53 protein-coding genes, 1 tRNA gene and 1 other annotated feature (2 of these 55 running past the window's edge) are annotated in these 57,671 nt (G+C 48.3%); of the genes, 12 read left to right on the top strand and 42 right to left on the bottom strand.

The genetic code is table 11. The annotated features are described in order from the left end of the window. The 3 genes from murC to RQP50_RS26175 all read right to left on the bottom strand — a co-directional run. Nucleotides 1–1,153, bottom strand: partial view of a UDP-N-acetylmuramate--L-alanine ligase gene (gene murC, locus RQP50_RS26185; protein WP_072731580.1) — the 5' portion only. The gene continues 218 nt to the left of window position 1, outside the view; 1,153 of the gene's 1,371 nt are visible here — the first part of the coding sequence; it begins with the start codon at nt 1,151–1,153; the stop codon falls past the left edge of the window. A 7-nt stretch (nt 1,154–1,160) separates the two neighbouring features. Then, complete coding sequence (locus tag RQP50_RS26180) at nt 1,161–2,546, bottom strand: bifunctional folylpolyglutamate synthase/dihydrofolate synthase (RefSeq protein ID WP_072731581.1); 1,386 nt, start codon at nt 2,544–2,546, stop codon at nt 1,161–1,163. 93 nt (nt 2,547–2,639) lie between these two features. Continuing rightward, nucleotides 2,640–5,276 carry a valine--tRNA ligase gene (locus RQP50_RS26175; protein WP_175560807.1) on the bottom strand — a complete coding sequence of 879 codons (2,637 nt, stop codon included), beginning with the start codon at nt 5,274–5,276 and terminating at the stop codon, nt 2,640–2,642. Nucleotides 5,277–5,466: 190 nt separating this feature from the next. Next, nucleotides 5,467–5,759, bottom strand: a binding site (T-box leader). Nucleotides 5,760–5,923: 164 nt separating this feature from the next. On the opposite strand from RQP50_RS26175, the gene RQP50_RS26170 reads away from it, so the two are divergent. Further along, nucleotides 5,924–6,088 (top strand): hypothetical protein, encoded by a 165-nt coding sequence (locus RQP50_RS26170; protein WP_162833933.1) that lies wholly within the window; start codon nt 5,924–5,926, stop codon nt 6,086–6,088. Between the two features lie 99 nt (nt 6,089–6,187). Here RQP50_RS26170 and RQP50_RS26165 read toward each other — a convergent pair whose 3' ends face one another. The 3 genes from RQP50_RS26165 to hemL all read right to left on the bottom strand — a co-directional run bounded on the left by RQP50_RS26165 (nt 6,188) and on the right by hemL (nt 10,239). Then, nucleotides 6,188–7,771: a LysM peptidoglycan-binding domain-containing protein gene (locus RQP50_RS26165; protein ID WP_315747177.1), complete on the bottom strand. Its 1,584-nt coding sequence runs from the start codon at nt 7,769–7,771 to the stop codon at nt 6,188–6,190. 143 nt (nt 7,772–7,914) lie between these two features. Then, nucleotides 7,915–8,802: an RluA family pseudouridine synthase gene (locus RQP50_RS26160; protein ID WP_139295429.1), complete on the bottom strand. Its 888-nt coding sequence runs from the start codon at nt 8,800–8,802 to the stop codon at nt 7,915–7,917. A gap of 132 nt (nt 8,803–8,934) precedes the next feature. Continuing rightward, nucleotides 8,935–10,239: a glutamate-1-semialdehyde 2,1-aminomutase gene (hemL, locus tag RQP50_RS26155; protein WP_072731586.1), complete on the bottom strand. Its 1,305-nt coding sequence runs from the start codon at nt 10,237–10,239 to the stop codon at nt 8,935–8,937. Nucleotides 10,240–10,317: 78 nt separating this feature from the next. Between hemL and RQP50_RS26150 the strand changes: the two genes are divergently transcribed. Further along, nucleotides 10,318–10,995, top strand: a complete 678-nt coding sequence (locus RQP50_RS26150) for a Crp/Fnr family transcriptional regulator (RefSeq protein WP_021252320.1) — start codon at nt 10,318–10,320, stop codon at nt 10,993–10,995. A 115-nt stretch (nt 10,996–11,110) separates the two neighbouring features. On the opposite strand, the gene hemB is transcribed toward RQP50_RS26150, so the two are convergent. From hemB to RQP50_RS26085, 13 genes are all read right to left on the bottom strand, one after another. Continuing rightward, nucleotides 11,111–12,115 (bottom strand): porphobilinogen synthase, encoded by a 1,005-nt coding sequence (gene hemB, locus RQP50_RS26145; protein ID WP_072731587.1) that lies wholly within the window; start codon nt 12,113–12,115, stop codon nt 11,111–11,113. Between the two features lies 1 nt (nt 12,116). After that, nucleotides 12,117–13,703 carry a uroporphyrinogen-III C-methyltransferase gene (gene cobA, locus RQP50_RS26140; RefSeq protein ID WP_315747176.1) on the bottom strand — a complete coding sequence of 529 codons (1,587 nt, stop codon included), beginning with the start codon at nt 13,701–13,703 and terminating at the stop codon, nt 12,117–12,119. A gap of 5 nt (nt 13,704–13,708) precedes the next feature. After that, the gene (hemC, locus tag RQP50_RS26135; protein WP_315747175.1) at nt 13,709–14,641 is read right to left on the bottom strand and encodes a hydroxymethylbilane synthase; all 933 of its coding nucleotides are present in this window, start codon (nt 14,639–14,641) and stop codon (nt 13,709–13,711) included. Between the two features lie 38 nt (nt 14,642–14,679). Beyond that, nucleotides 14,680–15,324: a precorrin-2 dehydrogenase/sirohydrochlorin ferrochelatase family protein gene (locus RQP50_RS26130; protein WP_315747174.1), complete on the bottom strand. Its 645-nt coding sequence runs from the start codon at nt 15,322–15,324 to the stop codon at nt 14,680–14,682. 3 nt (nt 15,325–15,327) lie between these two features. After that, complete coding sequence (ccsA, locus tag RQP50_RS26125) at nt 15,328–16,155, bottom strand: cytochrome c biogenesis protein CcsA (protein ID WP_021252325.1); 828 nt, start codon at nt 16,153–16,155, stop codon at nt 15,328–15,330. Between the two features lie 27 nt (nt 16,156–16,182). Beyond that, the gene (hemA, locus tag RQP50_RS26120; RefSeq protein ID WP_315747173.1) at nt 16,183–17,568 is read right to left on the bottom strand and encodes a glutamyl-tRNA reductase; all 1,386 of its coding nucleotides are present in this window, start codon (nt 17,566–17,568) and stop codon (nt 16,183–16,185) included. 196 nt (nt 17,569–17,764) lie between these two features. Continuing rightward, nucleotides 17,765–18,304 (bottom strand): S-adenosylmethionine decarboxylase, encoded by a 540-nt coding sequence (locus RQP50_RS26115; protein ID WP_072731596.1) that lies wholly within the window; start codon nt 18,302–18,304, stop codon nt 17,765–17,767. A gap of 152 nt (nt 18,305–18,456) precedes the next feature. Next, entirely contained in the window at nt 18,457–18,855 is a 399-nt protein-coding gene (speD, locus tag RQP50_RS26110; RefSeq protein WP_021252328.1) for an adenosylmethionine decarboxylase, read from the bottom strand. Nucleotides 18,856–19,193: 338 nt separating this feature from the next. Beyond that, a complete protein-coding gene (locus RQP50_RS26105) occupies nt 19,194–19,778 on the bottom strand; it encodes a hypothetical protein (RefSeq protein ID WP_021252329.1) in 585 nt (194 codons plus the stop codon). Between the two features lie 157 nt (nt 19,779–19,935). Beyond that, on the bottom strand, nt 19,936–20,529 hold the full coding sequence (gene yihA, locus RQP50_RS26100) for a ribosome biogenesis GTP-binding protein YihA/YsxC (RefSeq protein ID WP_021252330.1): 594 nt from the start codon (nt 20,527–20,529) through the stop codon (nt 19,936–19,938). Between the two features lie 122 nt (nt 20,530–20,651). Further along, nucleotides 20,652–22,988 (bottom strand): endopeptidase La, encoded by a 2,337-nt coding sequence (gene lon, locus RQP50_RS26095; protein ID WP_315747172.1) that lies wholly within the window; start codon nt 22,986–22,988, stop codon nt 20,652–20,654. A gap of 96 nt (nt 22,989–23,084) precedes the next feature. After that, nucleotides 23,085–24,821, bottom strand: a complete 1,737-nt coding sequence (lonB, locus tag RQP50_RS26090; RefSeq protein WP_072731600.1) for an ATP-dependent protease LonB — start codon at nt 24,819–24,821, stop codon at nt 23,085–23,087. Nucleotides 24,822–24,923: 102 nt separating this feature from the next. Next, nucleotides 24,924–26,285 (bottom strand): alanine/glycine:cation symporter family protein, encoded by a 1,362-nt coding sequence (locus tag RQP50_RS26085; protein WP_051249836.1) that lies wholly within the window; start codon nt 26,283–26,285, stop codon nt 24,924–24,926. A 342-nt stretch (nt 26,286–26,627) separates the two neighbouring features. Here RQP50_RS26085 and RQP50_RS26080 point away from each other — a divergent pair, with 342 nt between their 5' ends. Together RQP50_RS26080 and RQP50_RS26075 are read left to right on the top strand one after the other, a co-directional pair. After that, entirely contained in the window at nt 26,628–27,689 is a 1,062-nt protein-coding gene (locus RQP50_RS26080) for a M23 family metallopeptidase (RefSeq protein ID WP_072731602.1), read from the top strand. Nucleotides 27,690–27,716: 27 nt separating this feature from the next. Next, complete coding sequence (locus RQP50_RS26075; RefSeq protein WP_021252335.1) at nt 27,717–28,121, top strand: bactofilin family protein; 405 nt, start codon at nt 27,717–27,719, stop codon at nt 28,119–28,121. Nucleotides 28,122–28,236: 115 nt separating this feature from the next. Here RQP50_RS26075 and ispG read toward each other — a convergent pair whose 3' ends face one another. From ispG to RQP50_RS26050, 5 genes are all read right to left on the bottom strand, one after another. After that, nucleotides 28,237–29,334, bottom strand: coding sequence for a flavodoxin-dependent (E)-4-hydroxy-3-methylbut-2-enyl-diphosphate synthase (gene ispG / locus RQP50_RS26070; protein WP_021258198.1), 1,098 nt, complete (start codon nt 29,332–29,334; stop codon nt 28,237–28,239). 43 nt (nt 29,335–29,377) lie between these two features. Next, nucleotides 29,378–30,625, bottom strand: coding sequence for an ATP-dependent protease ATP-binding subunit ClpX (clpX, locus tag RQP50_RS26065; protein WP_021252337.1), 1,248 nt, complete (start codon nt 30,623–30,625; stop codon nt 29,378–29,380). A gap of 13 nt (nt 30,626–30,638) precedes the next feature. Next, nucleotides 30,639–31,235, bottom strand: coding sequence for an ATP-dependent Clp endopeptidase proteolytic subunit ClpP (gene clpP, locus RQP50_RS26060; RefSeq protein WP_021252338.1), 597 nt, complete (start codon nt 31,233–31,235; stop codon nt 30,639–30,641). A 354-nt stretch (nt 31,236–31,589) separates the two neighbouring features. Next, a complete protein-coding gene (gene tig, locus RQP50_RS26055; RefSeq protein WP_315747171.1) occupies nt 31,590–32,876 on the bottom strand; it encodes a trigger factor in 1,287 nt (428 codons plus the stop codon). A gap of 172 nt (nt 32,877–33,048) precedes the next feature. Further along, nucleotides 33,049–33,999 carry a hypothetical protein gene (locus RQP50_RS26050; protein ID WP_315747170.1) on the bottom strand — a complete coding sequence of 317 codons (951 nt, stop codon included), beginning with the start codon at nt 33,997–33,999 and terminating at the stop codon, nt 33,049–33,051. A gap of 258 nt (nt 34,000–34,257) precedes the next feature. On the opposite strand from RQP50_RS26050, the gene RQP50_RS26045 reads away from it, so the two are divergent. Next, a tRNA-Arg gene (locus tag RQP50_RS26045) sits at nt 34,258–34,334 on the top strand. 180 nt (nt 34,335–34,514) lie between these two features. On the opposite strand, the gene RQP50_RS26040 is transcribed toward RQP50_RS26045, so the two are convergent. The 3 genes from RQP50_RS26040 to RQP50_RS26030 form a co-directional block, all read right to left on the bottom strand. Continuing rightward, entirely contained in the window at nt 34,515–34,643 is a 129-nt protein-coding gene (locus RQP50_RS26040) for a hypothetical protein (protein ID WP_260612424.1), read from the bottom strand. A gap of 96 nt (nt 34,644–34,739) precedes the next feature. Further along, nucleotides 34,740–35,090, bottom strand: coding sequence for a carboxypeptidase (locus tag RQP50_RS26035; RefSeq protein WP_315747169.1), 351 nt, complete (start codon nt 35,088–35,090; stop codon nt 34,740–34,742). 15 nt (nt 35,091–35,105) lie between these two features. Beyond that, a complete protein-coding gene (locus RQP50_RS26030) occupies nt 35,106–35,408 on the bottom strand; it encodes a hypothetical protein (RefSeq protein WP_021259076.1) in 303 nt (100 codons plus the stop codon). 216 nt (nt 35,409–35,624) lie between these two features. Between RQP50_RS26030 and asnB the strand changes: the two genes are divergently transcribed. Continuing rightward, entirely contained in the window at nt 35,625–37,472 is a 1,848-nt protein-coding gene (gene asnB / locus RQP50_RS26025) for an asparagine synthase (glutamine-hydrolyzing) (RefSeq protein ID WP_315747168.1), read from the top strand. Nucleotides 37,473–37,553: 81 nt separating this feature from the next. On the opposite strand, the gene RQP50_RS26020 is transcribed toward asnB, so the two are convergent. The 4 genes from RQP50_RS26020 to RQP50_RS26005 form a co-directional block, all read right to left on the bottom strand. Next, on the bottom strand, nt 37,554–38,861 hold the full coding sequence (locus tag RQP50_RS26020) for a homocysteine synthase (protein WP_315747167.1): 1,308 nt from the start codon (nt 38,859–38,861) through the stop codon (nt 37,554–37,556). A gap of 308 nt (nt 38,862–39,169) precedes the next feature. Next, on the bottom strand, nt 39,170–39,829 hold the full coding sequence (locus tag RQP50_RS26015) for an XTP/dITP diphosphatase (protein WP_072731608.1): 660 nt from the start codon (nt 39,827–39,829) through the stop codon (nt 39,170–39,172). After that, a complete protein-coding gene (gene rph / locus RQP50_RS26010) occupies nt 39,813–40,598 on the bottom strand; it encodes a ribonuclease PH (RefSeq protein WP_021252346.1) in 786 nt (261 codons plus the stop codon). The genes RQP50_RS26015 and rph overlap by 17 nt, the downstream gene beginning before the upstream one ends. An 81-nt stretch (nt 40,599–40,679) precedes the next feature. Then, a complete protein-coding gene (locus tag RQP50_RS26005; RefSeq protein ID WP_315747166.1) occupies nt 40,680–41,738 on the bottom strand; it encodes a GerMN domain-containing protein in 1,059 nt (352 codons plus the stop codon). A 272-nt stretch (nt 41,739–42,010) separates the two neighbouring features. Between RQP50_RS26005 and RQP50_RS26000 the strand changes: the two genes are divergently transcribed. Continuing rightward, on the top strand, nt 42,011–42,556 hold the full coding sequence (locus RQP50_RS26000) for a phosphatidylglycerophosphatase A family protein (RefSeq protein ID WP_315747165.1): 546 nt from the start codon (nt 42,011–42,013) through the stop codon (nt 42,554–42,556). Nucleotides 42,557–42,560: 4 nt separating this feature from the next. Here the strand turns inward: RQP50_RS26000 and RQP50_RS25995 are convergent, their stop codons facing one another. The 9 genes from RQP50_RS25995 to RQP50_RS25955 all read right to left on the bottom strand — a co-directional run bounded on the left by RQP50_RS25995 (nt 42,561) and on the right by RQP50_RS25955 (nt 51,172). Then, the gene (locus RQP50_RS25995; RefSeq protein WP_315747164.1) at nt 42,561–43,535 is read right to left on the bottom strand and encodes an MBL fold metallo-hydrolase; all 975 of its coding nucleotides are present in this window, start codon (nt 43,533–43,535) and stop codon (nt 42,561–42,563) included. 93 nt (nt 43,536–43,628) lie between these two features. Then, nucleotides 43,629–44,366, bottom strand: a complete 738-nt coding sequence (locus RQP50_RS25990; RefSeq protein ID WP_036590195.1) for a class I SAM-dependent methyltransferase — start codon at nt 44,364–44,366, stop codon at nt 43,629–43,631. A 202-nt stretch (nt 44,367–44,568) separates the two neighbouring features. Next, on the bottom strand, nt 44,569–45,729 hold the full coding sequence (locus RQP50_RS25985; RefSeq protein WP_315747163.1) for a glycosyl hydrolase family 8: 1,161 nt from the start codon (nt 45,727–45,729) through the stop codon (nt 44,569–44,571). Between the two features lie 17 nt (nt 45,730–45,746). Next, nucleotides 45,747–45,908: a hypothetical protein gene (locus RQP50_RS25980; RefSeq protein ID WP_174811209.1), complete on the bottom strand. Its 162-nt coding sequence runs from the start codon at nt 45,906–45,908 to the stop codon at nt 45,747–45,749. A 268-nt stretch (nt 45,909–46,176) separates the two neighbouring features. After that, the gene (locus RQP50_RS25975; RefSeq protein ID WP_315747162.1) at nt 46,177–47,232 is read right to left on the bottom strand and encodes a Gfo/Idh/MocA family protein; all 1,056 of its coding nucleotides are present in this window, start codon (nt 47,230–47,232) and stop codon (nt 46,177–46,179) included. A gap of 87 nt (nt 47,233–47,319) precedes the next feature. Next, nucleotides 47,320–48,039 (bottom strand): ThuA domain-containing protein, encoded by a 720-nt coding sequence (locus tag RQP50_RS25970; protein ID WP_065292008.1) that lies wholly within the window; start codon nt 48,037–48,039, stop codon nt 47,320–47,322. 155 nt (nt 48,040–48,194) lie between these two features. After that, nucleotides 48,195–49,163, bottom strand: coding sequence for a sugar phosphate isomerase/epimerase family protein (locus tag RQP50_RS25965; protein WP_021252354.1), 969 nt, complete (start codon nt 49,161–49,163; stop codon nt 48,195–48,197). 56 nt (nt 49,164–49,219) lie between these two features. Further along, nucleotides 49,220–50,302 carry a Gfo/Idh/MocA family protein gene (locus tag RQP50_RS25960; RefSeq protein WP_021252355.1) on the bottom strand — a complete coding sequence of 361 codons (1,083 nt, stop codon included), beginning with the start codon at nt 50,300–50,302 and terminating at the stop codon, nt 49,220–49,222. Between the two features lie 102 nt (nt 50,303–50,404). Next, nucleotides 50,405–51,172, bottom strand: a complete 768-nt coding sequence (locus RQP50_RS25955; RefSeq protein ID WP_315747161.1) for a sugar phosphate isomerase/epimerase family protein — start codon at nt 51,170–51,172, stop codon at nt 50,405–50,407. A 201-nt stretch (nt 51,173–51,373) separates the two neighbouring features. Here RQP50_RS25955 and RQP50_RS25950 point away from each other — a divergent pair, with 201 nt between their 5' ends. The 4 genes from RQP50_RS25950 (at nt 51,374) to nagA (ending at nt 55,167) form a co-directional block, all read left to right on the top strand. After that, on the top strand, nt 51,374–52,243 hold the full coding sequence (locus RQP50_RS25950; RefSeq protein ID WP_072731613.1) for an AraC family transcriptional regulator: 870 nt from the start codon (nt 51,374–51,376) through the stop codon (nt 52,241–52,243). Between the two features lie 158 nt (nt 52,244–52,401). Then, complete coding sequence (locus RQP50_RS25945; RefSeq protein ID WP_021252358.1) at nt 52,402–53,259, top strand: MurR/RpiR family transcriptional regulator; 858 nt, start codon at nt 52,402–52,404, stop codon at nt 53,257–53,259. 8 nt (nt 53,260–53,267) lie between these two features. Beyond that, the gene (gene nagB / locus RQP50_RS25940) at nt 53,268–53,996 is read left to right on the top strand and encodes a glucosamine-6-phosphate deaminase (protein WP_072731615.1); all 729 of its coding nucleotides are present in this window, start codon (nt 53,268–53,270) and stop codon (nt 53,994–53,996) included. Beyond that, nucleotides 53,989–55,167, top strand: coding sequence for an N-acetylglucosamine-6-phosphate deacetylase (gene nagA / locus RQP50_RS25935; RefSeq protein ID WP_021252360.1), 1,179 nt, complete (start codon nt 53,989–53,991; stop codon nt 55,165–55,167). The genes nagB and nagA overlap by 8 nt, the downstream gene beginning before the upstream one ends. A gap of 289 nt (nt 55,168–55,456) precedes the next feature. Here nagA and RQP50_RS25930 read toward each other — a convergent pair whose 3' ends face one another. After that, nucleotides 55,457–55,681 carry a helix-turn-helix domain-containing protein gene (locus RQP50_RS25930; protein WP_005547175.1) on the bottom strand — a complete coding sequence of 75 codons (225 nt, stop codon included), beginning with the start codon at nt 55,679–55,681 and terminating at the stop codon, nt 55,457–55,459. A 240-nt stretch (nt 55,682–55,921) separates the two neighbouring features. Further along, nucleotides 55,922–56,821 (bottom strand): YhcN/YlaJ family sporulation lipoprotein, encoded by a 900-nt coding sequence (locus RQP50_RS25925; protein ID WP_315747160.1) that lies wholly within the window; start codon nt 56,819–56,821, stop codon nt 55,922–55,924. A gap of 336 nt (nt 56,822–57,157) precedes the next feature. Here RQP50_RS25925 and RQP50_RS25920 point away from each other — a divergent pair, with 336 nt between their 5' ends. Next, nucleotides 57,158–57,671, top strand: partial view of a ketoacyl-ACP synthase III gene (locus RQP50_RS25920; protein WP_072731618.1) — the 5' portion only. The gene runs 497 nt beyond the window's last position; the window shows 514 of its 1,011 coding nt (coding positions 1–514); its start codon is at nt 57,158–57,160; its stop codon lies off the right edge, out of view.

The following is a 57,671-nucleotide window of genomic DNA, read 5'->3' as shown; positions in this document are numbered from 1 at the left end:
AGTAGATATCTGTCAGAATCAGTTCATCTGCACCCTCAAATGCGCGGCTGAACTGATCGAACAGGAAATAAGTCCGCGAATAACGCTGCGGCTGAAATACGGCAACAATACGACGGTTTGTTGCTTTGGCAGCAGTAAGTGTTGCCTCAATCTCCGTCGGATGGTGAGCATAGTCATCTACAACAAGTACGCCCTGCTCTTCCCCAATTACTTGGAAACGGCGCTTAGCGCCAATAAAGTCCACGATGGCAGTAGATGCCTGTTCAAACGGAATGCCTGCACGCATAGCAACAATAATGGTCGCCATTGCATTCAACACATTATGCGTACCTGGAATAGACAATTGTACTGTGCCAAGCGCCTTGCCTTGATGATTCATCGTAAAGGTCATGCCGCGATCTTCCGCGATAATCTCTGTAGCTGTATAATCAGCCGCTTGCTCAATGCCGTATGTCACAACACCTGCGCCCAAGTTTGGAAGCATAGAACCAACAATCGGATCATCCGCACACACTACAGAGCATCCTTCCGGATTTACTTGTGATAGGAACTGTACATAAGCTTCCTTCAATCGCTCGAAATCCCCGCCATAATTCTCCAAATGATCTGCCTCTATGTTAAGTACAACCGCTATATGAGGGTGATAATTCAAGAAGGAGCCATCACTCTCATCCGCCTCAGCTACTACATATTCACTATTTCCTGCTTGGGCGTTCGTTCCTAGGTTCGTCACTTCGCCACCAATAATATAAGTCGGATCTACGCCACAGCGTTCCATGACAAAAGCAATCATGGAAGATGTCGTCGTCTTCCCGTGAGCACCAGCTACAGCGATGCCTTTCTTCGCATTCAGCAAGCGCGCCAGCATCTGTGAGCGGTGAATGACTGGAATCCCTTGCTGTTCAGCTGCAACTCGCTCTACATTATCTTTCGGACAAGCCGTAGAGTATACTACTGTGTCTGCGTTCTGAACATAGGCAGGGTCATGCCCGATATGTACAGTCGCTCCCTTTTTGCGTAACTTTTCCGTCAAATCCTGTTCGGCCACATCGGACCCCGTGACGGTGTACCCCATTTCCAGCATGACACGAGCGATGGCGCTCATCCCATAGCCCCCGATGCCGATAAAATGAATATGTTCCGTCGTATTCAAAACGAACTCACCAACCCTTTTCAGATTCGGTCCGATGCAGAACGAAAGAACGCACGTCTGCAATCAGATATAATGTCCCCGTAACTACTGCTAAATCTCCTGGCTCTGTCATCGCTTGTAGCTGTTCCAAAGCCTTATGCCAATCCGGCTCTACAAGAATGGTTGGACATTGTATATCGCCCTCGCCCTCCATCACTTGCTCGGCAATATGTTTCAAGCTCTCCGCATCCATCTTCTTGCGGAAATCTGGTTCTGTAAAAATAACGGTATCTGCTAAAGGTAGTATATGTCGTAGAACATCGGGATGATGCTTTGTCGACAGCATACCCATCATAATATGAAGCCGTTCATACCGGTACGTATCGCGCAGCGCTTGTGCAAGCGTCGCTGCCCCCTCCGGATTATGCGCTCCATCGAGCAGCATGCGAGGCTTCTCGCATACCATCTCTAAGCGCCCTGGCCATGCTGCACGCTTCAGTCCTTCTTGCGTGGTAGCATCCTCTAGCATGAAAGCCATATATTGTCGCAGCACTTCAAGCGCCATTAATGAGGCGGCCGCATTCTTCAACTGATGTGCTCCGTTCATCGTGAGCGACATTCCTTCCATCGAACGGAATGGGCCGAAGAATGTGAAGTTCTGTTCATTTTCAATCGCATGGAGCAGTTCCACCCGGAACTGTTCGTTCATGACATACAGCGTAGATTGGTTTTTCTCAGCAGCCTGCTTAATCACTTCAAGCGCTTCTGGCTGCTCCACCGTCGTCACCGCTGGCACCCCTGGTTTAATAATTCCTGCTTTCTCGGCAGCAATCTTCTCAATCGTATCCCCAAGTATGTCCATGTGATCATGGCCGATATTCGTAATAATCGATACGATCGGCGTCACGATGTTCGTTACATCAAGCCGTCCGCCAAGTCCTGTTTCCCATACGACGACATCCGGGAACGTCACTGTCGCATAGTACATAATGGCGAGCGCAGTTGATACTTCAAACGTCGTCGGCGAACCGAGCGGCGTTTGTGCGATTTCATCCACCAACGGCTTCAGCTTGTTCACAAGTTGAAGCAGCGTATCTTCAGGAATGTCCTCGTTGTTGTACTTTAAACGATTCGTATACTTCTCAATATAAGGAGAAGTAAATGTGCCGACATCATATCCGTTAGCAAGCAAGACACTTGTTAACATCGCACAGGTCGAGCCTTTACCATTTGTGCCCGCAACATGAATGAACTTCAAGCGACGGTGCGGAGAACCTAACCGCTCCATCAACAGTTCGATCCGATCCAATCCAGGACGGATTCCAAAAGGAATTAAAGAATTAATCCAATCAATTGCGTCTTCTACCCGAACAAAAGGAAAATCGGTTGCTTCCGTCTCGCTTGTCGTAGGCATAGTTCCTCATCCTTTATCAGATGTCATTAAACGACCGAACCGGCATGAGACAGCGCTCACGTCCGGATCGGTCGTACATATCGCACAGGTTGATTACGCTTCTTTCAATTCGGTAATACGCGCCAGTACTTTGTCTCTCTTCTCACTGTAATCACGCTGCTTGGCACGCTCTTCATCAATGACCGAAGCAGGCGCCTTCGCGATGAAACCTTGATTAGCAAGCTTCTTATCGACACGCTCCACTTCTTTGTTCAGGTGCTCGACTTCTTTTTGAAGACGTGCAATCTCCTGATCAATGTCAAGAAGGCCAGCGAGCGGCAAGTACAACTCGGCTCCTGTCACAATAGCGGTCATCGCTTTGTTCGGAGCAGCAGCTTCTATGCTTACCTCCAGCTTCGAAGTACCGCAGAAGCGTTCCACGAACTCAAGGTTGTTCGTAATGTTCGCTTCTACCATACGATCAGTCGGCTTCACAATCAATTCTACCTTCTTGCTCATCGGAACGTTCACTTCAGCACGAATATTGCGTACTGCGCGAATCATATCCATAAGAAGTGTCATCTCGCGAACCGCCTCAGGCGCTTCGAATTCAGCACGGTATACTGGCCATTCCGCAAGTGTTACCGTCTCGCCGGAGTGCGGCAGATGCTGCCAAATTTCCTCTGAGATGTACGGCATGAACGGATGGATCATGCGCATTGTACGGTCAAGCACGTAAGCCAGAACGGATTGCGTCTTCTTCTTCGCTTGCTCATTCGAGCCATACAAGCTAAGCTTCGCAAATTCAATATACCAATCGCACAGATCGTCCCAGATGAAGTTATTGAGTACACGGCCTGTTTCGCCGAACTCATAGGCATCCATCAAGCGAGTAATTTCGCGGGCAGTCTCGTTCATACGGTGGAGAATCCAGCGGTCAGCTGTGCCCAATTCGCCTGTGATGTCGATATCCGCATAAGTGAACCCTTCCAAGTTCATCAGAGCGAAACGGGATGCATTCCAAATCTTATTGGCAAAATTGCGAGCCTGTTCTACACGTTCCCAGCGGAAGCGCAAGTCTTGGCCTGGTGTACTGCTCGTCGAAATCATGAAGCGCATTGCATCAGCACCGTACTTCTCGATAACTTCAAGCGGATCGACACCATTCCCAAGCGATTTGGACATTTTCTTACCATCAGCATCACGCACCAAGCCGTGCATCAGCACATCCTTGAACGGAATTTCGTCTGTAAATTCCAACGCCGTAAAGATCATGCGGGATACCCAGAAGTAAATGATGTCATAGCCTGTAACGAGCACATTCGTTGGATAGTAGCGCTTCAGATCTTCTGTCTGTTCTGGCCATCCAAGTGTGGAGAACGGCCACAATGCAGAGCTGAACCATGTATCGAGTACATCTTCATCCTGCTTCAAGTGGTTGCTTCCGCATGACGTACATGCAGCCGCGTCTTCTTCTGCAACATGAATGTGTCCGCAATCCTCACAGTACCATGCAGGGATGCGATGTCCCCACCATAGCTGGCGGGAAATACACCAGTCGCGTACATTCTCAATCCAATGCAAATATGTCTTCTCGAAGCGATCAGGCACAAAATTAACACCTTTGCCAGACTTCTGTGCTTCGATTGCACGCTCCGCGAGCGGCTTCATCTTCACGAACCATTGCGTAGACAAATACGGCTCTACAACTGCGCCGCTGCGCTCGCTGTGACCAACTTGATGCACATGATCTTCAATCTTGATCAGCACGCCTTGTTCTTGCAAATCCTTCACGATCTGCTTGCGGCAATCTGCACGATCAAGCCCTTGATATTGACCAGCCAGCTCGTTCATTTTACCGGACTCATCCATTACCGTAATTTGCGGCAGTTGATGGCGGAGTCCCATTTCGAAGTCATTCGGATCATGGGCTGGCGTAATCTTAACCGCACCACTTCCGAAGTCTTTATCTACATAATCATCAGCAATGACCGGAATCTCTCTGCCAACAATCGGCAGTACCAGCATTTTGCCAATCATATGCTTATAGCGCTCATCCTTAGGGTGTACAGCTACTGCTGTATCGCCAAGCATCGTCTCTGGACGTGTTGTCGCCACAGTGATTGTGCCGCTGCCATCCTTCAGAGGATATTGCAGGTGATAGAGATGCCCCTGCACTTCCTTATATTCAACTTCGATATCAGACAATGCCGTACGTGCTGCCGGATCCCAGTTGATAATATACTTACCGCGGTAGATGAGACCTTTCTCATAGAGCTTCACGAATACTTGGCGAACCGCACGAGACAGACCCTCGTCCAGCGTAAAGCGCTCACGGGAGAAGTCCAATGACAGTCCCATCTTCGCCCATTGCTCACGAATCGTATTCGCATACAACTCTTTCCAATCCCATACACGCTCCAAGAATGCTTCACGCCCAAGATCATAGCGTGTGATTCCTTCTTCGCGCAGCTTCTGCTCTACCTTCGTCTGCGTTGCAATACCTGCATGGTCAGAACCTGGAAGCCACAAAGCATCATATCCTTGCATCCGCTTGAAACGAATCAAAATATCCTGCAATGTAAAGTCAAGTGCATGACCAATATGCAGCATACCCGTAACGTTCGGAGGCGGGATTACGATTGTGAATGGTTCAGCATCCTTGCGTTCACCTGCTTTAAAATACTCGCCTTTCATCCAGAAATCATACCATTTCTGCTCCGCTGCCTTCGGATCATACGTCGTAGGCATAGACAGTTGCTCTTGATTCTCTGCCAAGCAAATCCCTCCGTTACATAATCATGAGTATCTAATCGACAATGTTCAGCCTATATAATCGAAGCAAATCATACTGCTCGATCCATGCATGCTTCTCTAAGCGCATAGCTCGGTATTTGCAAGGACAATTCGCTTACGTAGGCAAATAAAAAAACCTTACGCCGCAAAGGACGAAAGGTTTAGCTTCCGTGGTACCACCTTTATTCCGCTCCCAGTACAGATCCTTACATCTTACAGATCGTGTGAGCGGCACTTCAGTTGCAAATAACGGCTGCGGCCGGCCTATTCTAGCGTATCCGGAACATGATGAACATCGTGTTCATACATTACCGTGACACGTTCAAAAGGGCAACTCCCAGGTGACTTCAGCGCGGGACAATCCTGCAGGCGTTGCACCGTGTCGCTCTGCTCTCTGTAAGGGGCCAATCGCTTACTAATCCTGTTCATAGTCTTTCAATCAGATCTTTATAAAAATAAACAATAACATTTACGATATATTGTACCTTCGCATACCGAGCGAGTCAATAGACGAAGCACAAAAGGATACTAACAAATGCTTTCCCTATTAGTCATATCCTGTTTTTCATTTTTCATAACATGTACTATAGGAGGTGTTTTACATGGAACGGTGGTGGTGTCGTGTTCGAGGTTCCATTAAAGGGGTTCTTTTCCCCATCATTTGCTTGCAATTTGTTCGCACGTTGCTTCTGCCAACAGCATTTGACGTATTTTTGCTATTTGTATTATTCCTCATCTTCATTGGATTTTTGTGGGATGTATATTGAAGCTTGTACTCTTGTACAACTGCATGCAGACACAAAGAAACCCGTCGCTCATTGAGCCATACGGGTTTCTTGCCTATCTATTAGGAAGTGGAGATATCGTTACGAGGTGGGAATATACAGAACTTGCCCTTCGGATATATCCGATTCCGCTAAGCGGTTGTAGAGCGCAATTTCTCTCGAATTCATGCAATAGCGGTCAGCAATTGTATCGAGTGTTTCAGAACGCTGCACAATACACAAGCGCACCTTCTTGAAAGCCCGCTCATCATCAATACGCTGCAGGAATAGCGACTGCCACTTTACTTCCTCACCAGTTGTCTCCTCATTCATTGCTGCTAGCTGCGCTGCCTCTTCTTCCTTCTGGATACGTTCCAGTTCTTGAGACTCCCGCTTCTTCTGCAGCAACGAACTGAATCCAACTGGTTCCGCTGCTTCCGGCTCGCTCGCTTTCGACTTGCCGATTGCAACCTTCATCTCCTGCTTGGCAGCTGCTGGAACATCCTCCGGCTCATTCAATGGAGCAGCTGCTTCAATATCGTCCCGCTCCACTTCCTGATTCGAGGCGAGCGATTCACCTTCACCCTCTGATTGAACAGCTGCATCTACTTCGATGGATTGCACACTTTCCTTTCTCGCAACAGGCTCATTCGTATTTGCTTCATTCGAGAGGGTTGGTGAATGAGACTCCAACTGAGTCATTTTCGCTGCTGGCTCGTGTTCTGCGCTATCCGTAGCAGCACTTGCTCTGCCCGGCGCTCGCCCTGCTTCGCCTTGCCCCTCGGCACTCTGAACCTCTAACCGCTCTTCCTCATCTCGCGTCTCTCTGGCCCACTGAGAACCACTCCATGTGAGCGGAATACGTTCAGATTGGGGAGTATCTCCATCAAATGCATCATGATCGGTTTGTGCAGGCAGCATCCTTTCCCCTTCGACTTCGCGAATCTCCACGTCTTCAGCAGCTCGATCGAAGTTCTCTTCCAACTCTTCTTCTGCCTGATCCTCCATCTGTTCCTCTGCCTGTTCCTCTGCCTGTTCTTCTGTTTGTTCTTCTTGCTCCTGTTCCTCTGAAGCCCTAACAGGACTGAAATCTCTATAATCAGCTTCTGTTTCTACTTTCGATTCAGTCGCAACTTCCGATTCAGTTGCAACTTCCGATTCAATTGCAACTTCTTCAGTCACATGCTCTGCTGATTTCGTGAACGCCGGTGTATATGTACCGTAGTCACGCAGCCACGCTGGCTCTTCCCCATCGTGCTCGAGCTCCGTTTGATGTACAACTGTAAATTGCTCCGGCTCCCAAGCCGCTGGCTCTATGCTTTCCATTGAGATGCCGCGCAGCGATAAAATTCCTGTAATATTTAATGTACGTGTTGATAAAAGGTCTACATCGAAGTGCTCAATATCGACCGAAATATCATCCAAGCTGCGCACCCGATTTAAGGGGAGTGTGATTTCAACAGGGATCCAATGCTCAAGCGAATGACTGCTACGCAGTTCATCAGCACCTACATATGCCCCAGCCAGCAGCAAGCTGCCACGCACTGTCACCTGGTCACCAGCAGGAATGACCTGAATGTGCGGTGTCAACTCCACTTCTTCCAATTGATCAATGCCGACCACTTCGTCGGACAAGTGCACACGTTCATAAATATCAAAGCGCAATCCATATGATTCTTCGTTCACAGACCGCTCCTCCTCCCGCAGTTCATATGCCATCTTCCCTTGTGACCAGCGTACATGCGATATGGCAACGATGTTAAGCTACAGTCGCAAAGTCAGACTCGTATCACTACTTCATCTATATGGGAGGAAAGAGAGGAGCATGACTATATTTTTTGCCGCAAGCGCAACATGTCCTCAGGCCACGGGGCGTCTACAACAATCTGTTCTCCTGACAGCGGATGGATGAAGCGCAAACTCTCCCCATGAAGCGCTTGTCTGCTAATGAGCTTGCCATCGCCCCCATATTGCGTATCTCCCGCAAGCGGATGCCCCTTTGCACTCATATGCACCCGAATTTGATGTGTCCGACCCGTCTCCAGCGTTAGGCGCACGAGGGACAGCTCTGAGCCGGGCTGCAGTGTTTCATAGTGGGTAATCGCAGGAGCTCCGCTATCGCTTACCCGATATTTGCCGCGATGATGACGATCCTTCCCTATTGGCGCATCTACCGTTCCAGAAGCCGGCGTCAGCGTTCCCTGAACAATCGCATGATAGATGCGCTCAATTTTCTTCTCGCGCATCATCTCATCCAGAATCACTTGTGTACACGGCTGCTTCGCATACAGCACCGGCCCGGTTGTATCAACATCTAAGCGATGTATATGCAGCACCTTGGAAGCCTGCCCCGTCCATAGATAGTGGCATGCCACTGCATGGGCAAGACTGTCCCGCCTCTTATCCTGCTCGGGTGTCGTTGGATGAACCGCCATACCTGCAGGCTTATATACAACCAGACAAGCATCATCTTCATATAACACCTCGGCAGGTGCGTCAGCGGGCTCATAAGCATCCGATTCAGCAACAAACCATTTCACACGCAGCCTATCTCCTGCAGTGCGAATATCTCCCGCATGATTCATTCTATGAACGAATTTTTTTGGCAAACGCAGCTCGCTAATCAGCCATGCCAGTGTAGATTGTTCATCTTGAAGCGAAGCTTTGCCGGGCATGAATTCTATCCATTCTCCTTGGCGTCTCCAATATCGTGTCACGACGCATCTCCTCCGTTCCTATCCATTTCAAAGCCCGGCACTCCACTTCTAACGCGGAATCGCCGGGCTCGTATTCGTCCTATTTATGTGTATAGATTGACCATACCATCCTATATTCAAGCCTGCATATACTTAGATTGATTTCTTTAGTGCAGCATAGTTGGCTTGAATTGTAAATTCAATGTCCTCATCGGTATGAGCCGCCGACACAAACATCCCCTCGAATTGCGAAGGCGCTACATTAACCCCTTCATCGAGTAGATGCTTAAAGTACGTACGGAACAGCTCTTGATTGGACGTGCGAGCCGTATCAAAATTCGTTACCGGCTCATTCGTAAAGAATGGGCATACCATCGAGCCAACACGGTTGATTGTACACGGCACTCCCAGTTCTTGCGCATTGCGGATAAAGCCTGCCTCAAGCTTGGCACCCTTACGATCCAGTTCCGCATACACCTCCGGCGTAAGCAAAGACAATGTCGTATAACCGGCAGCCATCGCCAGCGGGTTGCCGCTAAGCGTACCTGCTTGATAGATTGGGCCACTCGGTGCAATTTGCTCCATGTACTCGCGTTTGCCTCCGTATGCACCTACTGGCAGTCCACCACCGATAACCTTGCCGAAGCAAGTCAAGTCCGGTGTGACGCCAAACAACCCTTGCGCACAGCTGTAGCCCACACGGAATCCTGTCATAACCTCATCGAAAATAAGCAGACTTCCATATTGCTCCGTCAAATGCCGCAGGCCTTCCAAGAACCCTTCCTGAGGTGGTACAACCCCCATATTGCCTGCAACCGGCTCTACAATGACACAGGCAATATCTTCGCCATAGCGATCAAAGGCCAGCTTCACTGCTTCCAGATCATTATACGGAACCGCAATCGTATTGCTGGCAACCCCTTCAGGCACCCCCGGGCTGTCTGGTAGTCCCAATGTCGCTACACCCGAACCAGCCTTGATGAGCAGGCTGTCTCCATGACCATGGTAAGAGCCCTCGAATTTCACAATCTTACTCCGCTTTGTAATACCGCGCGCCAATCGGATTGCACTCATCGTCGCTTCCGTTCCGGAATTCACCATACGAACGATGTCTACGGAAGGTACACGCTCACATACCAGTTTCGCCATAGCCGTCTCGATCTCCGTAGGCGCACCGAAGCTTGTACCCTTCGCAGCCGTCTCTTGGATCGCACGCACAACTTCGGGATGCGCATGACCCATAATTAGCGGTCCCCATGAGCATACATAATCTACGAATACATTGCCATCGATATCATACAGCCGGGATCCTTCCGCCCGTTCAATATAAGCGGGTGTCAGACCGACGGATTTGAATGCGCGTACAGGGCTGTTCACACCGCCAGGTATGTATTTCTTTGCTTCTGCAAATGCTGCCTGCGAACGTGTGTCTACACGGCCAGATTTTTTTTCAGACATGTTGGTTGCTCCTTCTTATTTATTCCTCTGTTCTATGTTACACTAATAAAAAATCGGCTTGGCAAAGAGGGGAAAGTCATGATTGAATTGCTCAAACGCGTCCCACTGTTCTCTGATTTGACTGATGAACAGCTGGAAATCGTATCGTCCATCACATCCCGCCGGGAGTATGCCCCACATACGATCTTGTTCCAGCAGGGAGATCCAGGGCACACATTCTGCATCGTATTTCGCGGTGCCGTCAAAGTATACACATCCAACAAGAAAGGCCAGCAGAAGATCCTCTCTGTCTTTCAGAGCGGCGACAACTTCGGCGAACTTGCGCTTATTGATGGCAAGCCGCGTTCTGCAACAGCAGAGACATTAGAGGATACGGTTCTCTTTACCGTCACATCCGAGAGCTTCCACTTACTGCTGCGCGCCCACTACGATATTGCGAAGCAGGTTATGATTCAACTATGCGGTCGACTGCGCTCGACGAACGGATATGTCTATGACTTAACGTTCTTAGATGCACCAAGCCGCATCGTAAAGAACATCGTTCGCATCGCTCAGCAGCAAGGCGAGCGCCGCGGAGATAAAATCTACATCCGTGCCGCCTTCGACGCTGATGCCATGTCAGGTCTTGCTGGCGTACATCGGAACGTATTAGAACAAGTGATTCGTGATCTCGAGCATCAGCGTATCCTGACGCTGCAGCCGACCGAATACACGCTGGACGTATCCCGACTATTCCAGAGTCCTTACGTTAGCTAGCTCCATACATCGGGTAGACAAGCTCCCCGTCGGCACATTCAACGACCTTTGCCACGGGGAGTTTGCTATTTATACAGAAGTCGCTTCTTTTAATCAAGCCCCACTGCAACAATTGTTACGCTCGCTCAGACAGCCAACGTGCAGCATCCTTCGCATGATACGTAATAATCATATCTGTTCCCGCGCGCTTCAGACCAAGCAGCAGTTCGCTCACAATAGCACGTTCATCAACCCATCCAAGCTTGCTCGCTGCCTTCACCATGGAATACTCGCCGCTCACATTGTAAGCCACTAGCGGCAAATCGAATTGATCCTTCATCACACGGATAACATCCATGTATGCCATGGCTGGCTTCACCATAAGCATGTCCGCGCCTTCCAGAACGTCCTCTTCTGCTTCACGAATTGCTTCGCGCACATTGGCAGGATCCATCTGATAAGTCTTGCGATCACCGAATTGAGGCGCGGAATGAGCCGCATCTCGGAATGGACCATAGAATGCCGATGCATACTTCACCGAATAGGACATGATTGGCACATCATGATAACCTGCCTCATCAAGACCTGCACGAATCGCATGCACGAATCCATCCATCATATTGGATGGCGCTATAATATCAGCCCCCGCTTCTGCTTGAGACACCGCCGTACGCACTAAGTACTCGAGCGACTCGTCATTATCAATCTCGCCTACCTCGCATCCATTCACTTCATGCACATGAACCATTCCACAATGCCCATGATCGGTATATTGGCATAGACATGTATCCGCAATAATAAGCAGGTCAGGGTGAGCCGCCTTAATTCGTCTTGTCGCTTGTTGGACGATTCCATCCGTGGCGAATGCAGAGCTTCCGACAGCATCCTTCGAAGCTGGGACACCAAACAGCACAATAGCTGGTATACCCAATTGAACAATTTCGTCTATTTCTTCATCCATACGGTCAAGGGAGAAATGATAAACTCCCGGCATGGAGCTAATCTCTTCCTTAATCCCTGTACCATGCGTCACAAATATAGGCATAATTAAGTCATTGACTGTCAATACAGTCTCGCGAACCATATTGCGGAGAGCTGCCGTCTTCCGTAGGCGGCGTAATCTTGTAGTTGGAAATACCATGTTAGCAACCTCCTTGAATGTGTATATGCGCCTTGTCAGCACTGCTAAGTCTGCACATCTCGTCCACCATACTGCTAATGGTAGATCGTTCTGCGACTGCAGCAACCTGCAAGCCTGCATCACGCGCCGTGCGCGCTGTAATCTCCCCGATGCACACCACTTGAGCGCCACCAAGCTTCGCTACAGGGTCAGGAACCCCCATGCGTTCGAGTGCGGCGATCAGGTTCGTAACCGTCGAGGAACTTGTAAACGTAATCAGATGAATCGCGTTCTCTTCCAGCAATTCCACTAAATAAGGATCATCGTACTCAGGCAGCACAGTCTCGTACAAATCGACCTCATCCACAAGCAGGCCATGCTGCTGCAGCATCTCCTTCAGCCAAGGGCGCGCCAGATCACCCCGTGCAAGAAGCACGCGCTCTTCTGGCGAGATTAATGGACGAATGGCATCCCATACCCCTTCTTGGCTATACTGAGCAGCAGATACATCTGGCTGCACTCCATATTCGCGAAGCGCTTCAGCAGTCTTGGGGCCTACCGTTACGATTCGTACATTCGCCCATTGGCGAATATCCTGCCCTTGCTCCTGCAAGTGTTGGAACCAATACTTGACGCCATTCACACTCGTCAGAACTAGCCATTGATATTGCTGTGCATGGATAAAAGCCTGATGAATCGCTTGCTGTTTCCCAAGAGAGACGGGCGCCCGCATCTCAATGACGGGATATTCATACGTCTCCCCTCCAAGCTGCTCAATGGGCTTAACAAGCTCGCTAGCCTGCGAACGGCTCCTCGTGACAAGTACTCTCTTACCGAACAGCGGTCGCTCCTCTGCCCAAGCTAGCTGTTCTCGCAGCTTCACAACATCCCCCACGACAATGACTGCCGGCGACTCGAAGCGAGCACGCTCTGCTTCATTCGCGATCGTCGCTAGAGTCCCTACGAGCGTGCGCTGCTCAACTCTTGTTCCCCAGCGCACTAATGCAACAGGTGTATCCGCTGCCCGCCCATGACTCATCAATCGTTCGGCTATTACACGCAGCTTGCCGATACCCATAAGGAACAGCAAAGTTCCAGCAGATTGGGTCATCTGCTCCCACGCGATGAACTCATCCAGCTTGTCCGGGTTCTCATGTCCAGTCACTACACAAAAGGAAGACGCGTAGTCCCTGTGAGTCACAGGGATGCCCGCATACGCAGGAACCGCAACAGCAGAGGTGACTCCCGGAACGATCTCATACGGAACTCCATGCTGCTTCAGCACAGCTGCTTCTTCTCCCACTCTGCCGAACACACAAGGATCGCCCCCCTTTAAGCGAACGACCCTGTTTCCTTCCTGTGCTAGATCAGCAAGCAGTTGGTTAATATCCGCCTGCTTCATCGCATGTCGATCAGGCAGCTTGCCCACATAGATCTTACGAGCGCCCTGCTTCATATATCTGAGCAATTGAGGGCTAGAGAGACGATCATAGACAACAACATCTGCTTCCTGCAGACAATTCAAGCCTTTGACCGTTATCAACCCTACGTCACCTGGCCCTGCGCCTACCAGATAGACAATACCTATTTCAGAGGAATGCCGTTCCATTCATATCAGCCCCTTAATTGGGATAGCATTTGTTCCGCTCCTCGGTCCAGCAGACGCTCTGCAACTGCAATACCAAGTTCCTCTGGTTGACCGCCTTCCATTGTGTCACTCAAAATCGTATTCTCTTCCGCCGATCCGACAAGACCAGTTAAGCGTATCGTGTCATCTGCGTTATGAAGCTCTGCATACGCTCCGATCGGCACTTGGCACCCGCCATTCAAGCGGCCTAAAAATGCCCGCTCCGCCTGAACGGTACGAGCAGTATCTACATCGTGATAACGCGCAAGCAGCGACAGTACTTCCTCATCATCTGCACGGCATTCAATCCCCAATGCCCCTTGCCCTACCGCTGGGAGACACAGTTCTGTCGGCAAATAGGATGTGATACGATCCTGCCATCCCATCCGATGAAGTCCTGCTGCAGCAAGAACGATTGCATCGAATCCTTCCGTCTCTAGCTTCTTCAATCGTGTATCAATATTGCCGCGCAATGGCTCGATCTGCAAATCCGGTCTATGCGCCTGCAATTGACAAGATCTGCGCAAGCTGCTCGTGCCTACCTTCGCACCTACGGGCAAATCCTCAATCGAGGTGCCAGACTTCATAATCAAGCAATCTCTTGGATCTTCCCGCTTGGGCACAGCGCCAACCGTCAGTCCATCCTGAAGTTCCCAAGGCATGTCCTTCATGCTATGAACCGCGATATCCACTTCCTTATCCATTAACGCTTGTTCAATCTCCTTCACGAATAACCCTTTGCCGCCTACCTTGGACAAGGTGACGTCCAGGATGCGATCTCCTTTCGTTACGATCTTCTTAATTTCGAATCGGAACGGAAGGTTGTTCTCTTTGCAAATGGTCTCCAACGCCGCAATCACATGCCCGGTCTGCGTCAAAGCCAAAGCGCTCTGCCTTGTCCCAACAATGATAGTACGCATCTAGTTGCCCCTCCTGCTTGCCTAAATTATTCATTCATTTATTGATATTGGGCGAGCCACGCCATGACCCAGTCCTCCCATTTGGGGAGTGTGACATTACATTCATAGGCCCGCCAGCATTCTTCTGCATAGTGCCGCATTGCTCGCTGGCGATCTACCGTGTCTGGCAGCACATCATGCGAAACCTTGCGTGCGTGCAGCAGCATCTCCGCTACTTGCGCCAACTCATCATCCATTAACTTGGACAGCTTGGCTAATATGCTTCTCGTCAAGGTTGGACTAGCGCCGCCAGTCGATACAGCGAGATGGACATCTCCGTGCTGCACCGTCCCAGGATTGGCGAAGTCACTCTGTTCCGGACTATGAGCAATATTGATGAGCGCCCCATAGCGCCTTGCTTCCTCAGCTACTCGCTCATTCACTTCACAGTGATCTGTCGCAGCAAACACAAGCAGCGCTCCAATGGCGTCCCCCTCTTCATACTCTCTTGCGATATGAACAATGCTACCTTCATGGACAAAGTGCCAAAGCTCTGCAGTCAATACGGGACTGACCACCTTTACTTCAGCACCACTCGCCAGCAAGTGACGAACCTTGCGCGCAGCTACCTTGCCGCCGCCAATCACCGTACATGGCTTGCCAACAAGCTTCAGCATAATCGGATACAGAGGGGAATCTCCCATTCGCTACACTCCAATCCAGCGATGAAATGTCGACAATGAATTCAATGCGAAATTGAGCATCATTACCGCATAACACCCTAAATTCAACAAAGAAAGTCGAAATCCTGTTGAATCATTACGCGAGCGTTTCACAATATAAGAGCCATAGAATAAAAGCGCTAATAACGTAAACCATATCTTAAAATCAATCAGCAATTCCGTACGATTGTCGAGCAGAATAGCCCCAACTGCTACGGCAAGCGACAGTAAAATCATCGGAATGCCAATTACGACAGCTAGAAACGAAAAGCGTTCAATTCGTTCAAGACTAGGCAAGCGCCGCACCGCGTCAGACCATTGCTTAGCCTTCAACTTATGATGGAGAAATACATACATGCCCGCGAATACGGCACTAATCGTTAAGGCTGCGAAACCAAAGGCTACAAGCGAGATATGGAAAGAGAGCAAATTACGCATCATCTCCCATTCCTTCATCGATGCAGGCATTGTCGGGTCGTTAAGCATGTTCACGAGCAATAAGGCAAACCCAATAAGATTGACGAAAAAAACGATAAATTCGATATGAAAGAACCTGCTAATGACAATGGATACGGTCACGAGGAACCATGAAAACAAAAACATAAATTCAAAACTACTAAAAACGGGCACATCCTGATGCCTCACCATTCTTACAATCAAGAAGATCGTCTGAAGTACCCATACAAAAGTAAGAAGCCCTGCACCCATCCGCTTCGCTTTCCGATTGACTCCTACCACATCGGAAAAATAAAACAGAAGGCTCAGGGCGTATGTGTAGATAATCGCATCGTAAATCCAACTATTCGTAACCATCGATGCCTGCCGCCTCCTGTTCTTCCTCTACCATGTGACGGCTGCCCAAGACAGCACAGACTTCCCCCGCTCGGGTTCCGTATTTCGATTCACGGTGACTTGGGATGAGGGCTGTTCCTTGCCTCGCTCCTCCTTGCCACCCGCTTCTGGCTGCTCCAGTGCGAAAATTTGCGAAAATAACCGCAATGCCTCGTCCCCATTTTTCTCAGCGGCGAGCTCTTTAATTTGATTAATTGGGTCGTGCATCATTTGGTTCAACATGCTCTTCGTCAGACGGCGTATCAATTTTTCTTCCCGTTCAGACAGCTCGGGAAGTTTATTGAACAAGCTTTGCAGCGTATCCTGGTGGATGCGTTCTGCTTTGGACTGTAAAGATCGAATCATCGGAGTTACACCCAGCATTTTGAGCCAATGACGATGCTCCTCGAGTTCATCTGCGATAAAAGCTTCGATCTTCGCCGCTTCCTTGCGGCGACGTGCCAGATTGCTCTCCACAATACCTTGCAGATCATCGATATCATATAAGAATACATTCGACACGTCACTAATCGCCGGATCCAAGTCACGCGGCACGGCAATGTCAATGAAGAACAGCGACCGAGATTTGCGTCTGCTCATCGCCCGCTTCACATCATCCGCTGTCAGTACATATTCCTTCGAACCCGTTGAGCTAATCACAATATCAGCCTCAGCCAGCATCTGTTCGGCCGCATCAAGCGTACCTGCCCGACCGTTAAACTGCTTCGCCAGCTCTTCCGCACGAGATAGGGTACGGTTTGCTACCATTACCTCCGCAGCCCCGTTGGCATATAAATGCTTCACAGTCAGCTCGCTCATTTTGCCTGCGCCTAGAATGAGTACCTTCTTTCCTTGGAACGATCCGAATATTCGCTTGCCAAGCTCCACTGCGGCATAGCTGACCGATACCGCATTTTCGTTAATGCTTGTTTCGGCATGTGCTCTCTTCGCGAGTGTTATCGCCTGCTTAAATACGGTATTCAGCCACGTCCCGGTTACACCTTCATTTTGCGCGAACAAGAAGGCATTACGGATTTGGCCTAAAATTTGCGTTTCGCCGATGACCATGGAATCCAAGCCGCAACTGACCCGGAACAAATGCTCGACAGCCTGATCATCTTCATATATATAGAGGTACGGTGTAAATTGCTGTCTGGAAATGCCGAACCACGTCTCCATAAAGCTGCGGATGAAGTGACCGCACATGTGCAATCTGTCGACAACCACATACAGTTCTGTGCGATTGCATGTCGACACCATCACGCATTCGAGCACGCTCTTCGTCTGTCTCAATTGTCTCAGCGCCTCTTGCCAATCACTTTCGGGCACTGCAAACTTCTCCCGAATTTCTACGGGCGCCGTACGATAGTTCATGCCGACGACGATGATGTGCATTCATTTCACCTGCTTTTCAAAATTTAGTACATTCTCAGATGATAATCATTATAACATAGATCAACAAGAACATTCGTTCGTAATTTGAAAATATTATGAAATGCATGTCAAATTTTAGTTTGTACGGGCTAACTGCACCTTATACTATCATTGCAACGCCCCAATGTCATTCTTTTTTTATGTACTTTTTGCCAGTTCACTTCGGTGTAAAATAAGATTCCAGCACTTCCTTCAAATCCTTGTCTGCGCTAACCAGTTCTTCACGCTTGGATGCGATCCATCCCCCGCTGCTGTTATAGACGAGTGCATAGCTGTCATAGAGTCGGGTCATTGCCTCGGCGCTCATGCTGATCATCTCTTTTTCACTGTCCGTTAATGGGCGATCGCCATTTAACTGCATCAATGTGATGGTTTCTACAACCTTATTCAGGCTAGGCAGCTCTGGCAGCTGCTTCTTCCCAACCGCACGAACCAGTCTTTCATGTGCAAATGCTGCTGAATAAGCAACAAGCTTCAATTTTTGAAGCGGTTCTGTCGAGTCATACCGCGCTGCTTCCTGCAATGATCCTTTTAACAGGTTCGTTTGAAATTGAGCTACTTCGTACAGCATTTTAAGCGGGTCGGACGCTTCTGCCTTCGGTGACAATAAGTTGTACACTTGAATGGAAGGCCATATTAGCAGCATGAACAACACAACCATCCATACGATACCGCCTCGAAATCGTCTAGGTCTCATCAGCATTCACCTACTATATATGATTATGTATATAGCTTATGGAGCAACAAGTGGACAAATAACCGAGCTATGAGGTTGTCTCTGTATGAGAATAAAAAAAAGCCCGCCCCACCCTGTGCCAAGCACGAGGATGAGCGGGTCTTTATTGTCGTTTATACCAATTCGGATACTTTCATATCCGGAGTAACCACTTGCAATTCGCCTAATCCGCGAATAAGTTTCTTCGCGTACGTTTTCTCCGGTTTCAACACAGAGACCAGGTAATCAATGGCTAGCTGCGGGTCTACTGTTTCTCCGCAAGTGTAACAATCGATTGCTGCAAATCCACGTTCAGGATAAGTGTGGATAGAAAGATGACTTTCTGACAACATAACTAGAACTGTTGCCCCTTGTGGGTCAAACTGTTTAGATTGAACAGACAAGACCGTTGCACCACACGCTTCAGCGGCTTCTACCAGTTGTGCTTCAAGCAATTGAGCATTGTTCAGCAAATCGAAGTCGACTCCCCACGTGTCAACAGCAACATGTCTTCCGAAAGTTGAGTATTCCATCTTTCGGTTCCCCCTTCCTAGGAATAAAATGTTTGAAAAAATAATTTCATCCGCTAGGACCTACGTCATTCACTTCCCGAGGGAAAAATCTCTCGCAACATGCAATGTCCTGAGTGAATCCTGGTTCCTATATTGTTTTCAACGAGATTAAAAATAACATCTTACTCACATAAATGCAACACTTTTTTATCCACTTATCCCCTGACTATTCCATTTTCCCTGTCTACTATATGGCGAAAGCCTCTAATAGGTGTCTAGTACGCCCGCCCAATATTCGCTGCAGAACAAAAAAAGAACTTAAGGCATACGCCTTAAGTTCTTTCATATTCAAGTGCCGCTCAGGCTTCCAAGATGAACAATTGCTTTGCCAATGCTGTTAGCTGCTGATCTACAGCTTGAACCTCATCTGCTGACAGGCTTCGATTGCGCTTATCGAGCAAACTGTTGATGCGCTCCTTAATACTCGCAATTCGTATTTCTACATGTTCGTTACGGTACATGTTATGCAAGTCCTGTACCGTATCCTTATGTTCGAAAATAACGCGAGGCTCTTCCTTCTGCTCTACAATCTTGCGAACAGCCCCATCTGCGTAATAATAAGTGATTGTAAATCCCGCAAAAATCCGATTGACTACCGCTTCGCCACGGAATGTCGCCACAAGCTTATGCATCACTTGTGTCAATTTCGGATGAACCAAGCGGCAAGACGTTACACAGACATACCGATTGCCTTGTTTCTCGAACAGGAATATGATCTCATCACCCTGGCCGTCCTCAAGAACCACCTCTTGATTACCGTTTTCTAATACTTTCACCCGCCCCACAATAGATTGCTTCGCGAGCGATTGCACAAATCGGGTCAATTGAGCTTCCGTTAACTGTAAACTGGCTTTCACATACTCTGTGGCTAACCGCCGAGCCATAAAAACTCTCCTTACCTGTATTCAACATATAATATTTATACATGTTTATTATACTACAGGGAGAATATGAATTCCTGTTCATGAGCCGCCATTTTATGGTGCATTTCGCAAAAAAACGGACTGAGGCCGGAACTACCCCGCTTTTTATCCAACATGCTTACGAATTAACGCTTGCATGCTGATTAATAATGTCCCATAACTCTTCACGGCCTTGTCCTGTCTCCGCGGAGAACATGACAAACGGAGCATCCGATGACAACCCAAGGGTGGTACGAACTTGCTTCACATGCTTCGGAAGATGGTTTCTCGATATTTTATCAGCCTTCGTCGCAACCACACATACCGGGACGCCGTAATGCGTAAGCCAGTCATGCATCATGCAATCGTCTGCTGTAGGCGCATGGCGCAAATCAACAACCAGCAGCACAAGGCGAAGTGTCTCACGCTCTTGGAAGTACGCTTCAATCATGCGTCCCCACGCAGCGCGCTGCGTCTTCGATACCTTGGCATACCCGTATCCCGGCACGTCCACGAAATACATATTGTCATTAATGCGATAGTAGTTCAACTGCTGTGTCTTTCCCGGCTGCGAGCTTGTACGCGCCAAGTTCTTGCGCATAATCATGCGATTGATTAACGATGACTTCCCTACATTCGATCGGCCTGCCAGACCAATCTCCGGGAACCCGTCATCTGGATACTGTGCAGATCCAACAGCACTAATAATAAATTCAGCATTTGTTATTTTCATACGCGATTATCCTCACCTTACATTCTGTTCTGTCTATTGTACAATTGTACACGATTCCCGTCATTTCACAAAAAAAAGAAAAACGGATGCGCTGCACGCGCATCCGTCTTGTTGCTATACCATTATGATGAAGTCGCTTCCAGCAACGCATGCTGCAGCACTTCATCCATATGAGCTACTGGTATAAAGGTCAGCTCCCGCCGTACTGTATCCGGGATATCCGCTAGATCGCGTTCATTGTCATGTGGGAACAGAACCGTCTTGATTCCTGCACGAAGCGCGGCCAGCGACTTCTCTTTCAATCCACCAATCGGGAGTACTCTCCCGCGCAATGTAATCTCACCGGTCATTGCAACATCCTTGGATACATACCGATTAGTGAACGCCGATACAAGTGCCGTCGCAATTGTGATTCCGGCGGAAGGGCCATCCTTCGGAATCGCTCCTTCAGGGACATGGACATGAATATCCAGCTTCTCATGGAAGTCGGGCTCCAATTCCCACTGTGCCGCCTTCGAGCGGATGTAGCTAAATGCAGCCTGTGCGGACTCTTTCATGACATCGCCAAGCTTGCCTGTCAATTGCAGCTTACCGGAGCCAGGAACCACGGTAACCTCAATGTTAAGCGTGTCCCCTCCCGCTTCCGTCCACGCAAGACCTGTCACCGTTCCGATCTGGTCATTTTGTTCTGCCAGACCATAGCGATATCGAGCTACACCTAAATATTCGGATAATTGCTGGGCGTGAATCTGTATGTCTTCCACCTGTTCAGATACAATTCGCTTTGCAGCCTTGCGGCATAGCGCAGCCAATTGCTGTTCCAGTTGGCGAACTCCCGCTTCACGTGTATATTCACGAATTACTTTCAGAAGGCAGTCCTCTTGAACCGTCAGCTGATTCGCCTGCAATCCATGGGCTTCCTTCTGCTTCGGAAGCAGATGCCTGTTCGCGATTTCCAGCTTCTCAAGCTCCGTATATCCAGACAAGGACAGCAGTTCCATCCGATCCAGCAGCGGACGCGGTATATTGTGAACCGCATTGGCAGTTGTCACGAACAGAACCTTGGACAGATCGACCGGGAGCTCAACGAAATGATCACTGAATGCATTATTCTGTTCTGGATCCAATACCTCCAGCAGTGCAGATGCCGGATCCCCACGGAAGTCAGATGCCATCTTGTCGATTTCATCAAGCAGCATTACTGGGTTCATCGTGCCCGCATTTTTGAGCGCCTGAACAATTCGTCCTGGCATTGCACCTACATAGGTACGACGATGACCGCGAATCTCCGCCTCGTCACGCACCCCACCTAACGAGATACGAACAAATTTCCGTTCAAGCGATTTCGCAATTGACCTTGCAAGCGACGTTTTCCCGACACCCGGAGGGCCAACAAGGCATAGAATCGGCCCTTTCATTTCTTTGACTAGCTGCTGTACAGCCAAATATTCAAGGACACGTTCCTTCGGCTTCTCAAGTCCATAATGATCGGCCTCCAGAATGGATTCTGCCTTGCTCAGATCCAGATCATCCTCCGAGAGCTGAGCCCACGGAATCTGAAGCAGCCAATCGATATAGTTTCGAATCACCGAACCTTCTGCGGAAGAAGCCGGCATTTTCTCCAATCGATCGATTTCTTTGCCGATTTTCTCACGAACTTTATCCGGAGCCTCGAGCTCCTTCAATTGGGCACGCAGCTCCTCGGCCTCGCCCGCGCGGCCTTCTTTATCTCCCAATTCCTTCTGGATCGCCTTCATTTGCTCACGCAAATAGTATTCCTTCTGTGTCTTCTCCATCTGCTTCTTCACGCGCTGGCCAATCTTCTTCTCCATCTCCAGCACTTCGCTCTCATTATTGAGCAGCTCAAGCAGCTTATGCAGACGGGCTTTGCTATCCACCGTCTCCAGAAGCGCCTGTTTATCTTTGAGCTTGATGGACAAGTGGCTGGCGATCACATCCGCCATCCGACCCGGTTCTTCGATGTCCGTTACGGAAGCTAGCGTCTCTGGCGACACCTTCTTCGACATTTGCACATAGTTCTCGAACTGGGTCAATGCCATGCGCATGAGCGCTTCTGTCTCTGAAGGATCATCCGACGTCTCTTCATGCAATACATGCACCTGAACCTCATAGAACTCCTCATTAGGCACATATTCAACGATCTCAGCGCGCTCAACACCCTCAACAAGCACACGTATTGTGTTATTAGGCAGACGTAACATTTGACGAACCTTCGCTATCGTGCCTATACGGAAAATATCATCCTGAGAAGGCTCCTCGATGCTGACCTCTGACTGCGTGCACAACAGCAGCAATTGATCTTCTAGCATCGCATGTTCAAGTGCCCGTACCGACTTATCGCGCCCCACATCCAAGTTCAACACCATGCTCGGGTACACGAGCAAGCCTCGTAGCGGGAGCAGAGGCAGGCGGCGGTCTTTGTTCGATTTAAGCCCCATCGTTCGGCACCCCCATGGCTATCATGATCTATCTAGTACATTGCAACCAACATTTTATCAAATGTTCAAGTAAAACACCAATTTTCCACAGGCCGATCAGCTATAGCTGCTCCCATCAGAAGAACTGCTATTCTTCTCCGATCCTTCTGCATGCAGCAACGGCAGCGAGGTGCCCACGGCACGTTCGAACGGTTGCGGCTTATGCTGTGCATCTCCCTTCCATTCACTGCCGAATGCATGTTGGAAGCCTTCCTCAATGTGTTCGACGGGTATGACTTGCACTCCATCCAAGCCTGCGAAGATATCCTGCCAGTTCTCCTTCGGAATAAGCACGCGAGTTGCTCCTGCTTGAAAAGCCGCTTCCACCTTGGCAAGTACGCCGCCGACCGGCTTAATGCGCCCATGAAGACTGATTTCACCTGTCATCGCAAGCTTATTGTCCACAGGCCATCCATTCAATGCTGATGCGATGGCTATCGCCATTGCCATGCCCGCGGATGGACCATCTACTGGCGATCCGCCTGGGAAGTTAATGTGCAAATCGAAGTTGGATGTCTCATGTCCCAGGCTGCGAAGCACGGTCAATACGTTCTCAATAGACCCCTTCGCCATACTCTTGCGGCGCAGCGTTCGGCTTCCACCGCCCAGCTCTTCTTCCTCGACAACACCCGTAATTGTATACTTGCCGTGCCCACTCTTCACACGGATCGCACTCACTTCAATTTCCAGCAGCGCTCCCATGCTAGGACCGTACACAGCCAAGCCATTCACGAGACCAACCTGTGGTTCTGCAGGAACTTTGCGATCAGGACGCGGAGCAATCTGGCTGCTGTTGGCAACCCATTCTACATCAGCCGCATCAATCGATGTCCGCCCTTCTGACATCGCCAGTCCAGCCGACAGTTGGACAATATTCACCGCCTCACGCCCATTGGTCGCGTACTTTTTCACCATATCTACCGCTTCTGGCGAGTGCGGGAAGCCAATTTTCTTCAGACCATTTTCTGCAATAGCTCCGATTTCATCAGGAAGCAGCGGCCTGAAGTAGATTTCCATACAACGTGAACGAAGCGCTGGCGGGAGTTCTTGGGAAGAGCGGGTCGTCGCTCCCACAAGCCTGAAGTCCGCAGGCAATCCATTTTGAAAAATATCGTGAATATACGAAGGTACATTCGAGTCTTCCGAATTGTAATAAGCGCTCTCCAAAAATACTTTACGATCTTCAAGTACCTTCAACAGTTTATTCATCTGTATCGGATGAAGCTCACCAATCTCATCAATAAACAGCATGCCCCCATGTGCCTTCGTCACCGCTCCCGGCTTCGGCTGTGGAATCCCAGCGACTCCCATCGCACCAGCACCTTGATAAATTGGATCATGAACCGAGCCTATTAATGGGTCGGCAATGCCACGTTCATCAAATCTTGCTGTCGTCGCATCGATTTCAGTGAACTTGGATTCCATTGTAAATGGCGAGCTCGCATTCTTCTTCGCTTCCTCCAGCACTACTCTCGCAGCAGCCGTCTTACCTACGCCTGGTGGGCCATAGATGATCACATGCTGCGGGTTCGAACTGCACAAAGCAGCTTTGAGCGCCTTCAATCCATCTTTCTGCCCAACAATATCGCTCATGATCGCAGGTCTTGTCTTCTCTGCTAACGGCTTCGTCAAGGAAATAGACCTTAGCTTGCGCAGCTTATCCATCTCCTTGCGCGATTCTCGATCAACAGCTGTGCGATTTCCTTTCTGACTGCGCAGCAGATTCCAGAAGTATATGCCAATAACTACGGCAAAGAACGCATTGATCAGCATCAATATTACGCTTAAATTCATCGTTTCATCCTCCCATAACGCCCTCGCAAGGACAAAAAAATCCGGCAAAGTTTACTACTTGGTAGTATTACCCTTTGCCGGATGCATTATAAGCGTATGTGATTATGAGTTATTATTTCTTTCCCAACATTCTGCATGCTTCAGTCCTGGAACAGAATCTGCATAGAAGACTGGCTCCTCGCCACGCTTACGCTGACCCATATAATCTTTCAAAGCCGCAAATGCCACTTTACCAAGCAGCATAATGGAAATGAGATTAATAAACGCCATGAAGCCCATGAACAAGTCTGCCAAATTCCATACTAAGGTCATCTTCGCAACAGAACCGAAGAGAACCATCGCTATGACACCTAGTCGATAGGCAAGCATCCAACCCTTTTTCTTCGTAATGAATTCGATGTTGCTTTGACCGTAATAGTAGTTTCCAATCAGCGAAGTAAATGCGAATAAAAAGACAGCTAAGCCAATAAAAATGTGCGCCCAATCTCCAACCTGAGCCGCAAGCGCATGTTGAGTCAATCGAATGCCGTTCTGCTCGCCCGTCGTCGAAATCCCGGAGAACAGGATAATGAACGCTGTTGACGAACAAACAAGCAATGTATCGACGAATACCCCAAACGACTGGATCAAACCTTGCTTGACTGGATGACTAACATGGGCTGTCGCCGCCGCATTGGGAGCACTACCCATTCCGGCCTCGTTCGAGAACAGACCGCGTTTAATCCCGTTCATCACCGCTGCGCCTACGCCGCCAGCCAGCGCCTCTCCAAATCCAAAGGCATTTTGAATAATAGAAGCAAACACGCCCGGAATTTCTCTAAAATTCACGAACATGACGAACAAGGCAATCGCTATATAGGCTAGCGCCATGATCGGAACTACAGTCGCAGAAACCTTAGCAACCCGCTGAACCCCACCGAATATCGTCGGGATGACAAGAACTGCCAAGATAACCCCCATCCAAATCGGATCCAAGTTAAATATATCCTGGAATGCAGCACTTGCTGTGTTGGCCTGTACAGAATTAAAAACGAATCCGAAACTGAAAATAATGAGGACTGCAAAAATAATGCCTAGCCAGCGTGCGTTCAACGCTCGTTCCATATAGTAAGCTGGGCCGCCTCTGAAATCCTTGCCATCGCGCACTTTATACACTTGTGCCAATGTGGATTCGACGAACCCCGAAGCCGCGCCAATAATGGCAATCATCCACATCCAGAATACAGCGCCAGGGCCACCCAACGAAATGGCAATAGCGACTCCGGCCAAATTCCCCGTACCAACACGCGAGGCCGTACTCATTGCGAATGCCTGGAAGGAGGAAACGCCTTGTTTCTCACCGGAAGACTTTCCTTTATCCCGCCCCAACATAAGACGGAACGTTTCTTTAATCGCGGAAAGCTGCACGAAGCCTGTTCGGAATGAAAAATATAATCCCGCTGTTATCAGGACAAATATAAGCATCAAATACCACAAATCATTAAACTTTCCGATCCAATCCTGAATTTGATCGATCAATATATCGCACCTCTCTTATTCTCTAGTCCTGTTGCACGCGATATGTTAACTTTGCTAACACGTACTATCTGATTGTAGCGTAAATCGCAGGCAATGGCAAAATGTTTTTTATCATTTTTCAATTTGTGATAAAATTTACCTTTTCGTTATTCGACACAAACCGATTTTTATGTCGAATCGTTGCATTATTCTACTTACTTTTCACCGAAAATCATGTACAATAGGAATGTTATGTAAACGTTTCTAGCTTATTTTACCTTTGTGTCGTTAAGGAGGAATCCTTGAATTATGACGAAATCAAACGATCGCCACTGGACGTGGATGCTTATGCGAGGACCAAATCGGCCAGTTATTCAATACAGTATTCCAACTGTAGTGGTTAAACTTGTCATGTTTATTGTCATTGGCGGGATTAGCGCATTACTTTTATCGTTAGTCATTCAACGATTCACCATGCATGATATTGTTGCTCGTCATGAACAATTACAGCTTGAACTGCAGGAGAAGAATCAACTGTTAGCAGAGATGGACAAGCAATTATCCATTATTACCGCTTCTTCCAACGATATGAAACAGAAAATGGACAGAATCTCACAATGGGAACAGCAATTGCAATCCTATTTACAAGTCCCATCTGGCGCTAACCCTCCAAAGAATAGCAAGCTGTCACCTGGCACGGGTCAGCCCAACTCCATGTCAACCAAGCGCGACACGGCATCCTTGCCTTTGCCGCTAGGTGGTGAGTATATTATGCTTCCTGCATCTAAGTTGTCGACGCTTCGTTCTGCCGCTACAGAAGTGAACAGTAGCGACCAAAAGCCTGTCTCACCACTTGAAGCATGGGAGAACGCGAATAAGCAGCTCCATCATATGAATAAGAAGTGGCAGGATTGGGAACGAACAATGCCTCCTCTATTTAAGAATGCCGAAGCCTTCCAGCAGCAGTTGAACGCTACTCCAACCTTATGGCCAACAGGTAGCACACGAATCACCTCTCTTTTCGGAGAACGCAGTGATCCGTTTCAACGCAATGAAGCATTCCATGCTGGATTAGATATAGGCGGAGATACAGGCGATCCGGTTTACGCTACTGCCGAAGGGGTCGTCATTGATTCCGACAGGGATGAGCTGAAGGGGAATTATATCATCGTGAATCATGGCAGCGGACTTACTACACGTTACTTGCACCTAAGCGAGAGAGTTGTGGCCAGCGGAGATTCGGTGAAAAAAGGGACACTCATTGGCAAAATCGGTACAACAGGTCGGAGCACAGGACCTCATTTACATTTCGAAATTCGTAAGAACGGACAGCCTATTGATCCAATGACTTATGTAAACACTCCTGAATAAGATTTTTATATAAGAAAGGAGCACGATATGTTCGCCAAATCCTCTGGCAAAAAAATTAGCGGAACCGACACCTTAATTGGACAAGCTACTACATTTGAAGGAAAGCTTGTATGCGAAACTGACCTACGGATCGAGGGAACCATTACTGGTGATGTTCATTGCAGTCAGAACGTAATTATTGGAGAGTCGGGCAAAGCCTATTCCCATATTCAAGCTTCCAGCCTAGTTATCGCAGGGTTCATGCAAGGTGATGTCAACGTCACAGAAAGTGTCATCATCGAGAGCTCTGGCAGATTGGAAGGCAATGTATTGTGCCAATCCTTCATTATCAAAGAAGGCGGCAAATTCAACGGAAACAGCAAAATGCAGCAAAATGCTCCCTCACTAACCAATGCTCCTATCGCTGAGGTTACTAACTCGTCTGACACATGAACGAGATCATTGAATTAGTAACTTGGATACAGACAAAGAAAACACCCACATGCGCCACTGCTGCATGTGGGTGTTCTTGTATCATACGATAACAAGATAGCTTCTTATATTTCGATTAGTGCTTACGCCCTGGAATCTGACCCGTACGCTCATATTCAGCGACGATATGGTCGATTTCCTTCTTCAACTCAGAGACAAGCTCTGCCTCCGGTACTTTACGAATCATTTCTCCGTAGCGGAACAACAGCCCTTCACCACGAGCTCCAGCGATGCCGATATCCGCTTCACGAGCCTCGCCCGGACCGTTTACCGCACAACCAAGCACCGATACCTTAATTGGAACTTTCACTTTGGAGATATACTCCTCTACTTCGTTCGCAATTGAGAACAAATCGATGTCAAGTCGGCCGCATGTTGGACATGATACAAGTGTAGCTGCATTGGAAATCAAGCCGAAACACTTCAGCATCTCACGCGCAACCTTCACTTCTTCTACTGGATCCGCACTCAAGCTGACACGAACCGTCGAGCCAATTCCAAGTGATAACAAGGCTCCGAGCCCTGCCGCACTCTTAATCGTCCCTGAGAACAGTGTTCCAGCTTCTGTAATCCCTAAGTGAAGCGGGTACGGAATTACCTCAGAAGCCTTTGTATAGGCAGCGATGGCCATAGGCACATCTGATGCCTTCAACGAGACAATAATATCGTGGAAATCAAGTTCTTCTAAAATTCCGATATGGAATAGAGCACTTTCGACCATCGCCTCTGGCGTTGGATATCCATACTTCTCGAGCAGGTGGTTCTCCAGCGATCCTGCATTAACACCGATTCGAATCGGAATGCCGCGCTCTTTGCACGCCTTCACGACTGCTTCCACTTTCTCACGGCGCCCAATATTGCCCGGATTGATCCGAACCTTGTCAATACCGTTCTCAATCGCCTTCAAAGCGAGCCTGTAGTCAAAGTGAATGTCAGCAACGAGCGGAATCGAGATACGCTTCTTAATCTCCTTAATCGCATCCGCTGCTTCCTCATTGTTGACCGTAACCCGAACAAGCTGGCATCCAGCTTCTTCAAGTCGATGAATTTCCGCAACAGTGGCTTCTACATCTGCCGTCTTCGTCGTGCACATGCTCTGAATGACAACCTCATTGTTGCCGCCAATCGTTACATCGCCCACTTTTACAGCTCTAGTCTGATGTCGCAAATACATGATACATTCTCTCCCATGTCGGAAACGGACGGAAAAGCGCCTATTAGGCGCTTTCCTCTTGTTTCTTATCTGTCGTCAGTTCCGGAATCATTCGTTCTTTTACTACTTGCTCCGTAATGACACATGTTGTTACATCATCGCGCGATGGCACTTCATACATCACGTCAAGCATAATGCCCTCGATGATGGCACGCAATCCACGCGCTCCAGTGTTGCGCTTGATCGCTTCGCGAGCAATGGCTTCCAGTGCACCAGACTCGAAGTCAAGCTTCACATTGTCCATCTCAAGCAACTTCTGGTACTGCTTCGTCAGCGCATTCTTCGGCTCGCTCAAGATACGAACCAATGTATGCTCATCAAGCGGCTCCAACGTCGAGATGACTGGAAGACGCCCAACAAATTCAGGAATAAGTCCGAATTTCAGCAAATCCTCCGGAAGTGTCATCGTCAAGTATTCGCCAGGCTTCAAATCCTTCTGACCACCATCAGCATTGAAGCCAATAATTTTCTTCCCTACACGACGCTTGATAATTTGCTCCAGTCCGTCAAACGCACCGCCGCAAATGAACAAGATGTTCGTCGTATCAATTTGAATAAATTCTTGGTGAGGATGCTTACGGCCACCTTGCGGCGGAACAGAAGCAACGGTTCCCTCCAAAATTTTCAGCAATGCCTGCTGTACCCCTTCGCCAGATACATCGCGTGTAATCGAAGGATTCTCGGATTTGCGAGCTACTTTATCGATTTCATCGATGTAAATGATACCGCGTTCCGCCTTCTCCACGTCATAGTCTGCCGCTTGGATCAGCTTCAGAAGAATATTTTCAACATCTTCGCCCACATAACCTGCTTCTGTAAGCGATGTGGCATCCGCAATTGCGAATGGCACGTTCAAGATTTTAGCCATGGTCTGCGCCAAGAGTGTCTTACCGGAACCAGTAGGCCCCACGAGCAAGATGTTACTCTTCTGCAGCTCAACATCCTCAATCTTGTTCTGGGTGTTAATCCGTTTGTAATGGTTATATACCGCTACGGACAACGACTTTTTCGCTATTTCTTGACCAATGACATATTGATCCAGAATCGCACGAATTTCCTTCGGTTTCGGTATATCCTTCAGATCGACTTCCTCTTCGTGACCAAGCTCTTCCTCTACAATCTCATTGCACAGCTCGATGCACTCGTCACATATATATACGCCAGGACCGGCAACCAACTTGCGTACTTGCTCCTGCGACTTGCCGCAGAACGAGCACTTCAATTGCCCCTTCTCATCATTAAATTTAAACAATCGGTGTCCCCCCTTACTTGAGCCCCGGGCTTGCCGGATGTAAAACTTGGTCAACAAGACCGTATTCTTTCGCTTCATCAGCGCTCATGAAGTTGTCACGATCCGTATCGCGTTCAATCTTCTCAATCGGCTGACCTGTGCGATCCACATATATTTGGTTCAGCTTATGTCTTGTCTTCAAGATCCAGTCCGCATGAATCTTAATGTCGGACGCTTGACCGCGCACGCCACCCAGCGGCTGATGAATCATGATCTCACTGTTCGGCAGAGCAATACGCTTGCCTGGCGCCCCAGCCGTCAGCAAGAGCGAACCCATACTTGCAGCCAAGCCTACGCAGATTGTAGATACGTCAGGTTTGATATGCTGCATCGTATCGTAAATTGCCATGCCGGCCGTAACTGAACCGCCCGGTGAGTTGATATACAAGAAAATGTCCTTCTCTGGATCATCTGCTTGAAGGAACAACAACTGCGCAATGACGCTGTTCGCTACGTCATCATCGATGGCGCTGCCCAGAAAGATAATGCGATCTTTCAGCAGACGCGAGTAAATATCATAAGAGCGTTCGCCGCGATTTGTCTGTTCGATGACCATCGGGATTAAATTCATGGTACCGACCTCTTTTCTTTACATAGCTTTACATTTCTATTCTAACATTTTCTGAACGTGGTGTCATTTTTACACCGATTACCATTATTCTATGTGCGGCAAATGCCCGTAATCCCTGCAAATAAGCTCTATATTCGTGACTTCTCGCGGGTCGGAATCGCCTAATATGTTACATACTGATTATGTACACCCAATTGCTGGGTGGTGAAACGTTATGTAGTAAATCAAGAACTTACAATCCAGCAAACTTTCACCAGACAGGTGGTAAAAAATAAGGCACGCCCTTAAAAAGTAACGTGCCTTATCCTGTTACGCCGCTCTCACATGCATGATGCAGTTGCAGCCGATATGCAATTAATTCTTGCTGTTGTCCACAATGAACTTAACTGTTTTGCGAAGAGCTGCCTCTTCACGCAAGTTTTCAATCGTGCCGTTCTTCTCCAAGATGGAGCGGATTTCGTCCGCAGAACGTTGGTAAGAAGCTGCCATTTTATCAAGCTCTTCTTGCAGCTCTTCTTCGGAAATTGTGATGTTCTCTTCTTTCGCGATTTGCTCAAGAACGAGGTTGTTTTTCACACGCTTGTCAGCCTCTTGTTGCATTTGCTCGCGCAAGTCTGCAATCGTTTGGCCAGACAATGTCAAGAACATATCCATGTTCATGCCTTGCATGCGAAGACGGTTGTCCAAGTCTTTAACCATGTGCTGAATTTCAGTCTCGATCATCGCACGTGGAATTTCTACTTCTGCATTTGCAGATGCTTTTTCAACGAGCTCAGCTTCACGAGCTGCTTCCAGTTCGCGTTCTTTGCGCTCTTTCAACTGTTTTGTAAGATCAGCTTTGTACTCATCCAAAGTTTCGAACTCGCTAACGTCTTTAGCGAACTCATCATCAAGCTGTGGAAGCTGCTTGCGCTTGATTTCATGAACTTTCACTTTGAATGTTGCAGGCTTGCCAGCCAAGTTCTCTGCATGGTAGTGCTCAGGGAATGTAACTTCAACATCTTTGAAGTCGCCTGTTCCAAGGCCAACCAATTGATCTTCGAATCCAGGAATGAACGTGTTAGAGCCAAGCTCCAATGTGTAGCGCTCGCCTTTGCCGCCTTCAAATGCTTCGCCATCAACGAATCCTTCGAAGTCCATAACAACGCTGTCGCCTTTTTGTGCTGTTTCTTCGTCAACGATAACGAGTTCAGCATGACGCTCTTGCAGACGCTTCAATTCAGCGTCAAGCTCTTCTTCAGTAACTTCAGCTTCCTTAGCTTCCACTTCAAGACCTTTGTAGTCGCCAAGCTTCACTTCAGGTTTAACTGTTACTTTTGCTTTGAACTTGAACGTTTTGCCTTTTGCAAATTGTTCAACTTCGATTTCCGGCTGATCAACCGGTTGGATGTTTGTTTCTTTTACAGCTTGTGTGTAAACTTCGCCCAAGATGATGTCAATCGCATCTTGATACAAGCTTTCAACACCATATTTTGCTTCGAAAATTGGGCGAGGTACGCGACCTTTGCGGAAGCCAGGAACGTTAACACGCTTGGACACTTTTTTGAATGCCAAGTCCAATCCTTCTGCTACGCGATCTTCATTAACCTCTACTTCCAATACCCCAATGTTCTTCTCTATTTTTTCCCAAGTTGCTTTCATTTTATGCCTTCCCCTCCAAAAAAAGATCATGGCTAGAGTGTACCTAACATAACACGTCCAGAATAACCATTTTAGTATAGCCGACTACGATAACTTTTTCAAGGAGGGCGTCATTCCCACATTCGGCCTTCTACGAAAGCGCTATCGACCTTTCATTGCTTAGCCTCAGATCCTATGACTGTACGCGCAATGATCGATTTAAGGATCGGAGCGCTAGCTCATATTGCACACGCAGTTCATTCGTGATACCGTACAGCTGCTTCACTTCCACTTCTTCGTCGACACGCAGCATTCGAGCCACGATGAAATGCAGCGCCGCCGCCCAAGCGTTCGAATCCTCTTGCCCATGCCCGCACAACTGTTCATAGGATGGAGAACCGTATATATGCTTCAAGTACTGCTGCCATATCTCCTGAGCAAAATAAGCGAGAGAAGGCTCTCTTACAGAAGCAGCCTCGTTCACACGCACCGCTGGTGCCTTGGCGGCCTCTGGGAACCCCGAATTATCAAGCGGAGTATCCTCGATTTGTACGACCAGCAACTCCTGCCCGCGAGGGAAGCGGATTTCTCCATGCATTCCCCGTCTCTTCATAACTTGAAGAATTCCGAATTGAAGCAAGGAGTTAAGGTTCTCCTCTTTGAGCAGTTTAGCCAAAGCTTCATCAACACCCGGATCTTCTGCTGCTGCAAGCTGCTCAAGAATAAGGAGCTTGCGGTCATCCATCTCTCCCTCTACAAGGGTAGCAAACAATCGCTCTGTATATTGTCCGTCCGCATTCAGCTTCTGCTGGAATTGGCGTCGCAGGATATCTTGTTCGGTCTCTTCAGACTCCTCTTCCGGTGTGGACTCCGGCCAACTGGCTATTCCCTCAGCCATATTCAAATCACGAGCAGCACGTTCTGCCTCCGGGAACGCCGACACGAGCCATTGCAGCAGCGCGTCCCACTCTTCCCGAATCCGTTCGTCCTCACCATCACATGTCAGCAGGAATTGAAGAAGGGCAATTGCTTCGCCGTAACGCTCAGATTCCAGCATCCGTGTCAACTCAATTTGGTAGTAATCATGAGTTTTCGGAAACAGGATGACATTATTCTTTGCCGGCTCTTTGTAATCTTCTGTCATACGAACACCTGCTTTCTGTACTGCGCCTATGTATTACGATAATCTCTCCTATGTATGCAGCTCGTTCTCCCTCAATTAGGTGAGCTTCTTATATGATGCATTATATCATATTCACTCTTTATCCTGCGCGGTCACCATATGTGCTTTCCTGATACTCAAACTGTAAAAGATATGTAAATTAATATTTTTTCATTTTCCTATTGCTAAGAGTCAATTTCTTTGATACAATCATTTATGTTCTAAATTTAACTTATTCATGTCCCAGTAGCTCAGCTGGATAGAGCAACGGCCTTCTAAGCCGTCGGTCGGGGGTTCGAATCCCTCCTGGGACGCCATTCATTTGCTTACTAAATATACATGAACATGCCTCACAGAACCTTTTATTGGTTGGTGAGGCTTTTTTTATTTCCCACTCACATCGATCCCAGAATACCTCTGCATGAGAGGCTCTGCTTATCGCAGAGCCTTGTATAATTGCCGCCTTCTTTTGATACAGAACTTACTTATTTACTTATTTACTTATTGTGAAACTCCCAATGGTTCTTCTCGCCTGGATGCTTGAAGTTTTTCGATAGTACGGCATCCGCATGTTTCTTCTGATGGGCATATTTATTGCCCTTGTTTTGCTTGAATTGCTCTGACATCGTTTCTCACCTCCCTTCATCGTTCCTTGATCATTTCTTTCCACGAAGCCGATGATAAAAAAGCGAACCATTTCCGCTGCATGATAACGGATAGCATTACGTGTCTAATTGAAACAACTCATCCACCGCTGCTCGAACTTCTGTGGAACCTAAGACAGCATCAACAATCGAATCGCGATCACTGCAGCTGATTTCGTTATTGCTTATAATGAATTCCTCCGCAGCGATTTCCTCGAAGGCGTTATGCAAATTGTTGTCATACCAATCTGCTTCATAATGCGCATCATTGTGCAGCAGGCGAACAATTTCATAGCCGCCATTACGTACAGGGGCGACATATGCCAGCAGCGGTGTCTGCTTCTCATCATCCGGGATGAGGCCAATCTCGGCGCACAACCGCCCTTCGATTTCTACAGGACGACGAAATTTTGCAGCTTTAAATTCCATTATGGTCATCTCTCCTCACTTCAACATTTGCTCCACAAATCGCTTTGTTTCAGAAGTCCCGATTGCGTATATGTAGGCATATACTCTGTTCAAGTGGAGCTGATAAGGGACGTTAATCCTATCATTCGTTTGGTTCGTCACTAACATGATGTTATCCCACATTCCATCTGTCTCAGCGTCATCCACTTCATTCAGCAGCCTTTGCAGCTTGTCCCTCTCTGCCTCATTCGCGTAGACAACGAATTCATAATTCCCTGCATCTTGTTCTGCCACAACAGAACGCTGCTGCACGGATACATAATAAGGTTGTCGCTCCATTCAGCCCCTCCTTTTCTCCTTGGAGCCAATGCTTCTTTTAGTCCTGCTTTTCATGCAGCTTTAGTTCTGCTTATATGTGAAGCTTTTTTTATCATCTCCCGATGGACATACATCTTATGCCGATTTGCGCATACCCATGGTATTATCTCAATCTTCCAGCATGCCGGTGCTCGTTCTTCCGGATGGACAGATTGGTGCGGAAAGGATGAACGTAACATGTGTGGAATTACAGGATGGATTGACTGGAACCGTGATTTGACCCAATGTTCTGGCGTTGTCGAACAAATGACCGCAACATTATCCTCTCGTGGGCCGGATGCGAAGGGAACATGGTTAACCAGTTCATGTGCGCTGGGGCACCGGCGCTTATCTGTCATTGATCCCGCGAATGGCGCCCAGCCGATGATTCGGCACACGGAGCAAGGGGTGTTTGCCATTGTATATAATGGCGAACTGTACAATATGATGGAATTAAGAACGGAATTAATCAGCCGCGGGCATTCATTTGTCACGCAGTGTGATACGGAAGTGCTGCTTGTTGCCTATTTGGAGTGGAAAGAGGCTTGTGTTGAACGATTTAACGGTATCTTTTCCTTTGCAATATGGGATGAATCGGAAAGACATCTGTTCATGGCTCGTGATCGGCTCGGGGTGAAGCCATTGTTCTATTCACAGGGCGAGGGCTGGTTCGCATTCGGTTCTGAGCCTAAATCATTGCTTGCTCACCCGGACATCGAACCGGTCATCGGGCTGGAGGGAGCCGCTGAAATATGGATGATTGGTCCCGCTCGAACCCCGGGACACGGTGTATACCAAGCGCTATCAGAACTGCGGCCAGGCCACACCTTGAAGTACAGTCCGGATGGTCTTAGAATTCATTGCTACTGGAAGCTGGAGAGCATCCCGCATGAAGAGGACGCCGAACAGACAGCTAGACATGTGCGTGAGCTGCTGGAGGATACCGTTGAGCGGCAGCTCATCTCTGATGTACCCGTCTGCACCTTGTTATCTGGCGGACTGGACTCCAGTGCACTGACGGCCCTTACCGTTCAACATTACGAGCGGCATAAACTTGGCCAGGTGCATACGTATTCGGTCGATTATGTTGATAACGATCTGTACTTCCAATCTCATGCATTTCAGCCCAATGCCGATGAGCCCTGGATTTACCGTATGGTGGAGGAACTTGGCACAACCCATCATTGGATCAAATTCGATACCCCTGAGCTTGTCGCCTCCCTAGAACAGGCTGTGAAGGTTCGTGATTTGCCAGGCATGACCGACATTGATGGTTCTCTCCTCTTATTCTGTAAGGAAATCAAGCAAGGCGCCACTGTCGCTCTCTCCGGCGAGGCGGCCGATGAAGTATTCGGCGGATATCCTTGGTTCCATCGAGAAGATGCCTTGAATGCCGGTACCTTCCCGTGGGCACTAGCTACCCCACTGCGTTCCAGCCTCCTGAAGCCTGAAGTCGCTTCCTTGCTTCACGCAGAGCAGTATGTAGCCGATCGGTATGCAGATGCCGTTCGCGAAGTCCCTGTACTGCCTGGCGAAGATGCACAAGCCGCCAAGATGCGGGTCATGTCCTATCTCAATATTACCCGTTTCATGCCTACCTTGCTGGATCGCAAGGACAGAATGAGCATGGGCGTGGGATTAGAAGTTCGTGTACCTTATACAGACCACCGCCTCGTCCAGTATGTATTCAACATTCCATGGAGCATTAAGACATATGGTGGGCGAGAGAAGGGTCTGCTTCGCAAAGCACTTGAAGGCGTATTGCCGGAAGATGTGCTGTACCGCAAGAAGAGCCCTTATCCGAAAACCCACAATCCGAACTACTTGAATACCGTTCGTCGTCTTGCGTTGGAGCGGCTGGATGATACATCATCCCCACTCCATCAATTTGTGAATGTGGAGCGAATCCGCAGTATCGCAGCCTCCGAGGAAGCGAGCTCGAACTTTCCTTGGTTCGGTCAACTGATGTCCGGCCCTCAATTATTTGCTTATTTGCTTCAAATGGACACTTGGCTGCGAGAATATCGCATTCGTGTAGCATGGTAACCTGAAGCCCACAAGAGCTCATTCATCCAATAAAAAGAAGACACACGGGATACGCCCCGTGTGTCTTCTTTTTATGGCTTCTTATTTGACAGCAGCAGGCTGACTTGCACGGATCGCCTGATCCAAATCAAATAATATATCGTCAATGGATTCCGTACCGATAGATAAACGAATAAGTCCTGGATTTACACCTGCAGCAATTTGCTCATCTTCACTCAATTGCTGATGCGTTGTGCTGGCAGGATGGATAATGAGCGACTTCGAATCACCAACATTCGCAAGATGAGAGAAGAGCTTGACGTGATTAATCACTTGGCGTCCTGCTTCGATTCCGCCCTTAATCTCAAATGTTAAGATGGCACCCTGGCCCTTCGGCAAATACTTCTGTGCAAGCTCATAAGATGGATGGCTTGACAGACCACTGTAGCTGACCGACTGCACACCTTCATGTGCTTCAAGGAACTGAGCAACCTTCAATGCATTCTCGCTATGGCGCTCCATACGCAGGTGAAGCGTTTCAAGCCCTTGAAGAAGCAGGAATGCGTTGAATGGAGATATGGCAGCTCCCATATCGCGCAGCAATTGCACACGGGCCTTAATAATGTATGCGATTGGCCCAACAGCATCCGTATATACAACCCCATGATAGCTAGGATCCGGTTCTGTCAATCCTGGGAACTTATCATTGGCAGCCCAATCGAACTTGCCTCCATCTACGATTACCCCGCCAATCGAGGTGCCATGACCGCCAATGAACTTCGTTGCGGAATGAACTACAATATCCGCACCATGCTCAAGGGGACGAAGCAGAAATGGGCTTGGGAATGTATTATCTACGATGAGCGGAATACCATGCTCATGTGCGATATCGGCTACTGCCTCGATATCGAGAACATCGCCCCTAGGGTTGCCGATGACCTCCGCATACAGCGCCTTCGTCTTGCTCGTAATCGCCTTGCGGAAGTTTTCCGGATCGCTGGAATCAACGAACCGAACCGTAATGCCGAGCTTCGCTAATGTTGTCGAGAACAGATTATACGTTCCGCCATACAGACTCGTCGCAGAGACAATCTCATCCCCTGCTCCCGCGATATTCAATATAGCGTACGTAATCGCAGCCTGACCAGAGGCAGTAGCCAGCGCCGCTGCACCGCCTTCCAAGGCAGCAACCCGCTTCTCAAACACATCTGTTGTAGGATTCATCAACCGTGTATAAATGTTGCCAAATTCCTTCAAAGCAAATAAATCCGCAGCATGATCAGTATCCTTGAACGCGTAAGACGTTGTTTGATACAGTGGAACCGCGCGGGACAATGTAGTCGGGTCAACCTCCTGTCCAGCATGCACAGCCAAAGTTTCCAATCCGAATTCACGTGGAGCTTCACTCATCTTCAACCAATCCTCCTTCGCCTTATTGCCCATTATTTTCTCATATTTTTCCGCTGTTGGAAAGTATAAATCCTGAGTATTTTGATATGAAAAAAAGGACAACTTAACTAACTATGTAGTCAGGTGCCCTCCGATGCTTGTTATGCAGTTGAAAATATTCTGTTGCAGTTGTTCCCACCAAGAGAAGCAGGCATCATGCCAACATGCAGTTATGTAACATGCTGAATCTAACATCAACATCCAACATTCAATTTATTCAGTATTCAGTTTTTCAGCATTCAGCATGCGGATCAAGATGCATCTTGCCGCTATACTTCCGCTTGCTCCGCCTTCATCACTTCAAGCAGCTTGCGAATCGCGTTGCCGCGATGGCTAATGCTCTGCTTCTGCTCTGGAGACAGCTCCGCCATCGTCTTGCCGAATGCAGGAACATAGAAGAGCGGATCGTAGCCAAATCCATGCTCTCCACGCGCCTCATCAATGATGAATCCATCACATGTGCCCGTGACATCGACATACCGCTTCTCTGCTGGATCATACAGCACGAGGCAGCAGACGAATTGAGCCGCACTCCGTACATGCTCTGCTACTTCTCCCAGCTCCTCATGTTCTGTACGGGATACCGGCAGCTTCTCCAACTCTTCGAGAAGCTTGGCATTGTTCGCCTTCGTATCGCCATGCCCACCAGCATATCGTGCAGAATACACGCCAGGGGCACCCTCTAAGCGCTCCACACAAAGTCCTGAATCATCAGCAAGAACAGGAAGTTGAATCGCTTCAGCGACTTCCTGCGCCTTCTTCAGCGCGTTTGCCTTGAAGGTATCTCCGTCTTCTACTACTTCAGGCAATTGCGGATAGTCTGCCATGCTGAGCACACGCTTGCCAAGCGAGGCGAAAGCAAGCTGAAATTCCTTCAGCTTGCCTTGGTTGCTGGTCGCAATAATGATCGTATCACTTGCTAGATGCATGACCGGCTGCCTCCCCACGCTCCAATGCTGCCCGTGCAGCGATCTTGTCTGCAATAGGGCCAAGTGCTTCCTTCTGCATCTCAACAAGCTCCAAGATCCCTTTCTCCGCGCTAGCAAGGAGTTGGTTAAGCTCTTCACGGGAGAACGGACTCTCTTCCCCCGTACCTTGCACTTCAACGAACTTGCCTTGTCCTGTCATCACAACATTCATATCGACCTTCGCTGAAGAATCTTCTTCGTAATTCAAGTCAAGAAGCGTATTTCCTTGAATGACACCAACGCTAACCGAAGCAAGGAAATCTGTAATCGGGTATTTGTTCAATGAATGCTGGTTCGCCACTTTATGAATCGCCATTGCCATCGCAATAAAGGAACCGGTGATGGAAGTGGTACGTGTACCACCATCAGCCTGAATAACGTCGCAATCAAGCGTAATTGTTCTCTCACCTAATGCATGCAAGTCAACAACCGAGCGTAGAGCCCGCCCAATCAGCCGTTGAATTTCCATCGTACGGCCAGTTAACTTGCCCCGGTTCGCTTCACGCTGGTTGCGTGTCTGCGTTGCACGTGGGAGCATCGAATATTCTGCCGTAATCCAGCCCTTGCCTTGCCCCTTCATAAAAGGAGGAACTTTCTCGTCAACCGTAGCCGTGCACAGCACCTTCGTGTCGCCTACTTCGATGAATACGGATCCTTCCGCGTATTTGTTCGTGTTTGTTCGAATCGTAACCGGGCGGAGTTCATCCGCCTTGCGTCCGTTGCTTCTCATTTAATAGTGCCTCCTACATTTCCACTGTCGTCCGTAAAAAGTAACATCCCCTATTCTACCAAAGAGCTTGGCGAAAAGCATCTATCCTTTCCAAGCCATATTTACAACAGGCCGCGTGACCGGCTCCGAATAGTTTATCTTGTCTGTTCCTTGAATATCCATATTGCCGTTTATTTTCAACTGAACCTTCTTCACACCTTGCCGTTCAGTAAGCGATAGAACAACCGCCTTCACCAATTCTGCAGGAACTTGATCCCCTTTTTCGAACATCGTATCAGCGAGATCCACTGTCAGTGTATCGCCATTAGACGTAATATCATTAATTTTCGTTTCTTTGGTCATGACCATGTTCATCGCTTTCTTATTCAACGGCCCGGATATCATCTGTTCCAGTGTTGCTCTCACTGAATCCGATGATGGCTCAACCAGTCTAGTCACAGGAATAAAATAGGCCTTTCCCTCTTCACTGTAACTGGAAAAATACAACGTAACCGGCATGGAGCGCAGATAATTGACGGACAAATCCTTCTCTAAATTAATTCCTAATTGTCTGGAAAGCGGCGTATCCATTGGGGTGTGGTCTACTGGCATCTCAGACAGCTTCTTAGAATCCATCCATAATTGCACCTGATCTACATTCGGCAGAGAAGTAAGCGTCCACGTGATAGACTCCATCACCTTGCGCTCATCGTTCTTGTCGTAAGTGGCAAACTCCTTCGATAATTCCACAAATGCAGTCTTCTGCTCCGGCTTGAGCGTTACCTTCAAGCTCGTCCCCTTCGGCAGCGTAGCCGTAAAGCCTGGAGGCAGCATTCCCTTATGCACCCCGTCCTTCACCAGCATCTCCAGTGACGCCTGCGCCACTACCGCCGGATCCTCGGAATTCCATTGATACGATATTGGAGCCAAGTAGCCATGGCGATCCTGTGCATATATCGTCATATTCGCTTGCTGCTGCGCTGCATCCATTGGATTAACAGTTAATTCGCTCTTACCATCTGTTGCAGTCATCATCTTAGCCTCAACATCTGCTGGCGGCGGATCGATCGCACCGCTCGTGCCATTGCAAGCTGTTAATAGCAAGGGCAGCGTCAGTAATGCTGCCAGTACACCTTGTCGGAAATATTGTGTCCGCACCATAGGCGAAGCAACCTCCTCTATGCATCTATCGTGTGATCAGCGGGAGCCTATCTCCTTATATAAAGCGTGCATTAGGCGTCCCTTCGTCATACACCTATATATACGAGAGGGCTGTCCAAAACATGACGAGGTTTCTATATTGCAACGAGAAAATACAAGAGAAAGAGTGTAAGGAAAGCAGGGATTGGGTATATCATTGTCGTATACTTTCCTCATGCAATGGTGCAAAATGATAGGTATAGGAATGATGACAAGAGATAGAGGTGACTTCCGTGACAGATCATAAACATACTGCCAAGGCGTACAGCCTAGACAGTGAGAAAGTCGAAGCTGAGACACGCGAGTGGCTGCGCAAACGAGGAGTTCGCGTAGAAGAAATTGCAGAGTTGGTTATGTTCTTGCAGCAAAAATATTTCCCTGAATTGACAATCGACTATTGTATCTACAATGTGGAACAGGTGCTGCGCAAACGCGAGGTTCAAAATGCGGTTCTGACCGGTATCCAGCTTGATATCATGGCAGAAGAAGGGAAGCTGACACCCGCGCTGCAAGAAATGATTGAGAATGATGAGGGACTGTATGGCGTGGACGAAATTCTAGCCTTCTCCATTGTTAATGTATATGGAAGCATCGGATTCACCAATTACGGATATGTCGATAAACTGAAGCCAGGAGTCTTGGAACGATTAAACAATAAGGATAGCGGGCAGATCCATACGTTCCTTGATGATATCGTAGGCGCCATCGCCGCTGCGGCAAGCAGTCGAATTGCTCACCGCAAGCAGGCGGAACGCGAGCAAGAAATGAAATCTATGTAGTTTATTATGACTTCCACAGCATGAACTCGCCAGAAGCAGATGTAGTCATCGCTAAGCCGCGCCGTTGAAGTTCGACGAGATGAGCCAGAGTCTCGCCCATTGCAAAGCGGAATTGGTGCACAGTTAGACGATCCAGCGTACCGAAGCTGGCACAGCACAGCTCGTAGGCTGTCATCGGCTTGTGGAGCACGGCCTGCATCTCCTGCAGACGTGCTTCATGATGCTGGATTAACTCTTCCGCACGACTCCTGAAATGTTGGAATGGATGTCGATGCCCTGGAAGCGCCAGTTCTACATCCAGAGCAGCAAGAAGCTCAAGCCCGATGAGGAAGGACTGCAGTGGCTCGGGATCACTATTCGGCATGAAGCTGACATTCGGCGTTATTTGCGGCAGAACGTGATCACCACACAATATTATACGCTCTTCCGCATGATAGAAGCTCATATGGCCTGGAGCGTGCCCTCCTGTCTCAAGTGCCTGCCAAGCATCATCCCCTAGCGTCACCAAATCTCCATCCCTAATGAACGATATATCGGGCAGCGGGGTTACCTGGGGAATGAAGCTATCCATATGTACTCCGATGGATTCCACTACCGCTATCGGCGCCCCATGCTTACGGTACAACTGCTGCATGTCCACAGTCATAGGAGATTTCCCATCCCACAGCCTCTCAACGTGATTCCAGCCTATTTCCGACAACCATACGGGTACGGACAACTGCTGCTGAAGCCAGCCGGCAATCCCGCTATGATCTGGATGGTAATGCGTCAGCACAATGGAAGCCGTATTGCCAGCATGAATGTCCATTTCCCCCATTAAGCTGACCCATGCACTCTCTGTCTCATTGTTACGAAGCCCCGGATCAATGATAGTCCAGCCTGCTGAGCCATGAAGCAAATAGGTATTCACCCACCGAAGTGAGTTAGGAAGCGGCATTCTGGCTACATAAATATTCGCATTCACCTGCTGCAACTTCATTACTTGTTCCCCCTCATCCACAGATTGAGTCACATTTAATCATCTATATTGGTCTAATGCACCCATGTTATCGCTGCCATTGCTAGTTCGGACTTACTCCGGACGTGTTCCAACCATGATGAGTCGAGAAGAAACGGCTTCATTGTATAAGGAACCATCATACCCACCATATACCTTCTCCATTTGCAACCCTGCCTCTTCAATCATATGATGGAAATCGCCTAATTCATACAGTCTAACACGCTCCTCATAATGGCGCTGTTCCCCTGTGCCCTCATCCGTCAACGTAATTTCCTTCTTCACGAATCCATTCTCAATATGCCGCTTCTCTTGAATCCATGTCCCTTTATCCTGGCGCTCAGATACTGGAACCAGATGCTGCATAACATAGCTCGGATTTAAGAAGTCTATAATAAATTGCCCGCCCGGCCGGAGCACCCGGTGAATTTCATGGAATACCTGGCCGTTGTCTTCATCCGCTTGGAAATATCCAAAAGACGTAAATAAATTCACAACGGCATCAAACGCCCCCTCCACTGGCAGCTCTCTCATGTCCCCTGCCAAGAAGGTTACGACATGCTCTTCATCCAGCTTCGCCGCCTCTCGTAGAAGCACCTCAGACAAATCTACTCCTGTCACCTTGTACCCAGCTTCCGCGAGCGCCAGTGAGTGCCTGCCCATCCCACAGCATAGATCCAGCACAGAGGCTGCTTCGGGCAACTCCAGCCACTTCATCATCCGATGCACTTCTTGTGCGGCCCCTTGAAAATCACGATGTTTATATACAACTAAATAGTCGCGACCGAAACTCCGCTCGTACCATTCTTTCATACCTGTCACCTCAATTTATTTCTCCATTTCATTGTATCGAGTTAGGATCTAAAAGCAATGTTTCCTACAGCATTACCTATTTCTATTATGTAAAAGGACCGCCCAACAGATAAGTGACTATCTGCCATGGCAGTCCCTGTCCTATAACCTAACCCAGTTCATCCATCATCGTATCTACTTGTAGATTTCGTTTCCGTTTACTTCACTTTCCCTTGATTTCATTCTTCTTGCTTCCTACAGGATTGACTTCCGTCAACAATACTTGCAGCTGGTCGAATGAGAAGGCACTATTGTCCTTCTCTTCGACGAAGCCGCCGAAATTCGGCGAGGAGGAACGCTGCACGGCAAATGCATACATTCTCCGCTTCAATTGGTCCGCAAGTTCATGCTCATTCTTCAGCTGGAGGATCCGAACAGCAAGCGCATAAACTGATGGAGATTCGAAGGTTTCTCGGACACTCCCATCCTCTGCGTATACACTCGGGATCTTCCCTTTGTGGAGGCTCCATTCCTGTTTCAGAAATCGAATTGTCGCACTTACATCCTCGCCTTCTTCCGCCAAGTACAACGCAGTATATAAGGAATCGATCATATTGATGGATCCCGTTGACGAATAACCTTGATCAGGTGTCCAGAACGTCTTGAACAACCCGTTCCCAATCGAGCCCTTCTTCATTAGCTGCAAACTGTTATTCCGAACCGTCTCCCACTTCTTATCGAACACAGCCAGCATTCCCATCGTATGAATATCCATATAGGAGATCGTTGCACGGTCTGAGCGGGATTTATACTTCCAATCATAATGGTCGAACATGTAGTCCTTGCTCACATTGCCATCCAACAGCGTCTTGCTGATTCCCTTCGCGATCCGTCTTGCTTCCTCGACCCCCCATAATTGATCCGCATCGAGCAGTGCCCGAGCAATACGCAGATCATCGACCGCCGCATTAACGTCAGTCGGTTCATGCTTAGGGGAGTAGCGCCAGCGGACGTAGCCTTTCTCCGCTAATAGACGCCGCTGCAAGAACGCGAGCTGATTATCGAACAGGTTACGATTGTTCATCTGTACTGCATACAACATCATCAGCCCTGTTGATTCTGAGAGCATCTGATGATTGGCTGCTTGATGCTCTGACTCGGGCAAGTCGTCACGCAAATTCGTAAAGACTCCGCCATCGCTGCTCATCATGTGTTTCGCGACAAACAACAGGAGCGGCGATTGCTGCTCCGTTAGCTGCAGAGGAACAGCAGCAACCTGTTTCGTGTCTGAATACCACATATCCGCAGCAACCCATATTAATACAATGAATAAGGCGCCCCCTATGATCTTTACACCTATCGATCGATTTCTCTTCAAATTCATTGGAGATGGCTCCTCCCTTAGTTTCCGTTATTTCCGTCTCCGCTGAATCGCTCTCCATATAAGTACAGTGATTGCAAATAGCGCAATCCAAAGACAGCCTCTATCTCAAATCGAACCCAGATCTGATCGTCAGTACGGAACGATTTGCATTCCAAGGAGATGGCATTATATGAATGCATCCATCCTTCTCAGGATGCCATACTTTCCCCTCTAGTGTCCACCCTGCGGCGGGCCGGTGAAGATGAAATGCTTGTCCTGCTGCTGGGCAAACTGGAACTCCGACGCCTTCACGGCAGAATAGGCAACACGGCTTCCCGGCAATTGACGCAAGTTGTCACACCATGAACCAAACGTAATTTTTAGGATGTGCTTGTTGAACACAAAAAAAACCTGAGAACAAATGAGCGTACAGCACATTTGTTCTCAGGTTTACATCAGCATGAATGGCTATAGAGACAATCTTACTTCTTGGCCAAGCTTCGCCGATTCATAAATCGCATTTAGTATGCGGATCATGTCTACACCCTGTTCTGGTGTGAATATCGGATCAGCTTTGCCTAATATTACATCGACAAAGTGATCCACATTCTCCTTATGTCCTGATCCATCTGTGAATCCTTCGGGCTTCATGTTCATATGCTTGCCAGCAGCAACTGTGAACATCTGAAGCTCATTATCATGCAGGCTGAAGCCAGCTTGTGTCCCGCGCAGCTCCACGAACGATTGTTCCTTCTCGATATGTGAAGCCCAGCTTACTTCCAGCTGGAGCGTCGCCCCATTGTCAAAGCGAATGAATCCAGTTGCCAGATCTTCCACATTGAACGTATCCCGACTCCCTGACGGAGCAGCCTTATCCATGAAATGGCCGTATGTCGCTCCTGATACAGCAACTGGCTTCGGATTGCCCATCAGCCAGATAGCCAAGTCAATCATATGCACACCCAAATCGATCAGAGGCCCTCCTCCAGATTTGGATTTGGTTGTGAACCAGCCTCCTGCACCTGGAATGCCATATCTGCGCACCCAGCCGCATCTTCCCGTGTATATCTGCCCTATCTGTCCTTCATCAATGTACTGTTTTAGAAATTGAGAACGCGAGCGGAAGCGATTATTCCGCATGACCATCAGCACTTTGCCCGACTTCTCGGCAGCCTGCTGCATACGTACCGCATCTTCTGGGTTCGTCGCATCAGGCTTCTCGCAGAATACGTGCAACCCTTTTTCTAAGGCAGCAATCGCAACTGGAGCGTGCAAATAGTTCGGGGAGCAAATATCTACAATATCCAACTCCTCGTGTTCAAGCATCTCCTGCCAGTCTTCATAGACTCGAACCTGACCAATTTGATCCGCAACTTCGCAAGCAGATGGCTTATGCGGATCGCATACAGCGACGATCTGAACATGCGGATTTGAGAGAAATGCAGGCATATGCGCCCCACGGAATATGTTGCCTGTTGAAACAACTCCGACGCGTAATGGTTGTGAAGATTCAATTGATGTCATGTTTATACCCACTCTTTCTTTCAAATTACATTAGGCTGTATGATGATAACTCCAACGAAATCCGTGCATGTTGTCTAACTTGACCCATTAATTCAATGGTTCAAGCGGTTGAGCGTTGCCATACTTCGGATATGTGCGTTCCGACGGCTTAGCCCACTTCACCGCATTGGCGATGACACGACGGATTTGCTCATTGTAATAGGTCGGATATGTCTCATGACCTGGACGGAAGTAGAAAACTTTGCCCATGCCGCGCTGATAGCAGCAGCCGCTGCGGAATACTTCTCCGCCAGTAAACCAGCTGACGAATACAAGCTCATCCGGTGCCGGAATGTCGAAGTGCTCGCCGTACATTTCTTCCGCTTCAAGCTCAATATACTCCCCAATTCCTTCTGCGATCGGGTGCCCTGGAGCTACAACCCACAACCGTTCCTTGTCGTTCGCTTCACGCCATTTCAAATCACAGCCGGTTCCCATAAGCTTTTTGAAAATTTTCGAGAAATGACCGGAATGAAGTACAATTAGCCCCATCCCGTGGAGCACGCGTTGATAGACACGCTCTACAATCGCCTCGTCCACCTCTTCGTGTGCCTTATGCCCCCACCAAATCAATACGTCTGTCTCATTCAATACTTCCTCAGTCAACCCATGTTCAGGCATATCGAGCGTTGCATAGCGCACATGAAACTCCTGACCCAGTCCCTCGCCGATCGCTGTATGAATCCCTTGCGGATAAATATCAGCTACGGTCTTGTTGTGTTGTTCATGTCTGTATTCATTCCAGATCGTTACGTTTTGTTTTGTCATCGCTGCATGCTCCTTTGTCCATTCATATAGATAAGCTCATTACTGACAACATCTTATTTAGAAAAGCAATCGCACCTTCCATTCATCCATTGATGCACGAGAACGAGGAAGATGCGATGCCTATATCACGTTACTTGGCGTGCATGATTTGAGGCCTAGACCCACCACATCTCACCAATCGGTTCCTTCATTAAGATCGGCTTCAAATTCTCAACAGCTTTCGTGAAGCCCTCATCAACGGACATCAAGCCATCCTCATGTTCTATGCTCACAACATAGTCATAACCGACAAGGCGAAGGGCACTAATTATATCAGCCCATGTCTTCGTATCATGACCATAACCAACAGTACGGAACTGCCAAGCGCGATCCAACATCATCGTATAAGATTGCATATCTGTTATCCCGTGCTTATGGATGTTCACAGGATCAATGGTCGTATCCTTGGCATGGAAGTGATGAATGGCATTCGCCTGCCCCAGAATACGGATTGCCTGTACCGGATCTATGCCTTGCCACCACATATGGCTCGGGTCAAGGTTCGCTCCGATTGCCTCGCCTGCCGCTTCGCGGAGACGAAGCATCGTACCTGGCGAGTGAACGGAGAAGCCGCCGTGCAGCTCGAGTCCGATCTTCAAGCCGCGTTCAGTGGCTAACTTGCCCACCTCTGTCCAGTACGGAATAACCTTTTCCTTCCACTGCCAGTCCAGAATTTCCTGATAATCCGTAGGCCATGGTGCCACAGGCCAGTTCGGGTATTTCGCGCCTTCATGATCACCCGGGCAGCCGGAGAAGCCGTTCACAACTGGCACTTCCAGCTTCGCAGCGAGATCCAGCGTCGCCATGAAATCTTCATGATACTGCTTCGCAATATCCTTCTGTGGGTGAAGCGGATTGCCGTGACAGCTTAGCGCACTAATCGTCAGGCCCCGGGAAGCAACAGCTTCCTTAAATGCCTTGAGCTTCGCCTCACTAGCTAACAGTTCATGCGGGTTGCAATGCTTCGCGCCTGGATACCCGCCAGTCCCTATCTCAACAGCTTCCACACCTTTAGCTGCTACTGTATCCAATGCCTCTTCTAATGGCAATTGTCCGTACAGAACTAAGAATACGCCTAATTTCATGAGTGTTCTTTGCCTCCTTCGGTACGATTCATGTGCATTCGTGCTGCTTATTCCGATTAGTCAAAGTAAATTGCTTTGCCTGTGCGCGAGGATTCGTAAATGGCTTCCAAAATCTCAGAAACGACGCACGCTTGTTCCGGCGTAATGATTGGCGTCTTGTCATTTTCAATCGCATCAATCCACATATGCATCTCTACATCTGGCGGATTATCAGAATCACCTTCATAGAAATCAACGCCACTTGCAGTCAAATGGAATTTTTGATCGTACAGTTGGCCGTGTCTTTCCCCGTTAATCGTCAAGCCGTCATTCATATCTGCGCCGCCTTCTGTACCGCATAGCGTGCACTTCGCTTCGATGTTGGATGTTACGTTAAGCGCCCAGCTGGATTCCAAAATAACTGTCGCTCCGTTCTTCATCACAATCATCCCGAACGCGGAATCTTCAACCGTGAACTTCGCTGGATCCCATGAACCCCAAGCGTTCGCTGCATTCTCACGGCCGCTCAACTTATGATAAGCCTTGCCAAGCACGATATGCGGCTCGTAGTTGTCCATCATCCACAACGTCATATCCAGCGAGTGTGTACCGATATCGATAAGCGGACCTCCGCCTTGCTTCTCTTCATCCAAGAACACGCCCCATGTAGGAACCGCGCGGCGACGAATCGCATGCGCTTTGGCGAAATAAATCTCACCCAAGGTGCCCTCTTCACACAGCTTCTTCAAATAGCGGCTGTCACTGCGGAAGCGGTTATTGTAGCCTACTGTAAGCTTCTTGCCTGTACGCTTCGCCACTTCAACCATGCGGCGTGCATCTTCCGCCTTCTTCGCCATTGGCTTCTCACACAATACATGCTTATCGCTCTCCAGCGAAGCAATTGTAATCTCTGCATGTGAATCATTCGGCGTACATACATGAACGATGTCGATGCTCTTATCTTCCAATACAGCCTTATAATCGGTATAGACTTTAGCATCCGGTGTGCCGTACTTTTCCTTCGCCTCAACCGCACGCTCCTCAACAATGTCGCAGAATGCTACCATTTCAACATTTTTCAGCTTGGCCAAGCTAGGCATGTGCTTGGCATTGGCAATGCCGCCGCATCCGATAATCGCAATTTTATATACTTTTGACATGAATCTATTCCTCCCGAGTTTAGATTGATGGTGTAGGTCATGTATTCAACTGTAATATGTGTAGAGGTCATACCTCTTGAAGTTTTCTCTTGAAGTCTTCTATTAAAGTCCGAGATTGTCCTTAATCCATTGACGGCTTCCGCGCACGCTATCAAGTGGTGCACGCTGACAATCATCCTGCTCTACGATAAGCCATTCCGTTCCTGCTTCTCGAGCAGCTTGAGCTACACCCACTAAATCGAGTTCACCCTGACCAAGCTCCATTGTCATTGGCTTGCCTTCTCCATCATATTTGAGATCCTTATAATGAATGAACGGAACACGACCTGAATATTGAGCGATTACTTCCAACGGGTTGAAACCACCATGCTTCACCCAACAAACATCCAGTTCCGCGAAGAGACTGTCTTCAGGCAGCTTGCTGAACAGCAAATCAAATACCGTCTCCTGCCCAATCTTAGCTTCAAATTCATATCCATGATTGTGATAGCCCAGCTTAATTCCATGCGCTGCAAGTCGCTCCGCAACAGCTGCAAGCGCGCGAACCGACTCTTCCAAGATGTCTTCATCGGCTTCGTGCAGCTTCGGAATTCCCGGACAAATGATGTTCCGGTTGCCGATGGCAAGATTCATTTCAATTTGCTCATCTAGGTGTTCAGTCAATTGCTCGATGCTGACATGAGACCCGGCCGCCTTCAAATTCAGGCGCTTCAGTTCACCTGCTAATTTCTCCGGCGCCAATCCGCCGTAGCCGGCAAATTCTACACCTTCATAGCCCATAGCCGCCACTTGCTCCAGTGTTCCGATAAAGTCTTTTTGCATCTCATCGCGCAATGTATAAAGCTGTACTCCAATTTTCAATGGATCCACCTCATTTTGTATAAATCGTTATGAACGATTATGATATCGGCTTACTTTTTGAAAAGGTTTTCAATGAACTGATTTCATTGTGCCACATTGCTTTCGGGGTGTGAATGAAGGATATCCTTTTAACATGAACAATCTTGCTATCTTTGCTATACTCTTTGTAAAGAGCGTAGACACCTATATATGGACATGATGGAGGAGAATATGTCGCAATCTGCTATCAATCAAGAAGAATTTACGATTATGTACTCCGGGCATGCGAGACACACGAAGCCATTCACTCTCGTCATCCCTAAGCTGGAGCATTACCTCATTCGCATACAGTTGGAAGGCAATGCTCATGTCTGGATGGATGATCAATATACGGAAATTACACCTGGCGATATGCTCATGCTGTCACCGGGCTCTCATTATGATTTGAAAATAGGGTACCGCCACCCCGAATCAGGCATCCCTCACAAAAAAGTGCACAGCCTCGACTACTACTTCATATTGAATGGTCCATGGATACAAGCGTGGTGGAACCAGATTACCACTCACGGCAAGGTAGACATCGGAATCGACGATCGTCTTCTGTCGATATGGCGGGAGATTATGCAGGAGCAGCGGCTTTATGGAAGCCACAACATGAACGATATTGTTAGACACCTAAGCTTTGCTTACTTCCGCATGTTGGAGAGAACCTTAAATGAACGCGCACATCCCTCTTATTTGAATCGCAATCGCAGTGAACAGGTCGCCCATCAAATGAAGCATTATATTGAAATGAATGTTACGGAGCCGTTTACGCTGCAGGATGTAGCAACCCGCGTGCAGCTAAGTGTGTCCAGAGCATCACATATTTTCAAAGAAACATTCCATCAATCCGTCATGGACTATGCCATCCAACTCCGATTGACGATGGCTTGCGAGCGGATTTTGCATGGGTATATGCCGCTGGAGCAAATTGCTGAAATGTGTGGATTTCAAAGTTACTCCTATTTCCATCGAACGTTCAAAACTCGCCTTGGCATAGCGCCACGTGATTTCCGGGAGCAGCGGCAGCTGGACAATCATGCGGATTCGAGCAATTGACGGTCGCGAAATGATTTGTGAGGAAATTGTGGTATTTTGCATAATCAGCTTGTGTTTCTGCTGTGGATTGACTATGATGATATTGAAATAATTTTCATCAAGATTAGATATATGGTTAAAATTATTTTCACCATTTTTCACGTAAGAGGATGATATTTTTGTCGAGCATTTTGCATGCGATCCGGCAGCAGGTTCAAGATTTTCACCCGCAGGAGCGCAAAGTGGCGGACTATATTTTGCAGTTTCCGGGCAATGTAGTGACGATGGGCATCACAGAGCTGGCTGAACAATCCGGCACTTCACCCGCAACCGTCACTAGATTTTGTAAAACCCTTCATTTCCGTGGATTCCCGGACTTCAAGACGAAGCTGGCGGCCGACATGGCACAGCAGTCCACACCACTATCCTATCAGGACATTATCGCAGGTAATCCGCTGCGCGATATTATTACGGCCATCGAGTCCAATCATATACGCTCGATATCCGACACGACGCGGCTATTAGACATGGTTACGCTAGAGCGGGCAATGCATGCTTTTCAGCAGGCAAGACAGATTGATCTGTACGGAATGGCAACGTCCGGTATCGTAGCACTGGACTTCTACCAGAAGCTGATTCGTGTTGGCAAACGCGCGACCTGCTTCTCCGATCCGCATATGCAGATTACATCTGCCGCCAACTTGAATGAGCTTGATGTGGCGTTCGCCATCTCCTATTCTGGAGAGACACCCGAGACGATCGATGCGCTGCAATGCGCCAAGGAGCGCGGCGCGACCACCATCTCACTAACGAAGGTTGGTTCTAATCGCCTCGCTAGTCTTGCTGATATTCATTTATCTGCTTCTTCTCTCGAAGAAGGCATGCGTCGCGGTGACATGGCTTCCCGTATCGCACAGCTCCATATAATTGATATTTTGTTCGCGGGAATGGTCACGGAGCAGTTCGATGATCATATTCCGAAGCTAGAACAGTCGTATCGCATGGTACGAAAGTACCGTAAAGATAAAGGGAGGTAACTCAGTTCATGAACATCTTAACGTTCCAAACAAACGAGGAATTAAACCAAATCGCTGCAGGCATCTTTGCAAGCCTCATCCAGACAAAGCCTAATGCCGTACTCGGCTTGGCAACTGGCAGTACGCCAATCGGCATCTACCAAGAGCTGATTCGCCTGAATGAGAAAAAGTATGTAAGCTTCAAAAATGTGCGTTCCTTCAACCTGGACGAATACGTTGGTCTGCCTGAAGGCCATCCAGAATCGTACATGTCGTTCATGAACAAGCAATTGTTCGATCATATCGATATCAATAAAGAGAACACTCGTGTACCAAACGGCAATGCAGCCGACTTGGAACAAGAGTGCAAGCAATATGATGAGATGCTCTTTGATGCATCCATCGACCTGCAGCTGCTCGGCCTTGGCCACAATGGTCACATTGGCTTCAACGAACCAGACCAAAATCTGCATGCAGGCACACATCTTGTCCAATTGAAAGAAGAGACTCGTCAAGCGAACAAGCGCTTCTTCGATTCCATTGATGAAGTGCCAACACAAGCGGTAACAATGGGCGTTGGCTCGATCTTGAAGGCTAAAATGATTATGCTCGTTGTTCGCGGTGCGGACAAGGCTGACATTGTTCATCGCGCTTTGACTGGCCCGGTTACGACAGAAGTTCCGGCATCATTGTTGCAAACTCATCCGAATGTAGTAGTTTTGCTTGACAAGGAGGCGGCACAACATTTCCATGGCTAATTCAACGTTTACCCTAACCAATGCAAATGTCGTAACACCGAACGGCGTATTGTATGATGGAGTCGTTCGGGTAGAAGATGGCCTTATTTCCTTTATTGGAAAGTGGTCAGAATTGGCACAGCCTGAGCAGGATGCTTGGGGCAAGGAAGCAGTAGACGCTAAGGGCGGCTGGGTGCTACCAGGCTTTGTCGATCTGCATATTCATGGCGGCTTCGGCGCAGACTTCATGGATGCAAATGCCGAATCTTACGATAAAATTACGAAGTTCCATATGGAGCACGGTACAACTGCTATGCTCGCTACTTCGATGACACAATCTCATGAAGCACTGGATCGTGTTATGGTAGCGGTTGATGCCTACATCAAGCAAGGCATGAAGTATACTCAATTGGCAGGCGTTCATTTGGAAGGTCCGTTCGTGAATCCGAAGTACAAGGGCGCACAGAACGATATCTACATGATCGATCCTCAAATCGACTGGTTCGAGGATTGGCATGCACGCTTCCCTGGCCTGATGAAGCAAGTGAGCTTAGCGCCTGAGCGTAACAACGCTACGGAAGCCATCCGCTGGCTTCGCGCTCACGACGTAAATGCTGCTGCAGCACATACAGCAGCTACGTACGATCAAGTGACGGCCGCAGCCAATGCTGGTCTGAACCAAGCGGTTCACACGTTCAACGCAATGACTCCAATCCACCATCGTGATCCAGGTGTAGCCGGAGCCGTGCTTACCGATGACCGCATTACAGCTGAGATTATCTCCGACGGAATTCACGTACACCCTGCTTGCATCAAGATGCTGAGCCGTACGAAGGCTTCCGGCAAGCTCGTAATGATTACAGATGCGATGTCCGCAGCTGGTATGCCTGATGGACAGTATGATCTTGGCGGTCTCGCTGTAACGATGAAGGAAGGCGTATGCCGATTGACTGACGGCGGTTCGCTCGCAGGCAGTACGCTTACGATGATTCAGGCTGTGAAGAATATGATTCAATTTACCGGACTCCCGCTGCATGAAGTATCACGCCTTGCAAGCTTGAATCCTGCGAAGCAAATTGGAATCGACGGCTATACAGGCAGCATCGAAGTTGGCAAGCAAGCTGACTTGGTATGGACAGATGCTGATCTGAACATTGAACGCGTATGGGTAAAAGGCAGCACGCATATGTAAGCAGCTGTTGTTATCATACCTTGTTTACAACCATATCCGCATAAAAAAGAATGGCTTTCCGAAACGATACCTGCATCGTATTCGGGAAGCCATTTGTTGATTGCAGGGCATGACCATCGGAACAAAAAATAAAGCGTACTTGCCACGATGCTCGTTCTATGCAGCATGGGTATACGCTCGAATCTATCCGAGTCTGTCATCCGGACCTACTCATCAAAGACCTTCCTTCCCACACCAACCGATGTGTTCCAGAAGGCTGAATTGTCAGGGCGATGGGCTTAGCTTATTGTTAGATTTTTAACTCCCCAAGCTTGATTAGCTCGACTACCGCTTGCGAACGACCTTTTACATTCAATTTCTGCATCACATTCGAAATATGATTTCGAACGGTTTTCTCACTAATGAACAATTGTTGTGCAATATCACGGGTCGTTTTGTCTTGAACTAATAATTCAAAAACTTCGCGCTCACGATTAGTCAGTAGAAACTTATTTTTGTGATCGCTACCCTTCAAGTGTCACCCCTCCTTGCCCGAGTTTTTGTAATTTAACAAGGTTTAGGGATACAGTCAAATTTATACTATGAAGGGTCATTACACTTGGTGCGGTAATGCGCAAAAATGGGCTAACTAACGTGTTTGTTTGGCTAAAACAGTATAATTCCTTATGTTCGTCAAATGCTACCCTTATCCGAGTATGTAAACAGGACTCCGCCCTCAACAGAGTGAGGAATGAAGTCCGTTCGAAGCGTGAAATTAACGAGTTCCTGTTGTTCCTGGAGCCATATTGTGCAAGCGAGTTGGATGATTGTACGATTGATTCGTTACATTGGTTGGGAACAAACGGTACACCATCTCAGAGAATTCATTAGCAAATCCTGCAATCGGATGGCCTGCACCTACTTGCTTGCTGTACTCATTCATGCGGTTGACGAAGTCTGGATTGGCAGATACATACACATTATTGCAGCTCGGATCTTCCTTCTTCACCGCGTTGGCAATATGTGCCTTCAAGTCACCAGATATGTTATCATTCACATTAGATGTACCGTCATAAGAACCGAGGCTGCCAGCAGAGTATGGCCGTGGTCCTTGTCCTGGCTTAACACTCTTGCTGTGAACTCCTTTAGATGTATGATCAGTCACAACAGCAACATAAGCATTGTTGTTGTTCGTCATCATGACATGTGCCGACTTCACACCCTTAATGGAAGCGATTTTTTTGGCCAGTTTTTGGTTCATTTCCAGCTTGTTCGCGGAATGAGTGCCGTAGCGCCCTCCGTAGGCATTGTTACCATACGTACCATTGTTACCATACGAACCATTGTAACCATACGTACCATACTGTCCATACGTACCATTGTTGAAATTATTGGTGCGGTAACCTCCATCATAACCGTAACCGCGTGTATAACCATCTGGGCTGAACTGATTCATGTTATAGGAACGTAGTCCATCACCCGAGAAGTTCGTATTGTAGCGGTTCGCGTTATAACGATGATCCGTTCCGAGCGGTCTTACACCATCATTGCCATAATTCATATTATGCTGACGCACACTCTTCGTGGACATATTGTCCCGATTTCCACAACCTGTAAGCCCCATTGTCATCACTAATGCTGCCGTCAACGTTAGCAAAACTGCTTTTGCTCGCATCAATGTTCCTCCTTGTTCAGTTCATAATTGAGGTGCCAACAATGTTAGCATGCGCTGACCGCCTGATGTTATGCCGATAGGTTTTTCCGATACTTCCACTCCTTGCATCTTGTTATCAGCTTGTCCTAAAAAGAATGACGAATTCCCCAATCGTGCAAATTACAAAAGCATGGATTGACAATTTTTTACCGGACGTATTATCATATTAGTATTAGACTATAGTACCAGGTACTAATTTAAATTATATACACTAATTTTTGTTTAGGCGTTCATTCATCTCGATTTACTTGGATCGCACGCTCCCTTTCGGTCCGAACATAAAGAAGGAGGATAAGCATGCAAACGGTGAAACTGCACACCAAAGCGCAAATTACAGCATTCGGCACCTATGTGCCTGAGCGCCGCTTAACAAATGAGGATCTGTCGCACATGGTTGATACGAACCATGAATGGATTGTTCAACGAACGGGCATGATTGAACGACGGATTGTAGATGAAGGAACATATGCCAGCGATCTTGCGTTCGAAGCTGCTAAGAATCTGGCAGACACGTATCATGTTGATCTGCAAACGGTTGATGCAGTACTTGTAGCAACATCAACACCAGATGCCTTCTTCCCAAGCACGGCTGGCATCATTCAAGGAAGACTTGGCATCCCTCAAGCAATGGCGCTTGATATATCGAATGCATGTGCAGGATTTGTTAGTGCCATGCAATTGGCGATAGGACTCATTGATGCTGGTATGCATCGCAAAGTATTAGTAATTGGAACCGAAGTGCTGACCCGCACGGTTGATTACACGGATCGCAGCACTTGCATCTTATTCGGAGATGGGGCTGGAGCGATTC

The sequence above is a fragment of the Paenibacillus suaedae genome, from assembly GCF_032337355.1.
Classification (GTDB): Bacteria; Bacillota; Bacilli; order Paenibacillales; family Paenibacillaceae; genus Paenibacillus_B; species Paenibacillus_B suaedae.
Note: the sequence above shows the minus strand (reverse complement) of the source record. Positions and strands in the feature narration are given on the sequence as shown.

Coding starts and splice junctions, on each gene's coding strand:
- RQP50_RS26180 (WP_072731581.1), bottom strand. CDS start 2,546: ATGCCTACGACAAGCGAGACGGAAGCAACCGATTTTCCTTTTGTTCGG.
- RQP50_RS26175 (WP_175560807.1), bottom strand. CDS start 5,276: ATGCCTACGACGTATGATCCGAAGGCAGCGGAGCAGAAATGGTATGAT.
- RQP50_RS26170 (WP_162833933.1), top strand. CDS start 5,924: ATGGAACGGTGGTGGTGTCGTGTTCGAGGTTCCATTAAAGGGGTTCTT.
- hemL (WP_072731586.1), bottom strand. CDS start 10,239: ATGTCTGAAAAAAAATCTGGCCGTGTAGACACACGTTCGCAGGCAGCA.
- RQP50_RS26150 (WP_021252320.1), top strand. CDS start 10,318: ATGATTGAATTGCTCAAACGCGTCCCACTGTTCTCTGATTTGACTGAT.
- hemB (WP_072731587.1), bottom strand. CDS start 12,115: ATGGTATTTCCAACTACAAGATTACGCCGCCTACGGAAGACGGCAGCT.
- cobA (WP_315747176.1), bottom strand. CDS start 13,703: ATGGAACGGCATTCCTCTGAAATAGGTATTGTCTATCTGGTAGGCGCA.
- hemC (WP_315747175.1), bottom strand. CDS start 14,641: ATGCGTACTATCATTGTTGGGACAAGGCAGAGCGCTTTGGCTTTGACG.
- RQP50_RS26130 (WP_315747174.1), bottom strand. CDS start 15,324: ATGGGAGATTCCCCTCTGTATCCGATTATGCTGAAGCTTGTTGGCAAG.
- ccsA (WP_021252325.1), bottom strand. CDS start 16,155: ATGGTTACGAATAGTTGGATTTACGATGCGATTATCTACACATACGCC.
- hemA (WP_315747173.1), bottom strand. CDS start 17,568: ATGCACATCATCGTCGTCGGCATGAACTATCGTACGGCGCCCGTAGAA.
- RQP50_RS26115 (WP_072731596.1), bottom strand. CDS start 18,304: ATGAGACCTAGACGATTTCGAGGCGGTATCGTATGGATGGTTGTGTTG.
- speD (WP_021252328.1), bottom strand. CDS start 18,855: ATGGAATACTCAACTTTCGGAAGACATGTTGCTGTTGACACGTGGGGA.
- RQP50_RS26105 (WP_021252329.1), bottom strand. CDS start 19,778: ATGGCTCGGCGGTTAGCCACAGAGTATGTGAAAGCCAGTTTACAGTTA.
- yihA (WP_021252330.1), bottom strand. CDS start 20,529: ATGAAAATAACAAATGCTGAATTTATTATTAGTGCTGTTGGATCTGCA.
- lon (WP_315747172.1), bottom strand. CDS start 22,988: ATGGGGCTTAAATCGAACAAAGACCGCCGCCTGCCTCTGCTCCCGCTA.
- lonB (WP_072731600.1), bottom strand. CDS start 24,821: ATGAATTTAAGCGTAATATTGATGCTGATCAATGCGTTCTTTGCCGTA.
- RQP50_RS26085 (WP_051249836.1), bottom strand. CDS start 26,285: ATGCTTATATTTGTCCTGATAACAGCGGGATTATATTTTTCATTCCGA.
- RQP50_RS26080 (WP_072731602.1), top strand. CDS start 26,628: ATGACGAAATCAAACGATCGCCACTGGACGTGGATGCTTATGCGAGGA.
- RQP50_RS26075 (WP_021252335.1), top strand. CDS start 27,717: ATGTTCGCCAAATCCTCTGGCAAAAAAATTAGCGGAACCGACACCTTA.
- ispG (WP_021258198.1), bottom strand. CDS start 29,334: ATGTATTTGCGACATCAGACTAGAGCTGTAAAAGTGGGCGATGTAACG.
- clpP (WP_021252338.1), bottom strand. CDS start 31,235: ATGAATTTAATCCCGATGGTCATCGAACAGACAAATCGCGGCGAACGC.
- tig (WP_315747171.1), bottom strand. CDS start 32,876: ATGAAAGCAACTTGGGAAAAAATAGAGAAGAACATTGGGGTATTGGAA.
- RQP50_RS26050 (WP_315747170.1), bottom strand. CDS start 33,999: ATGACAGAAGATTACAAAGAGCCGGCAAAGAATAATGTCATCCTGTTT.
- RQP50_RS26040 (WP_260612424.1), bottom strand. CDS start 34,643: ATGTCAGAGCAATTCAAGCAAAACAAGGGCAATAAATATGCCCATCAG.
- RQP50_RS26035 (WP_315747169.1), bottom strand. CDS start 35,090: ATGGAATTTAAAGCTGCAAAATTTCGTCGTCCTGTAGAAATCGAAGGG.
- RQP50_RS26030 (WP_021259076.1), bottom strand. CDS start 35,408: ATGGAGCGACAACCTTATTATGTATCCGTGCAGCAGCGTTCTGTTGTG.
- asnB (WP_315747168.1), top strand. CDS start 35,625: ATGTGTGGAATTACAGGATGGATTGACTGGAACCGTGATTTGACCCAA.
- RQP50_RS26020 (WP_315747167.1), bottom strand. CDS start 38,861: ATGAGTGAAGCTCCACGTGAATTCGGATTGGAAACTTTGGCTGTGCAT.
- RQP50_RS26015 (WP_072731608.1), bottom strand. CDS start 39,829: ATGCATCTAGCAAGTGATACGATCATTATTGCGACCAGCAACCAAGGC.
- rph (WP_021252346.1), bottom strand. CDS start 40,598: ATGAGAAGCAACGGACGCAAGGCGGATGAACTCCGCCCGGTTACGATT.
- RQP50_RS26005 (WP_315747166.1), bottom strand. CDS start 41,738: ATGGTGCGGACACAATATTTCCGACAAGGTGTACTGGCAGCATTACTG.
- RQP50_RS25995 (WP_315747164.1), bottom strand. CDS start 43,535: ATGAAGTTGCAGCAGGTGAATGCGAATATTTATGTAGCCAGAATGCCG.
- RQP50_RS25990 (WP_036590195.1), bottom strand. CDS start 44,366: ATGAAAGAATGGTACGAGCGGAGTTTCGGTCGCGACTATTTAGTTGTA.
- RQP50_RS25985 (WP_315747163.1), bottom strand. CDS start 45,729: ATGAATTTGAAGAGAAATCGATCGATAGGTGTAAAGATCATAGGGGGC.
- RQP50_RS25980 (WP_174811209.1), bottom strand. CDS start 45,908: ATGCATTCATATAATGCCATCTCCTTGGAATGCAAATCGTTCCGTACT.
- RQP50_RS25975 (WP_315747162.1), bottom strand. CDS start 47,232: ATGACATCAATTGAATCTTCACAACCATTACGCGTCGGAGTTGTTTCA.
- RQP50_RS25970 (WP_065292008.1), bottom strand. CDS start 48,039: ATGACAAAACAAAACGTAACGATCTGGAATGAATACAGACATGAACAA.
- RQP50_RS25965 (WP_021252354.1), bottom strand. CDS start 49,163: ATGAAATTAGGCGTATTCTTAGTTCTGTACGGACAATTGCCATTAGAA.
- RQP50_RS25960 (WP_021252355.1), bottom strand. CDS start 50,302: ATGTCAAAAGTATATAAAATTGCGATTATCGGATGCGGCGGCATTGCC.
- RQP50_RS25950 (WP_072731613.1), top strand. CDS start 51,374: ATGTCGCAATCTGCTATCAATCAAGAAGAATTTACGATTATGTACTCC.
- nagB (WP_072731615.1), top strand. CDS start 53,268: ATGAACATCTTAACGTTCCAAACAAACGAGGAATTAAACCAAATCGCT.
- nagA (WP_021252360.1), top strand. CDS start 53,989: ATGGCTAATTCAACGTTTACCCTAACCAATGCAAATGTCGTAACACCG.
- RQP50_RS25925 (WP_315747160.1), bottom strand. CDS start 56,821: ATGCGAGCAAAAGCAGTTTTGCTAACGTTGACGGCAGCATTAGTGATG.